Genomic DNA, 53868 nt, shown 5'->3' on the forward strand with positions numbered 1-53868 from the left:
GAGGCCGCGTTCGAGGCCGCCGCCGCCGTGCTGCGCGAGGGCGAGCTGCTGGCCATCTTCCCCGAAGGCGGCATCACGGCCGACGGCCAGCTGCAGCCCTTCAAGGGTGGCGTGATGAAGATCCTCGAGCGCGCCGAGGCCGACGGCCTGCAGGTGCCGGTGATCCCGATGGCGCTGACCAACCTCTGGGGCTCCTTCTTCAGCCGGGTCGAGGTGCGCCACGGCGAGAAGACCGCCATGGTCCGTCCGTTCCGGCGCGGCCTGTTCAACCGTGTCGGGCTGAACGTGGGCGAACCGATGCCACCCTCGGCCGTGGCGCCCGAGGCCTTGCAGGCGCGGGTCGCCCAGCTGCTGCGCTGATTTCGCCAGCGGGTATCGCCATGCGATACCCGCTCAGCCATTTTTCGATACAGGTCGAGTTTCCCTGGTCTTTTGAAGGGGCGCCGCAGCACCATCGCGGCTCCTCAACAACCCCAAGGGTTTTCACATGGCCTCGAACCGTTCTTCCCTCATCGTGATGCGCGACACCCGTGCCTGGCAACTGCAGGTGTGGGTGTCGTTCGGTGTCGCCGTCTTCCTGTGCGCCACCGGCCTGGCCTGGCTGCCCGGGCAGTCGCTGGACCGCGCGTTCATGGTGATGGGCTACGTGTTCTGTCTCTCGACCGTGTTCGTGCTGTCCAAGGCGGTGCGCGATGGCCAGAAGGCCGCGCTCAGCGGTGAAGCCGAAACGCCGATGTGGCGCATCGTGGTCTGGGGCGGTTTTGCCGTCGCCATGGGCCTGACCGGTTGGGGCCTGATGCGCATGGAGATCAACGACACCTACCGCGCCTATCTGGGGGTGAGCTGGCTCTACCTCGTCACCTCGGCGTTCACGCTGGCCAAGACCCTGCGCGACCGCCACGAGGCCGACCTGAGCGAGGCCCAGATTCGCGGCCGCCAGCAGGCGATGCAGGAACGCACCGCCGGCACCGCCGAATGAACCGATCCATCCCTTCTTTTCTTGTCCAGCCGGAGCCTTCCATGAACACGTTCAAACTGAAATCGGTGTCGCTGCTCGCCAGCGCCTGCCTGGCCTTGTCCCTGGCCAGCGCCCCGGTCCGGGCGCAGAGTGAGGCCTCGGCCGCGCTGTCCCTGTTGCCGGTGGCCTCCGTGGCCGCCACCGCCTCGGCGGGCGCGGCGGCTGTCAGTGTGCTGCCGGTGGCGTTCTCCACCGCCGGTGCGGTGCTGGTGGTGAAGACGGTGGAGAGCACCGCGCGCGGCACGGTGTATGTGCTGGAACGCGCTTCCGACGGCGCCCGCGCCAGCGTGGAGGTTGCCGGCCGCGCGGCCTCGGGCGTGGTGGTCGGCGTGGGCACCGTGGTGGCGGTCAGCGTGATCGGCACCGGCGTGCTGCTCTCGGCGGCCGGCGAGGTGCTGGCCTTCGTTCCCAACGAGCTGGGCCGCGCCCTGCTGCACAACGAACGGGTGACGCCATGAAGGCCGCGCTGCGTTTCGCTTGCGGATGCGCTGCCGCGTTGATGTTCACGGCGGTGGCCCACGCCGGCCGCTCCTGCGAACAGAAACCGCTCACTGCGCACACCATCGAGCAGGGCATGGCGCTGGCGCAGCGCACCGCGCAGGCGCTGGACGCCGAGCACGCCCGCAGCGGCGCGCGCGTGGTGGTGCTGGCCCGCGCCGGGCAGGACCTGAGCAAGTACCAGCTGCGCTACTCGCACCTGGGCTGGGCCTACAAGACGGCGCAAGGGCCCTGGCGCGTGCTGCACAAGCTCAACCAGTGCGGCACCGCCACTGGCGACCTGTACCGCCAGGGCCTGGGCGAGTTTTTCCTGGACGACCTGTGGCGCCAGGAGGCCGCCTGGGTGGTGCCGGCGCCGGCCCTGCAGGCGCCGCTGTTCGAGCTGTTGAACGACCCCCGGCGTTCCGTGGCCCTGCACGCGCGGCCCTACAACCTGGTGAGCTACGCCTGGGGTCAACGTTACCAGCAGTCCAACCAGTGGGCGATCGAAACCCTGGCGATGGCGGCCGAAAGCGGTGTCGGCACGCGCGAACAGGCCCAGGCCTGGCTGCGGTTCAAGGGCTACCAGCCGACCCCGCTCAAGCTGGGCGCGTTCACGCGGCTCGGCGCGCGCGCCGGCACGGCCAACGTGGCCTTCGACGACCACCCGAACGAGAAGCGGTTTGCCGACCGCATCGAGACCGTGACGGTGGACTCGGTGTTCGAATGGCTGGCGCGCAGCGGCATGGCGTCCGCGCCGCAGGCGCTGGCTTTGTGAAACGATGCGGCTTTCTGGAGGACTGAACATGGGCAAGGCATTGCGTTGGTCGGAGAAGTGGTTCCACCGGGGCCTCTGGCTGGTGGCCTTCGTGTTCGCATGGTTCCTGGTGGGGCTGGGCAGCACCATCGTGGGCGACCTGCCGCAGGTCGAGCAGCAGCGCACGCTCGACGATTTTCTGGACCCGCAGCGCGCGCCACAGGTCCGGCTGGTCATCGAGACCGCGCAACGCAGGGCGCGCGAGGCCCAGGACGCGCTCGATCAGGCGCAGCTTCAACACCAGGCCGCGCAGGCCAACCACCGCGCGGCACGCGACACCTTCGGCAACTGGCTGAACACCCGCCTGGCCACGCAGCGGCCCGAGCAGGACCCGGAGCTGATCGAGCGCACGCGCCAGCTCGACGGTTACCGCCAGGCCGAGCGCGAGGCGCTCGCGGCGGTGGAGTCACAACGTCAGGCAGCGCTTGACGCGCGGCAGGTGCAGCAGCGGGCCCAGGCCGAGCTGCAGCAGATGCAGGAAGACGCCCAGCAGTCCTACGAGTCGGCCCAGCGCGCGCAGGAGTTGCGCGTGTTCCTTTACCGCCTGGCGCTCACGCTGCCCCTGCTGGTGGCGGCGGGCTGGCTGTTCGCGAAGCAGCGCAAGAGCACCTACTGGCCTTTCGTGTGGGGCTTCATCTTTTTCGCGCTGTTCGCGTTCTTCGTCGAGCTCGTGCCCTACCTGCCGAGCTATGGCGGTTATGTGCGCTACATCGTGGGCATCGTGCTCACCGTGATCGGCGGGCGCTATGCCATCCAGGCGCTGCAGCGCTACCTGGAGCGCCAGCAGCAGGCCGAGGCCTTGCCCGACCGGCAGCGCCGCCAGGAGCTGGACTACGACCTCGCGCAGACCCGCCTGGCCAAGGGGGTGTGCCCGGGCTGCGAGCGCGCGGTGGACCTGAAGGACCCGAAGAACGACTTCTGCCCGCACTGCGGCATGGGACTGTACAACCACTGCACGGCCTGCCAGGCGCGCAAGAGCGCGTTCGCGCGGTACTGCTATTCGTGTGGGGAACCGGCGGCGCGCGCGGAGCCGCCGAAGGCTTAGCGCACCGTGGGGATTTCGTCGTCGATGGGCGTTTCGGTCTTGAACTGGGCCGCGTCGCGGATGTTCTTCTGCACCGTGACCGAACCGAACAACGAGAGCAGGAAGGCCATGGCGTAGAAGCCCTTTTCGCTGTTGGCCAGCGTGGCGTTCCACAGGCCCACGGTCAGCAGCAGCACGGCCAGGCCCAGCGACAGCCAGCACAGGCCGTAGTAGATGCCGGTCACGGGAATGCCTTCGAGCCGGTCGCGCACGGACTTCTGCAGCGAGACGGCCGAGAACAGCCCGTACATCAGCAGCGTGAAGTAGTAGCCCTTCTCGTTGAGCTGCATCTGGGCGTTCCACAGACCCGAGAGGTACGTGATGGCGCCGACCAGCATGGCGGCCCAGGCGGCCGCCACGAAGGCGCCCGTGGGCTTCTGGATGTGTTGTCTGGGCATGGAATCCTCCTCCTTGGTGTTGGATTCGCCACTGTAGTGGATTCGGCGCCCCGGGCGCCCTGCGCTAGACCCCGCGCGCGCGGTCGGCCTTGAACTTCGCCTGGAAGGCGCTGAAGGTGCCGGCGTCCAGCGCCTCGCGCACCTCGCGCATGAGGTTCAGGTAGTAGTGCAGGTTGTGGATGGTGGTCAGCATGGGGCCGAGCATTTCGCCGCAGCGGTCCAGGTGGTGCAGGTAGGCGCGGCTGAAGCCGTCGCGCCCGCCGTCGGCCCAGCTCACGCCGCTCTGGCCCGCGCAGGCGTGGCAGGTGCAGGTGGCGTCCAGCGGCTGGTGGTCGGTCTTGTGGCGCGCGTTGCGGATCTTCAGGTCGCCAAAGCGCGTGAACAGCGTGCCGTTGCGCGCGTTGCGCGTGGGCATGACGCAGTCGAACATGTCCACGCCGTCGGCCACGCCCTGCACCAGGTCTTCAGGCGTGCCCACGCCCATGAGGTAACGCGGCTTGTGCGCGGGCAGGCGGTGCGGCGTGTGCGCCATGATCTGCAGCATCTGCTCCTTGGGCTCGCCCACGCTCACGCCGCCGATGGCGTAACCAGGGAAGTCCATGGCCACCAGCGCGTCCAGCGACTCCTGGCGCAGGTGCTCGAACATGCCGCCCTGCACGATGCCGAACAGCGCGTTGGGGTTCTCCAGCCGCGCGAACTCGTCCTGCGAGCGCTTGGCCCAGCGCAGGCTCATCTCCATGCTCTTGCGCGCCTCGGTCTCGGTGGTGAGGTGCCCGTTCGTCTCGTACGGCGTGCATTCGTCGAGCTGCATCACGATGTCGCTGTTCAGCCCGGTCTGGATCTGCATGCTGACCTCGGGCGACATGAACAGCTTGTCGCCGTTGACGGGCGAGGCGAAGGTCACGCCTTCCTCGGTGATCTTGCGCATGGCGCCGAGCGACCAGACCTGGAAGCCGCCCGAGTCGGTGAGGATGGGTTTGTGCCATTGCTCGAAGGCGTGCAGGCCGCCGAAGCTTTGCATCACCTCGCGGCCCGGGCGCATCCAGAGATGGAAGGTGTTGCCCAGGATGATCTGCGCGCCCATGTCGTGCAGGCTTTGCGGCATCACGCCCTTGACGGTGCCGTAGGTGCCCACGGGCATGAAGATGGGGGTCTGCACCACGCCGTGGTTGAGCGTGAGGCGGCCGCGGCGCGCGTGGCTGTTCGGGTCGGTGGTGAGCAGGTCGAACTGGAGCATGGTGGGTCTCTTGTGGGACGGGTGTTCAGGGTGGGCTGGGCGCGATCACGATCACGCTGCGGTTGCGGTCCTCGACGATCCACAGGCGGCCTTCGGCATCGAGGGCGATGCCGGCGGGGGTGCCCAGCGGGCGCACGCCCGCCTGGGCGTGCCAGCCGCTCACGAGGTCTTCGCGCGCGCCGCCAGGGCGGCCGTGTTCGTCGAGCCGCCAGGCCACGACGCGGTGGCCGCCCGTGCGGTAGCCATGCCAGACGGCGAGCAGGCGGCCGGCGAACGGCCCGGTGGTGAGGGCCTGGGGCGCACTGAGCAGCTGCAGCGGGGCCACGTGCGCCGGCCAGGCCGTGTGGGGCGCCGTGTGCGTGGCGCAGCGCGCCCGGCCTTCGTAGCCGCGCGCTGGCACGGCCTTGCCGCGCGCATCGCTCACGCAGTAGGGCCAGCCGTAGGACGCGCCGTCCTTCAGCTCGTTGAGTTCCTCGGCGGGCAGTGCCGCGTCGGTGTAGTCCACCGAGTTCTCGGCCTGCCACAGGCGCACCGCGCCGTCGCGCGCGGTCGTGCTGGCCAGGCCGAGCGAGTTGCGCAGGCCGGTGGCCAGGGGCTGGAAGCTCTGCAGGGCGAAGTCAGCACCGCCGAAGCGGGCCACGTAGACCGCGGCGCGCGGCTGCGGGCCGGTGAGTTCGGGGCAGGGGTGGGGCTGTTGCTGGTCGTCGCCCCGGCAGGCGTCGGTGACCGAGCCCAGGTTGACCAGCAGGCGGCCATCGGGCGTGAAGGCCAGTTCCTTGAGGGGGTGCGCGCCGCCGGTGGGCAGGCCGGTGATCACGTCCTGCCGCTGCACCGCGTCGCCCACGGGCGTGCGCCACACGGTGCCGGCTTCGCCGATGTAGACGCGGCCGTCCGGCCCCAGGGCCAGGCCGTGCGGGCGGTCCAGGCCGCTGGCGAGCACGCGCACGCGCCCGGCCTCGCCGCGCGCGAGGTCGGTGCGCAGCTCCAGCAGGCGGCCTCGGCGCGGCTCCCAGTTGCCCATGTCGACGATCCAGAAGCGGTGCGGCGCCACGGCCAGCAGGCGGCGCGGCATGCGCAGGCCATCGCGCGCATCGGCCACCAGGCCCGCGCACCAGCCATCGGGCACCTTCAACGCGATGCCCGGGTGGCCGTCGCAACGGCCCTTGGCCGCATACAGGGGCTGGGCGGCCGGCGCGGCGGGTGGCAGCAGCAGGGCGAGCAGGGCCAGGAGAAGGGGGCGCATGGTGGGGGGCCTCAGGCGCGGCGCAGCAGCATGGCGTCGCCATAGCTGAAGAAGCGGTAGCGCCTGGCGATGGCGTGTTCGTACAGCGCGCGGATGCGGTCGTAGCCGGCGAAGGCGCTGACCAGCATCATCAGCGTGGACTGCGGCAGGTGGAAGTTGGTCACCATCAGGTCCACCACGCGGAAGCCGAAGCCCGGGGTGATGAAGATGTTGGTGTCGCCCTGCGTCTCGTTCGAGCGCGCCCAGCTCTCCAGCGTGCGCACGGTGGTGGTGCCGACCGCCACCACGCGCCCGCCGCGCGCGCGGCAATCGCCGATGGCTTGCAGCGTCTCTGGGGGAATGGCGTAGCGCTCGTGGTGCATCACGTGGTCTTCGATGCGGCCGGCCTTCATGGGCGCGAAGGTGCCCGCGCCCACGTGCAGGGTGACGCTGGCGCGGCGCACGCCGCGCGCTTCGAGCGCGGCCAGCACGGCCTCGTCGAAGTGCAGGGCGGCGGTGGGCGCGGCCACCGCGCCGGGCACGCGCGCGAACACCGTCTGGTAGCGGCGCTCGTCGTCGGCCTCGTCGGCGTGGGTGATGTAGGGTGGCAGCGGCACGTGGCCGTGGCGCGCCATCAGCTCGTAGGGCGTTTCTCCGGCCGGGCCGTGCAGGCGGAAGCGGAACAGCTGGCCCTGCTCGTCGGGCCAGCGGCCGAGAAAGACCGCGTCGAACCCGCCGCCCGTCAGGCCGCCGGCCATGTGCAGGCGGCCGCCGGGCCGGGGCTTCTTGCTCACGCGCAGGTGGGCCACCACCTCGTGCGCCGTGCCGTCGCTGGCCTCGTCCGGCAGCAACACGCGCTCGATCAGCATTTCCAGCTGGCCGCCGCTGGCCTTCTGGCCAAAGAGGCGCGCCTTGACGACCTGGGTGTCGTTGAACACCAGCAGGTCGCCGTCGTTCAACAGGGCGGGCAAGTCGCGGAACACGCGGTCCACCGGCGCGGGGCCGGTGCCGTCGAGCAGGCGCGAGGCGCTGCGCTCGGGTGCGGGGTGCTGGGCGATCAGCTCGGGGGGGAGGGGGAAGTCGAAGTCGGCGACGGTGAAAGGGCGCGCGACGGTGTCGGGGAAGGAAGAAGCGGTCATGCTGCTTGAGGGCCGAACAAGGCCCGTGCCAAGTGAAAGGGTGGGGTTGGGAACCGGGCAGAATTGTCCCATGCCCGACGCCACCCCTGCCCGCAAGCCCCTGTCTGCCCCTCAGAAGGCCTTGCACAAGCTCGGGTTGGTGCGCGACATCGACCTGGCCTTGCACCTGCCCCTGCGCTACGAAGACGAGACCCGCATCGTCACCCTGCGCGGCGCGCGCGACGGTCAGCTGGCGCAGATCGAAGGCACGGTGACGAACAGCGAGATCAGTTTTCGCCCGCGCCGCCAGCTGCTGGTGACGCTGGACGACGGCACCGACACCTGCACGCTGCGCTTCTTCACCTTCTACCCGGCGCACCAGAAGACGCTGGCGGTGGGTGAGCGGGTGCGGGTGCGCGGCGAGCTGCGCGGCGGCTTCCTGGGCTGGACCATGGTGCACCCGGCGTTCCACGCGGCCGGTGGCGAGCTGCCCGACGCGCTCACCCCCGTCTACCCCACCAGCGCGCAGCTGCCGCAGGCCTACCTCCGCAAGGCCGTGGCCAGCGGCCTCAAGCGCGCCGACCTGAGCGAGACCTTGCCGCCCGCGCTGCTGGGCGGCCTGCAGGCCGTGGTGCGCGGCACCTGGACCTTGCGCGATGCGCTGCAGTACCTGCACCACCCGGGGGCGGACGTGTCGATCGACGCGCTCGAAGACCGCAGCCACCCGGCCTGGCAGCGCCTCAAGGCCGAAGAGCTGCTGGCGCAGCAACTCTCGCAGTTCACGGCCAAGCAGGAGCGCGCCGCCTTGCGCGCGCCGGCCCTGCGCGCCGCGCCGGGCGGCCTGCACGAGCAGCTGCTGGGCACGCTGCCGTTCGCGCTCACCGCCGCGCAGCGCCGCGTGGGCGAGGAGATCGCGCGCGACCTGCTGCGCCAGGTGCCCATGCACCGCCTGCTGCAGGGCGACGTGGGCTCGGGCAAGACGGTGGTGGCCGCGCTGGCCGCCGCCATCGCCATCGACGCGGGCTGGCAGTGCGCGCTGATGGCGCCGACCGAGATCCTCGCGGAGCAGCACTTCGCCAAGCTCATCGGCTGGCTGGAGCCCTTGCTCGCGCCCCTGGGCAAGCGCGTGGCCTGGCTCACCGGCAGCCAGAAGAAAAAGCAGCGTGGCGAGATGCTGGCCCTCATCGCCAGCGGCGAGGCCGCGCTGGTGGTGGGCACGCACGCCGTCATCCAGGACCAGGTGGTGTTCAGGAGTCTCGCGCTGGCCATCATCGACGAGCAGCACCGCTTCGGCGTGGCGCAGCGGCTGGCGCTGCGCAGCAAGGTGGGCGTGGCGGAGGACGGCACCGAGCAGGAGCCGCACCTGTTGATGATGACGGCCACACCGATTCCGCGCACCCTGGCCATGAGTTACTACGCCGACCTCGATGTCTCCACCATCGACGAACTGCCGCCCGGGCGCACGCCCATCGTCACCAAGGTGGTGGCCGACAGCCGCCGCGCCGAGGTGATCGAGCGCATCCGCAGCCAGGTGGCGCAGGGGCGGCAGGTGTACTGGGTCTGCCCGCTGATCGAGGAGAGCGAGGCGATCGATCTCTCGAACGCCACCGCCACGCATGCGGAGCTGTCGCAGGCCCTGCCGGGGGTGCTCGTTGGTCTGCTGCACTCGCGCATGCCCGTGGCGGAGAAGAAGGCCGTGATGTCGCTCTTCACCGGGGGGCAGATGGGCGTGCTGGTCTCCACCACGGTGATCGAGGTCGGGGTGGACGTGCCCAACGCCTCGCTGATGGTGATCGAACACGCCGAGCGATTCGGGCTCTCGCAACTGCACCAGCTGCGTGGGCGCGTGGGGCGCGGCGCGGCGGCCTCGGCCTGTGTGCTGATGTACACGCCGCCCGATGGCGGGCGCCTGGGCGAGACCGCGCGCGAGCGCCTGAAGGCCATGGCCGACACCAGCGACGGCTTCGAGATCGCGCGCCGCGACCTGGAGATCCGCGGCCCGGGCGAGTTCCTGGGCGCTCGCCAGTCGGGTGCGCCGCTGCTGCGCTTTGCCGACCTGGCGACCGACACCCACCTGCTCGACTGGGCGCGCGAGGCCGCGCCGGTGATGCTCACCCAGTACCCGGCGGCGGCGGAAAAACACATTGCCCGCTGGCTCGGCGGCAAGGCCGAGTACCTGAAAGCCTGAGTGAATGGCTGAGGCGCCCTGCACGCCGCGGGCCACGGGCGCAAAATAGCACCCCATGACGCTCACCGAACTCAAGTACATCGTGGCCGTGGCGAGGGAGAGGCATTTTGGCAAGGCCGCCGAGGCCTGCTATGTGTCGCAGCCCACGCTGTCGGTGGCCATCAAGAAGCTGGAAGAGGAACTCGAGCTCAAGATCTTCGAGCGCAACGCCACCGAGATCGCGGTGACGCCGCTGGGCGAGGAGATCGTGCGCCAGGCGCAGACCGTGCTGGAGCAGGCCGCCGCCATCAAGGAGATCGCCAAGCGCGGCAAGGACCCGCTGGCCGGGCCGCTGCGGTTGGGCGTGATCTACACCATCGGCCCCTACCTGCTGCCCGACCTGGTGCGCCACGTCATCGACCGCACGCCGCAGATGCCACTGATGCTGCAGGAGAACTTCACCGTCAAGCTGCTGGAGCAGCTTCGCCTGGGCGAGATCGACTGTGCCATCCTGGCCGAACCCTTTCCCGACACCAACCTCGCGATCGCGCCACTGTACGACGAGCCCTTCCTGGCCGCCGTGCCGCACACGCATCCGCTGGCGAAGCAGGCGCACATCACCAACGAGGAGCTCAAGCGCGAAACCATGCTGCTGCTGGGCACGGGCCACTGCTTCCGCGACCACGTGCTGGAGGTCTGCCCCGAGTTCGCGCGCTTCTCGAACGATGCCGAAGGCATCCGCAAGAGCTTCGAAGGTTCCTCGCTGGAGACCATCAAACACATGGTCGCTGCCGGCATGGGCGTGACGCTGGTGCCGCGCCTTTCGGTGCCTTCGTCCGCGCTGGACGGCGCGACCGCGCCGGGCCAGGACTTCGGCGATTCGTCCTACGTGCGTTACCTGCCGTTCCAGGGCGAGGCGCCCACGCGGCGTGTGGTGCTGGCCTGGCGGCGCAGCTTCACGCGCTACGAGGCCATCGCCGAGCTGCGCAACGCCATCTACGCCTGCGAGCTGCCGGGCGTCAAACGCCTGTCGTAGTTTTTCTTTCCATTCACCATCCGAAGGAGCACACCATGGCCAAACCCCGAGGCACTGTCACCGCACCCGCGATCAACATCGGCATCGGCGAGAAGGACCGCGCCGCCATCGCCAAGGGCCTGTCGCAGCTGCTGGCCGACACCTACACGCTGTACCTGACCACGCACAACTTCCACTGGAACGTGACCGGTCCGATGTTCACGTCGTTGCACACGATGTTCATGACCCAGTACACCGAGCTGTGGAACGCGGTCGATCCAGTGGCCGAGCGCATCCGATCGCTGGGCCACGCGGCGCCGGGCAGCTACGCGCAGTTCGGCAAGCTCAGCTCGGTGCCCGATGTGCCGGCCACGCCGCCCAAGGCGTTGGAGATGGTGCGCATCCTGGTGCAGGGCCACGAAGCGGTGGCGCGCACCGCGCGCCAGCTGTTCCCCGTGGTGGAGAAGGCGGGCGACGAGCCCACCGCCGACCTGCTGACCCAGCGCCTGACGGTGCACGAGCAGACGGCCTGGATGCTGCGCTCCTTGCTTGAGGAGTGAGCCACCCACCATGGTCGCCGCCACGTCTCCCGCTCCGTCGCGCCTCGCGCTGTACCTGGACCTGATCCGCTGGAACCGCCCCGCGGGCTGGCTGCTGCTGCTCTGGCCGTCGCTGGCCGCGCTGTGGGTGGCGGCGGGCGGTTTCCCGGGCTGGCACCTGCTGGCGGTGTTCGTGCTCGGCACCATCCTCATGCGCAGCGCCGGCTGCTGCGTGAACGACGTGGCCGACCGCGACTTCGACCGGCACGTCAAGCGCACCGCGCAGCGCCCGGTCACCTCGGGCAAGGTGTCCACGCGCGAGGCGCTCGCGGTGGGCGCCGTGCTCGCCCTGGCAGCTTTCGGACTGGTGCTGACCACGAACACGCTCACCGTGCTGATGTCGTTCGCCGCGCTGGCGATCACGCTGATCTACCCCTATGCCAAGCGCCATGTGTCGATGCCACAGGCGGTGCTGGGCGTGGCTTTCAGCTTCGGCGTGCCGATGGCGTTCGCGGCGGTGCAGTCGCAGGTGCCGCTGCTGGCCTGGGTGTTGTTGGTGGGGAACCTGTTCTGGGTGTTGGCCTACGACACCGAGTACGCCATGGTGGACCGCGACGACGATCTGCGCATCGGCATGAAGACCTCGGCCATCACGCTGGGCCGGGCCGATGTGCCCGCTGTCACCGGCTTCTACCTGGTGTTCCTGGCGGTCTGGACGGCTGCGCTCTGGCCGGTGGTGAATCCCTGGGTCTGGGGCGCCATGCTGGTGGTGGCGCTGGCCCAGGTGGTCTGGCACTTCACCCTGATCAAGGACCGCACGCGCGACGGTTGCTTCAAGGCCTTCCGCCTCAACCACTGGCTGGGCTTCACCGTATTTGTAGGAGTGGTTCTCGGGTTGCTTTGAGTGCCTTGAGTTTCGATCGTTGAACCTCGCGCGCCGGCGGACGCGGTGTGCTCTGCTCCGCGGCTGTCCCCCGAGTCGGCTTCGCCGCCTCTCCTCCTTTACGCCGCTGCGCAGAGCACACCACGCCCGCCGTCGGAGGAGTGGCTTCTTCGCTCGCTACCTTTCGCTCGTGGATGCGGCGCGCGCTGCGCAGCGGCGTAAAGGGGGAGGCCGGCGCAGCCGGCCGGAGGACAGCCGCGGAGTAGCGTGCGCCGCGTCCACGAGCAGCGAGAGAAACCAGGTAACGCTTACTTCCCGAACTCGCGCCCAAGCTCCTCGGCGCGTTTCTGTGCCGCGAACAGCGCCTCTTCAAACTTCGCTTTCATACCCGCCGCGTCCATCGACGTGAGCGCGGCGTAGGTTGTGCCACCTTTGGAGGTGACACGCTCGCGCAGCGTTTGCGGTGGGTCTTCCGAGCGCTGGGCCAGGGTGGCCGCGCCGACGAAAGTGCCGACCGCGAGCTGGTAAGCGATCTCGGGCGGCAGGCCCATGCGGGTACCCGCGTCGCGCATGGCTTCGAGGAAATAGAACACGTAGGCCGGGCCCGAGCCGGAGAGCGCGGTCACGGCGTCGAGCTGGGCTTCCTGCGCCACCCACACCAGCTCGCCCGTGGTCTTCACCACGGCCTCGACGAGCGCGCGGTCGGCATCGCTGGCGCCCGCGCGGGCGAACAGGCCGGTCATGCCCAGGCCGACCAGGGCCGGCGTGTTGGGCATGGCGCGCACGATGCGCTGCGTCTGCAGCCAGCCGGCCATGCTCTCGCTGGTGATGCCTGCGGCCACGCTCAGGTGCAGCGCGTCTTTCAGGTGCGGTGCGCTGGCCAGCGCGGCTTCCTTGAAGGTCTGCGGCTTCACGGCCCAGACCACCAGGCCCGAGGGCTGGAGCGCAGGGCCGGCGGCCGGCAGCACGCTGACACCGGGGAACTGCTGTGCGAGCTTGGCGCGCTGCTCGTCCCAGGGCTCGACGATCTGCAAGGCGCTGGCGGGGTGGCCCTGGCGGACCAGGCCGCCGACGATGGCGCTGGCCATGTTGCCGCCGCCGATGAAGGTGATGGTGGGGTGGGTAGGCGTATTCATTGTGCCATTGTCGCGCGCCGCCGGTGGCGTGAACTGCCGCGCGCCATCAAGGGGCACCGAGGAGCCGGCTACGCAGCCACTGTTTGCCTCACCGCGCGCTCCCACTGCGCCATCTTCTCGGCCGCGCGCTCGCGCGAAAGCGTGGGATGGAAGGTGCGTTCGGCGCGCCATTGTTTCGAGAGCTCGTCCAGCCCGCCGTACACGCCGCTGTGCAGGCCGGCCAGGTAGGCCGCGCCGAGTGCCGTGGTTTCGATCACCGCCGGCCGCACCACCGGAATGCCGAGCAAATCGGCCTGGATCTGCATCAGCAGGTTGTTCGCGCAGGCGCCGCCGTCCACCCGCAGCTCGCTTACCGGCACGCCGCCAGCGGCCACGGCGTCGCGGCTCATGGCGTCGAGCAACGCCGCGCTCTGAAAGGCGATGCTCTCCAGCGCGGCGCGCGCGATGTGGGCCATGGTGGTGCCGCGCGTGAGCCCGGTGATGCTGCCGCGCGCCTCGGGCTGCCAGTAGGGCGCGCCCAGGCCGGTGAAGGCCGGCACCAGCACCACGCCGCCGGCGTCGGGCACGCTTTCCGCGAGTGCCTGCACCTCGCTGCTGGACGGGATCGCCTTCAGGCCGTCGCGCAGCCACTGCACCACGGCACCACCGATGAACACACTGCCTTCCAGCGCGTACTGCGGCGCACCGGCCGGTTGCGCGGTGGCGGTGGTGATGAGGCCGTTCTCGCTGACCTGGAAGCGCTCGCCGGTGTGCATCAGCATGAAGCAACCGGTGCCGTAGGTGTTCTTGGCCATGCCGGCGCTGAAACAGGCCTGGCCGAACAGGGCGCTCTGCTGGTCGCCGGCCACGCCGCCGATCTCCAGCGGTGCGCCCAGCCACTCGGCCTTCAGGCGGCCGAAGTGCGCGCTGGAGGGCAGGGCCTCGGGCATCAGGCCCCGGGGCACGTCGAGCAGGGCGAGCAGCTCGTCATCCCACTCGCGCGTGTGCACATTGAAGAGCATGGTGCGCGAGGCGTTGCTCACGTCGGTGACGTGGCGCTCGCCACCGGTCAGTTGCCAGATCAGCCAGCTGTCCACGGTGCCGAAGGCGAGTTCGCCGCGCTCGGCCTGCGCGCGCACGCCGGGCACGTGGTCCAGGATCCACTTGAGCTTGGTGCCGGAGAAATAGGCGTCGATGCGCAGCCCGGTCTTCTGCAGCACGGTATCGCTGGCGCCGCGTTCGCGCAGCTCGGCGCAGGTGTTCTCGGCGCGGCGGTCCTGCCAGACGATGGCGTTGTACACGGGTTCGCCGGTCTGGCGGTTCCACACCAGCGTGGTCTCGCGCTGGTTGGTGATGCCCACGGCCTGGATCTGGTCGGCGCGCAGTTTGGCCTGCTTCAAGGCCTCGCGCGCAGTCTCCAGCTGCGTCTGCCACAGGTCGCGCGGGTCGTGCTCGACCCAGCCCGGCTGCGGGTAGATCTGGCGGAACTCGCGCTGCGCCATGGTGACCACGCGGCCCTGGCGGTCGAACACGATGCTGCGCGAGCTGGAGGTGCCCTGGTCGAGGGCGAGCAGGTAGGTCATGGCGTCTTCCGGGAGAACAGTGTTGGTCAGGCGTTGTCGGTGCCGATGCCGGCGCGCACGCACTCGACGTTGGCCTGGGCCAGCAGTTCGTCGAACGGCGGCGGGGGCGCCAGGTCGGTGAAGACCACGTCGATGTCGTCCAGCCGCGCGAGCTCCACCATGGCGGGGCGGTTGAACTTGCTGTGGTCGGCGGCGAGCCAGACCTCGCGCGACTGCTCGACGATGGCGCGCGCCACCTTCACCTCGCGGTAGTCGAAGTCGCGCAGCGTGCCATCGGCCTCGATGCCGCTGATGCCGATCAGGCCGATGTCGACCCGGAACTGGCGCATGAAGTCCACCGTGGCCTCGCCCACGATGCCCTGGTCGGCGCCGCGCACCAGGCCGCCGGCCACGATCACCTCGCAGTCGGGGTTGGTGCTCATGAGCGAGGCGATGTGCAGGTTGTTGGTGATCACGCGCAGGCCGCGGTGGTGCTGCAGCTCGCGCGCCACCGCTTCGATGGTGGTGCCGATGTTCATGATCAGCGAGCAGCCGTTGGGCACGCGCCGGGCCACGGCGCGCGCGATGCGCGTCTTGGCGTCCGCCTGCATGGCCTGGCGCTGGCGGTAGGCGATGTTCTCGGTGGTCGAACCCGGTTGCCGCACCCCGCCGTGAAAACGCGACAGCAGGCCCGCCTCGGCCAGGCGCTGCACGTCGCGGCGCACGGTCTGCAGCGTGACGCCGAAGCGCTCGGCCAGGGCCTCGATGGTCTGCGGACCGTGGGCGCGCACTTCGTCGAGCAGCTGGGTGTGGCGGGGGTTCAGGTTCATCGGGCAGCGGGGCGTGGGTGAAAAGGCCACCCGAACATAACGGAATTCCCGGAGGCGCCTTCTCAGGGTAAGTACCGAATAAAAAGGAACATAAACGAACAACATAATCGGTAAAACGAATCGCCACCTGCTTTCGGGTGTGCGCTTTTTCACACTGGGACTCGAATGCAGCTGTCACTGGAGCACGTGGGCAAGACCGTGGGGCCAACCGCCCATCTCTATCCCCTGAGCCTGAACCTGGCCCCGAGGGAGGTGACGGTGTTGCTGGGCGCCACCCAGGCCGGCAAGACCAGCCTGATGCGTGTGATGGCCGGGCTGGACACGGCCACCGTCGGCCGGGTGCTGGCCGATGGGGTGGACGTGACGCGGGTGCCGGTGCGCCAGCGCAACGTGGCCATGGTCTACCAGCAGTTCGTCAACTACCCCTCGATGACGGTGGCGCAGAACATCGCCTCGCCCATGCGCCTGCGCGGCGAGCGCAACGTGGACCCGCGCGTGCGCGAGCTGGCCGCGCGCCTGCACATCGAACCCTTTCTCGACCGCCTGCCGGCCGAGCTCTCGGGCGGCCAGCAGCAGCGCGTGGCGCTGGCGCGGGCCCTGGCCAAGCAGGCGCCGCTGATGCTGTTCGACGAACCCCTGGTGAACCTGGACTACAAGCTGCGCGAGGAACTGCGCGAGGAACTCACCCACCTGTTCGCCACCAGCGACTCCACCGTGGTCTACGCCACCACCGAGCCGGGCGAGGCCCTGCTGCTCGGGGGCCACACGGCGGTGATGGACGCGGGTGAGCTGCTGCAATACGGCCCCACGGCCGAGGTGTTCCATGCGCCCAAGAGCATTCGCGTGGCGCGCGCCTTCAGCGACCCGCCGATGAACCTGATGGCTGCCGAGGCGGTCGCGGGCGGTGTGCGCGTGGCCGGCGGCGAGGTCTGGCCCCTGGCCCTGCCGGCCGACGCGCCCGCGCGGCTCACGCTCGGCCTGCGCGCCGGCGGCCTGCGGGTGGTGCAGCGGCCCGGCGACGTGGCGGTGCCCGGGCGCGTGGAGCTGGCCGAGATCGCGGGGTCGGACACGTTCGTGCACGTGCACACGGCCGTGGGCGAGCTGGTGGCCCAGCTCACCGGCGTGCACGACTGCCCGCTGGGCGATCCCATCACGCTGTACCTGCGGCCCGATCAGCTGTTCGTCTTCGATGCCGAGGGCCCGCTGGTGCAAGCCCCGGCGCGCGCGGGGAGGGCGGGCTGATGGCACGCATCGAACTCGACCTGGCGCACGCCTACCGGCCGAACCCCAAGGCGGACGAGGACTACGCGCTGCTGCCGCTGCAGATGACTTTCGAGGACGGCGGCGCCTACGCGCTGCTCGGCCCCTCTGGTTGCGGCAAGACCACCATGCTCAACATCATCTCGGGCCTGCTCGCGCCGTCGCAAGGCACGGTGCGCTTCAACGGCGTGGACGTGACGCGCCAGAGCCCGCAGCAGCGCAACATCGCCCAGGTGTTCCAGTTCCCGGTGATCTACGACACCATGACCGTGGCGCAGAACCTCGCTTTCCCCTTGCGCAACCGCAAGGTGCCCGAGGCCGAGATCAAAGACCGCGTGGGCCGCATCGCCGAGATGCTGGAGATGAGCCACCAGCTCGACCAGCGCGCGGCCGGCCTGTCCGCCGACCAGAAGCAGAAGATCTCGCTGGGCCGGGGCCTGGTGCGTTCGGACGTGTCGGCCGTGCTGTTCGACGAGCCGCTGACCGTGATCGACCCGCACCTGAAATGGCAGCTGCGGCGCAAGCTCAAGCAGATCCACCACGAACTCAAGCTCACGCTGATCTACGTGACGCACGACCAGGTGGAGGCGCTGACCTTCGCCGACGAGGTGGTGGTGATGACGCGCGGCCGCGCGGTGCAGGTGGGCGCGGCCGCGGCGCTGTTCGAGCGGCCGGCGCACACCTTCGTGGGTCACTTCATCGGCTCGCCCGGCATGAACTTCCTGCCCGCGACCAGCGTGCGCGGAGGCGTGGTGGTGCTGGAGCACCCGCTGGCGCTCACCAACGGCCAGGTGCTGCCCGAAGGGCCGGTCAAGCTCGGCATCCGCCCCGAGTACCTGGCGATCGGCCAGGCGGGCGAGCCCGACACGCTGCCCGCGACGGTCACGCGCGTGCAGGACATCGGCACCTACGTGATGGTGACCTGCGAGGCGGGCGAGCACCGCCTCAAGTGCCGGCTGGCGCCCGAAGCTACCGCGCCCGGGGTGGGAGAGACCGTGCACCTGCGCGTGCTGGGCCGGCACACCTGTTTCTACAAGGACGAGGTACTCATCGCATGAGCACAACCACCAAACCCGTGAACCAGAAGGCCTGGTGGCTGGTGCTGCCGGTGATTCTCTGCGTGGCCTTCTCGGCCGTGCTGCCGCTGATGACGGTGGTGAACTACTCGGTGCAGGACGTGCTCTCGCCCGACCGGCGCGTGTTCGTGGGCACCGAGTGGTTCGCCGCCGTGATGCGCGATGAAGAACTGCACCTGGCGCTGTGGCGGCAGATCCAGTTCTCGCTGGCGGTGCTGCTGGTGGAGATCCCGTTGGGCATCGCACTGGCGCTGTCCATGCCGGCGCAGGGCTGGAAGTCCTCGGCCGTGCTGGTGCTGGTGGCGCTGTCGCTGCTGATCCCGTGGAACGTGGTCGGCACCATCTGGCAGATCTTCGGCCGCGCCGATATCGGCCTCATGGGCTACTTCCTGCAGTGGGCCGGCATGGACTACAGCTACACCGGCAACCCGGTGCACGCGTGGTGGACGGTGCTGATCATGGACGTGTGGCACTGGACGCCGCTGGTCGCGCTGCTGGCCTTCGCGGGCCTGCGCAGCATCCCCGACGCCTACTACCAGGCCGCCAGCATCGACGGCGCGAGCAAGTGGGCCGTGTTCCGCTACATCCAGCTGCCCAAGATGCGCGGCGTGCTGATGATCGCGGTGCTGCTGCGCTTCATGGACAGCTTCATGATCTACACCGAGCCCTTCGTGCTCACTGGCGGCGGCCCCGGCAACGCCACCACTTTCCTCTCGCAGTACCTCACCACCAAGGCGGTCGGCCAGTTCGACCTCGGCCCGGCGGCGGCGTTCTCGCTGATCTATTTCCTCATCATCCTGCTGTTCTGCTTCGTGCTCTACAACTGGATGCAGAGCCTGGGCACGTCGGAGAAGGAGCAGGGCCATGGATGATTTTTCGCCGAGCCGCCTCAAGAAAAATTGCTCCCCCCCGGGGGGATGGCGCGCAGCGCCAAGGGGGCTCCATGGATAAGCGGCGTTTCAGGAAGAGGACGCTGTTCCTCATCGCCTACCTGGTCTTCGCGCTATTGCCCATCTACTGGATGGTCAACATGAGCTTCAAGACCAACCAGGAAATCCTCTCGTCCTTCACGCTGTGGCCGGCCGAGTTCACCTGGGCCAACTACCGGACCATCTTCACCGACCCATCCTGGTACTCGGGCTACATCAACAGCCTGATCTACGTCGGCATCAACACCGTGATCTCGCTGGTGGTGGCGCTGCCGGCGGCCTACGCGTTCTCGCGCTACCGCTTCCTGGGCGACAAGCACGTGTTCTTCTGGCTGCTCACCAACCGCATGACGCCGCCGGCCGTGTTCCTGCTGCCCTTCTTCCAGCTCTACACCACGCTGGGCCTGATGGACACGCACATCGCCGTGGCGATGGCGCACCTGCTGTTCAACGTGCCGCTGGCGGTTTGGATTCTCGAAGGCTTCATGAGCGGCATCCCGCGCGAGATCGACGAGACGGCCTACATCGATGGCTACAGCTTCCCGCGCTTCTTCTTCACCATCTTCCTGCCGCTGATCAAGGCCGGCGTGGGGGTGGCGGCGTTCTTCTGCTTCATGTTCAGCTGGGTCGAGCTGCTGCTGGCGCGCACGCTCACCAGCGTGAACGCCAAGCCCATCGTGGCGACGATGACGCGCACCGTGAGCGCCAGCGGCATGGACTGGGCCACGCTGGCCGCGGCCGGCGTGCTCACCATCGTGCCGGGCGCGATCGTCATCTGGTTTGTGCGGCACTACATCGCGAAGGGCTTCGCGATGGGCCGCGTCTGAGAAAAGGAGAGCAAGTCATGCCACATCGAGACCCACAGTTCCAGCAAACGCCGCAGGACTGGCTTTGCCAGGCTGCTGGCGTTGCCCCCCTGCGGGGGGTGCGCCGCAGGCGCGCGGGGGGATAGCCATGTTCCAGTGGATGGTCTGGACCACACCCGTGGCCGTGTTCTTCACCTGCATCGCGCTCATGCTCGCGGGCATGACCCTGTGGGAGGTCAAGGCGCCGACGATCGAGCGCAAGGGCTTCCTGCCCATGGTCACCTCGCGCGGCGACCGCCTGTTCATCGGCCTGCTCGGCGCGGCCTACATCAACCTCGCCTTCATCGGCCTGGCGGGCTGGTTCGCCCAGTGGTTCTCGCTGGAGCAGGAACCCAGCATCTGGATCGCCTTCGTGCTCTCCATGGGCTGGCTGCTGCTGGTGATGCGCAAGGGCTGACCGAGCCGGTTTTCTTTCCTGTGGATTCGGCCCAATGCTTCCCCGGGGCCGAGATCTCTCACACACCGGGGAAGCACACCGCTAGAGGAGACGACATGAAATTGCGACACACCACCCTGGCCCTGGCCGCTTTGCTGGCCATGGGTGCCTTGCCCGCGTGGGCCGACGAGGCCGCCGCCAAGAAGTGGATCGACAGCGAGTTCCAGCCTTCGACCCTCACCAAGGCCCAGCAGGCGGCCGAGATGAAGTGGTTCATCGACGCGGCCGCCAAGCTCAAGGCCAAAGGCGTGAAAGAGATTTCGGTGGTGTCGGAGACCATCACCACGCACGAGTACGAGAGCAAGACGCTGGCCAAGGCCTTCGCCGAGATCACCGGCATCACCGTCAAGCACGACCTGATCCAGGAAGGCGATGTGGTCGAGAAGCTGCAGACCTCCATGCAGTCGGGCAAGTCGATCTACGACGGCTGGATCAGCGACTCCGACCTGATCGGCACGCACTACCGCTACGGCAAGATGATGAACCTGACCGACTACATGGCCGGCAAGGGCAAGGAGTTCACCAACCCGGGCCTGGACATCAAGGACTTCATCGGCACCAGCTTCACCACCGCGCCCGACAAGAAGCTCTACCAGCTGCCCGATCAGCAGTTCGCCAACCTTTACTGGTTCCGCGCCGACCTGTTCGACCGCAAGGACCTGAAGGACAAGTTCAAGGCCAAGTACGGCTACGACCTGGGCGTGCCGCTCAACTGGAGCGCCTACGAAGACATCGCCGAGTTCTTCACCAACGACGTCAAGACCATCGACGGCAAGCCGATCTACGGCCACATGGACTACGGCAAGAAGGACCCGTCGCTGGGCTGGCGCTTCACCGACGCCTGGCTGTCCATGGCCGGCACCGCCGACATCGGTATCCCCAATGGCAAGCCGGTGGACGAATGGGGCATCCGCGCCTCGGCCGACGGCTGCAACCCGCAGGGCGCGAGCGTCTCGCGCGGTGGCGCCACCAACTCGCCGGCCGCCGTGTACGCCCTCACCAAGTACATCGACTGGATGAAGAAGTACGCGCCCAAGGAGGCCACCGGCATGACCTTCGGCGAAGCCGGCCCGGTGCCCGCGCAGGGCCAGATCGCGCAGCAGATCTTCTGGTACACCGCCTTCACCGCCGACATGACCAAACCCGGGCTGCCGGTGGTGAATGCCGACGGCACGCCCAAGTGGCGCATGGCACCCGGCCCGAACGGCCCGTACTGGAAGCAGGGCATGCAGAACGGCTACCAGGACGTGGGTTCGTGGTCGTTCTTCAACGGCCACGACGAGAACAAGACCGCCGCCGCCTGGCTGTACGCACAGTTCGTGACCGCCAAGACCACCTCGTTGAAGAAGACCATCGTGGGTCTGACCCCGATCCGCGAGAGCGACATCCAGAGCAAGGCCATGACCGACCTCGCGCCCAAGCTGGGCGGCCTGGTCGAGTTCTACCGCAGCCCGGCCCGCGTGGCCTGGACGCCCACCGGCACCAACGTGCCGGACTACCCCAAGCTCGCGCAGCTCTGGTGGCAGAACGTGGCCCAGGCCGTGACCGGCGAGAAGACGCCCCAGGCCGCGATGGACAACCTGGCCGAGCAGATGGACCAGGTCATGAGCCGCCTGGAGCGCGCCGGCATGGAGCGCTGCGCGCCCAAGCTCAACCCCAAGGGCGATCCCAACAAGTACCTGAGCGACAAGGCCGCGCCCTGGAAGAAGCTGGCCAATGAAAAGCCCAAGGGAGAGACCATCGCCTACGACCAGCTGCTCAACGCATGGAAGAATGGCAAGGTCCGCTGATGTGATGCATCGGCTTTTGTAGCAACCGTCCTCCGCACCGCCTGGGTGCGGAGGACCATCCACTCCCCCATGAAACGCGCAGAACTGCTTGAATCGCTGTCCCGCCATGGCGTGTACGACCTCGCGGTGGTCGGTGGCGGGGCCACGGGCCTGGGGGTGGCGCTCGATGCGGCGCTGCGCGGTTTCTCCGTGGTGCTGCTGGAGTCGCACGACTTCGCCGGTGGCACCTCGTCGCGCTCCACCAAGCTGCTGCACGGCGGCGTGCGTTACCTGGCGCAGGGCAACCTGGCCCTGGTGCGCGAAGCGCTGGCCGAGCGTGCCACGGTGCTGCGCATCGCGCCGCACCTGGCGCAGCCGCTGCCCTTCGTCATGCCGTCCTATCGATGGTGGCAGACCCCTTTCTATGGCCTTGGCCTCAAGCTGTACGACCTGCTGGCCGGCGGCGCGGGCCTGGGCCGCACCGAATTCCTCAACCGGGCGCAGGCGCTGCAGGCCCTGCCCGGCGTCAAGCCCGATGGCCTGCGGGGCGGGGTGAAGTACTGGGACGGCCAGTTTGACGACGCCCGCCTGGCGCTGGCACTGGCGCGCAGCGCCGAGGCGGCGGGCGCCCGTGTGCTGAACTACGCCGAGGTCACGGCCGTGCGCCAGCTCGCAGGCGCCGATCGGCCGATGTCGGTGCTGGACGTGACCGATCGGCGCGGCGGCGGCACCTTCCAGTTGCAGGCCCGCTGCGTGGTCAACGCCACGGGCGTCTGGGTGGACGCCCTGCGCGACCGCACCCAGCCGCCGGTGAACCAGGGCGGCACGCCCTCCCACATGGTCAGCCCCAGCCAGGGGGTGCACGTGGTGGTGGACCGCGACTTCCTGCCCGGCGGCCACGCGCTGCTTGTGCCCAAGACCCGCGATGGCCGGGTGCTGTTCGCCGTGCCCTGGCTCGGCAAGCTGGTGCTGGGCACGACCGACACCCCCCGCCGCGACCTGCCGCGCGAACCGGACGCCTTCGCCGAAGAGCTGGAATTCATCCTCAGCGAAGCCAGCCAGGCGCTGAGCCGGCCGGTGCGCCGCGCGGACATCCGAAGCCTCTGGGTCGGCCTGCGGCCCCTGGTGGCGGCGCCCGAGGCGGCCGAGGGCGGCACCAAGGTGTTGTCGCGCGAACACACCATCGTGGTGGACGCCAATGGCCTGGTCACCGTCACCGGCGGCAAATGGACCACCTACCGCGCCATGGCCGAGGACGTGCTGGAGCGCTGCTTCGCCGGCCGCCTGCTGCCACACCGCGCCGGTGGCCAGAGCGCCGGCCATGTGCTGCTGGGTGCCGAGGCCACCGCCAGCCCGGTCACGCCTCTGTATGCGCCACCCGGTCTTCACTTGTATGGGACCGAAGCCCCGCAGGTGGGGGCCTGCCCGGGGCAGGCGAACCTGCTGGGTGCCGGATTGACCGAGGCCATGGTGCGCTATGCCGCCCGCTTCGAGTACGCCCAGACCGTGGAGGATGTGCTGGCCCGGCGCTGGCGCGTGCTGTTCCTGGATGCCGCCGAGGCCGCCCGCCTGGCGCCCGCCGTGGCGGCGATCCTGGCCGAAGAGCTGTCCGGCGACCCGGAACTGGCGGCTTTCCAGGCCCTGTGCGACCGGTATCTGCCGGTTTCTGCATCCCCAGTTGACGCGCCAGCCGCATCCATGCCATAATTCGCGGCTTCGCTTGAAAAGGCGAAGAGCTATCTGCCCACCGAAGGGGGTGAGCCGGGTGCAATGCCCGGCAAGCCTTCAACGACGGGCCCAAGACTGATCACTCCCGGCCGTGGTGGCTGGGGGGATTCAAGTTGGGACTTAAATCAAATGATTCAAACGCAATCTCGACTCGATGTTGCTGACAACACGGGCGCGAAGTCCGTGATGTGCATCAAGGTGCTCGGCGGCTCCAAGCGTCGTTACGCCAGTGTGGGCGACGTCATCAAAGTCAGCATCAAGGAAGCAGCGCCCCGTGGCCGCGTCAAAAAAGGCGAGGTTTACAACGCTGTGGTGGTCCGCACCGCCAAGGGCATCCGTCGTCAGGACGGCGCCCTGATCAAATTCGACGGCAACGCAGCAGTGTTGCTCAACGCCAAGCTGGAGCCCATCGGCACCCGCATCTTCGGACCGGTCACGCGCGAACTGCGCACCGAGAAGTTCATGAAGATCGTGTCGCTGGCGCCCGAGGTTCTCTGAGGACTCATCATGAACAAGATTCGTAGTGGCGATGAAGTCATCGTGATTGCCGGTCGCGACAAGGGCAAGCGCGGCAAGGTGCTGCAGCGCAGCGACGACAGCCGTCTGGTTGTCGAAGGCGTGAACCTCGTGAAGAAGCATGCCAAGCCGAACCCCATGAAGGGCATCACCGGCGGCATCATCGAAAAGACCATGCCCATCCACCAGTCCAACGTCGCCATCTTCAATGGCGCCACCGGCAAGGCGGATCGCGTGGGCATCAAGCTCCTGGCCGACGGCAAGAAAGTGCGCGTCTTCAAGTCCAGCGGCGAAGAAATCAAGGTGGCATGACCATGGCACGTTTGCAAGAAGTTTTCCGCGACACCATCGCCCCGGACCTCATGAAGAAGTTCGGCTACAAGTCGACGATGGAAGTGCCGCGCATCACCAAGATCACGCTCAACATGGGTGTGAGCGAGGCCGTGGCCGACAAGAAGGTCATGGACAACGCCGTCGGCGACCTGACCAAGATCGCAGGCCAGAAGCCGGTCGTGACCAAGGCCCGCAAGGCCATCGCGGGTTTCAAGATCCGTGAGCAGCAGGCCATTGGCTGCATGGTCACCCTGCGTGGCGCGCGCATGTACGAATTCCTGGACCGTTTCGTCACCGTGGCACTGCCCCGCGTGCGCGACTTCCGTGGTATCTCCGGCCGTTCGTTCGACGGTCGCGGCAACTACAACGTCGGCGTCAAGGAACAGATCATTTTCCCTGAGATCGAGTACGACAAGGTCGATGCCTTGCGCGGTCTCAACATCAGCATCACGACGACCGCCAAGAACGACGAAGAGTGCAAGGCTCTTCTGGCCGGTTTCCGTTTCCCGTTCAAGAACTGAGGTGGCGCGTGGCTAAACAAGCACTACTCCAACGTGAACTCAAGCGCGAGAAGCTCGCCGCCAAGTTCGCCAAGAAATACACCGAACTGAAGGCGACGTCCAACGACGCCAAGAAGAGCGAAGAAGAACGCGATGCAGCCCGTCTGGCGCTGCAGAAGCTGCCCCGCAACGCGAACCCGACCCGTCAGCGCAACCGCTGCGAGATCACCGGTCGTCCGCGTGGCACCTTCGCCCACTTCGGCCTGGCCCGTGCCAAGGTCCGTGAAATGGCGTTTGCCGGTGAAATCCCCGGCATCACCAAAGCCAGCTGGTAAGCATTAGGAGAACCACAAATGAGCATGAGTGATCCTATTGCAGACATGTTGACCCGCATCCGCAACGCACAGATGGTCGAGAAGGCCGTTGTGACGATGCCGGCTTCCAAGGTCAAGGCCGCGATCGCCCAGGTCCTGAAGGACGAGGGTTACATCGACGGGTTCCAGGTCAAGAGCACCGACGGCAAGAACGAGCTTGAGATCGCTCTCAAGTACTACGCCGGTCGCCCCGTGATCGAGCGCATCGAGCGCGTGAGCCGTCCCGGCCTGCGCGTCTACCGTGGCCGCAACGCCATCCCCCAGGTCCAGAACGGCCTGGGCGTGGCCATCGTCACCACGCCGCAAGGCGTGATGACCGACCGCAAGGCACGCGCTACCGGTGTCGGTGGCGAAGTCCTGTGTTACGTCGCCTGATGCGGGCATTGAGGAGAAATTAATGTCACGTATTGGAAAACTGCCGGTCACCGTCCCAGCCGGGGTGGAAGTCGCCGTCAAGGACAACCAGATCAATGTCAAGGGTGCCCTGGGTGCCCTGGCGCTGACGCTGAACACGCTGGTCAAGGTTGAGAACAAGGCCGGCACGCTGACGTTCGTCCCCGTGGACGAATCGCGCGAAGCCAATGCCATGTCCGGCACCATGCGCCAGCTGGTCAACAACATGGTCAATGGTGTGAGCAAGGGCTTCGAGAAGAAGCTGACGCTGCTGGGCGTGGGCTACAAGGCCCAGGCACAGGGTGCCAAGCTCAACCTGACGGTTGGCTACTCCCACCCCGTGGTGATGGACATGCCCGCCGGCATCAAGGTGGAAACCCCGACGCCGACCGAAATCCTGATCAAGGGTTCCGACCGCCAGCGCGTGGGCCAGATCGCTTCCGAGGTGCGAGCCGTTCGCCCCCCCGAGCCTTACAAGGGCAAGGGCATCCGTTATGCGGATGAAAAGGTCGTGATCAAGGAAACCAAGAAGAAATAAGGACCAGGATCATGTTGACCAAAAAAGAGCAACGTCTCCGCCGCGCCCGCCAAACGCGCATCCGCATTGCGCAACAAGGCGCCGTGCGCCTGAGCGTGAACCGCACCAACCTGCACATCTACGCCAGCGTCATCTCCGACGACGGCGGCCGCGTGCTGGCTGCTGCATCGACCGCCGAAGCCGAAGTGCGCGCCCAGATCGGTGGCGCTGGCAAGGGTGGCAACACCGCTGCCGCTGCCCTGGTGGGCAAGCGCATCGCCGAAAAGGCGAAGGCCGCCGGCATCGAGAAGGTGGCGTTTGACCGTTCCGGTTTTGCTTACCACGGCCGGGTGAAAGCCCTGGCAGACGCGGCTCGTGAAGCCGGTCTGCAGTTCTGATCAAACGGAATACACAAAATGGCTAAATTTACGGCAAACATCAACAAAGAAGCGAACGAAGACGGTCTGCGCGAAAAGATGATCGCGATCAACCGCGTGACCAAGGTGGTCAAGGGCGGTCGCATTCTCGGTTTCGCAGCGCTGACCGTGGTCGGTGATGGCGATGGCCGCGTGGGCATGGGCAAGGGCAAGGCGCGTGAAGTGCCGGTGGCCGTGCAGAAGGCCATGGAACAGGCCCGTCGCAACATGATCAAGGTGTCGCTCAAGAACGGCTCGCTGCACCACAGCGTGCACGGTGAGCACGGCGCTTCCAACGTCATGATGCTGCCGGCTTCCAAGGGTACCGGCATCATCGCTGGCGGCCCGATGCGCGCGGTGTTCGAAGTGTTGGGCATCACCGATGTCGTGGCCAAGAGCCATGGCTCGAGCAACCCCTACAACCTGGTGCGCGCCACGCTGGACGCACTGAAGAATTCGACGACCCCTGCCGACGTGGCTGCCAAGCGTGGCAAGTCCGTCGAAGAGATCCTGGGTTGATTGGAGCGATCATGACCACTCAAAACACCGTCAAGGTTCAACTGGTGCGCAGCCCCATTGGAACCAAGCAATCCCACCGCGACACCGTCCGTGGCCTGGGCCTGCGCAAGCTCAACAGCGTCAGCGAGCTGCAGGACACGCCCGCTGTGCGCGGCATGATCAACAAGATCAGCTACCTGGTCAAAATCGTCTGATCGGAGTCACTGACATGCAACTCAATACCATCAAGCCTTCCGAAGGCGCCAAGCACGCCAAGCGCCGTGTCGGCCGCGGCATCGGTTCGGGCCTGGGCAAGACCGCGGGTCGTGGCCACAAGGGCCAGAAGTCCCGTTCGGGCGGCTACCACAAGGTCGGTTTCGAAGGCGGTCAGATGCCGCTGCAGCGCCGTCTGCCCAAGCGTGGCTTCAAGTCCGCTCAGCTGCAGTTCAACGCTGAAGTCACGCTGAGCGACCTCAACGCGCTCGAAGTGGCCGATGTCGACATGCTCGTGCTCAAGCAGGCAGGCCTCGTGCCCCACCTGGCCAAGCGCGTCAAGGTGATCAAGACCGGTGAGATCACGCGTGCCGTGACCCTCAAGGACATCACCGCGACCGCTGGTGCCAAGCAAGCCATCGAAGCCGCTGGCGGCTCGCTGGCGGCCTGATCGGACTCGAACGGGAACTTCCTGTGGCAACTGGATCCACGTCACTGGCCAAAACCGGAAAGTTCGGCGACCTGCGTCGCCGGCTGGTGTTCCTGTTGTTGGCGCTGGTGGTCTACCGCATCGGGGCTCACATCCCCGTGCCCGGCATCGACCCCGCGCAACTGGCGCAATTGTTCCAGGGACAGCAGGGCGGCATTCTCAGCCTGTTCAACATGTTCTCGGGCGGGGCGCTCTCGCGCTTCACCGTGTTCGCGCTGGGGATCATGCCGTACATCTCGGCCTCGATCATCATGCAGCTCATGACCTACGTGGTACCCACGTTCGAGCAGCTGAAGAAAGAGGGCGAGGCCGGTCGTCGCAAGATCACGCAATACACCCGTTACGGCACGCTGGCTCTGGCCATTTTCCAGGCGATGGGCATTGCCCTGGCCCTGGAAGGTTCGCCTGGTCTGGTGATCGATCCCGGCATGGGCTTCCGCCTGACGGCCGTGGTCAGCCTGGTGGCCGGCACCATGTTCCTGATGTGGCTGGGTGAGCAGATCACCGAGCGCGGTCTGGGCAACGGCATCTCGATCCTGATCTTCGCGGGTATTGCGGCCGGTTTGCCGAGTGCCATTGGCGGTCTGCTGGAGCTGGTGCGCACCGGTGCCATGAACATCCTGGTGTCGATCTTCATCATCGCACTGGTGATCCTGGTCACCTACTTCGTGGTGTTCGTGGAGCGCGGCCAGCGCAAGATCCTGGTGAACTACGCACGCCGTCAGGTGGGCAACAAGGTGTACGGAGGCCAGTCCTCGCACCTGCCGCTCAAGCTGAACATGGCCGGTGTGATTCCGCCGATCTTCGCGTCGTCCATCATCCTGCTGCCCACCACGGTGGTGAGCTGGGTGAGCACCGGTGACTCGACCCGCTGGTTGCGCGACATCGCGGCGGCGCTGTCGCCCGGCCAACCGATCTACGTGGCGTTGTATGCCGCGGCCATCGTTTTCTTCTGCTTCTTCTACACCGCACTGGTGTTCAACAGCCGCGAAACGGCCGACAACCTGAAGAAGAGTGGCGCGTTCATTCCAGGCATCCGCCCGGGTGATCAGACCGCCCGCTACATCGACAAGATTTTGTTGAGGTTGACACTGGCTGGCGCTGTGTACATCACCGCCGTGTGTCTGCTGCCCGAGTTCCTGATCCTGAAGTACAACGTGCCGTTCTATTTCGGCGGCACCTCCCTGTTGATCATCGTGGTGGTCACCATGGACTTCATGGCCCAGGTGCAGAATTACATGATGTCGCAGCAATATGAATCGCTGCTCAAGAAGGCCAGTTTCAAAACCTCCCCTTGAACTTCGCTTATGGCCAAGGACGATGTGATCGAGATGCAGGGTGAGGTGATTGAAAACCTCCCCAACGCGACCTTCAGGGTCAAGCTCGAAAACGGTCATGTGGTGCTGGGGCATATCAGCGGCAAGATGCGGATGCATTACATCCGTATCCTGCCGGGGGACAAGGTCAAGGTAGAGCTCACGCCCTACGACCTCACCCGAGCGCGAATCGTGTTCCGCTCGAAGTGAACGGTCAGTTGTTGAATGTTTTAGGAATATCTAGGAGAAGACTATGAGAGTTTCGGCTTCGGTCAAGAAAATGTGCCGCAACTGTAAGATCATCAAACGGCATGGCGTCGTGCGAGTCATTTGCACCGATCCGCGTCACAAGCAGCGTCAAGGCTGACCGGTTAGTTAAGAGGACCCAACATGGCTCGTATTGCAGGCATCAACATTCCGCCGCACAAGCACGCCGAAATCGGCTTGACGGCAATCTTCGGCATTGGCCGCACCCGCGCTCGCAAGATCTGCGAAGCCTGCGGCATCGACTACGCCAAGAAGATCAAGGATCTGAGCGACGCGGAACTCGAAAAAGTGCGCGACCAGGTCGGTACGTTCACGATCGAGGGTGACCTGCGTCGTGAAACCACGATGAACATCAAGCGTTTGATGGACATCGGTTGCTACCGTGGCTTCCGCCACCGCCGTGGTCTGCCGCTGCGTGGTCAGCGCACCAAGACCAACGCCCGTACGCGCAAGGGTCCCCGCAAGGCCGCCCAGTCGCTGAAAAAATAAACGGTTAGAAGGACCCTCATGGCCAAGTCTCCCTCCAGCAGCGCATCCGCCCGCGTTCGCAAGAAAGTCCGCAAGAACGTTGCCGACGGCATTGCACACGTGCACGCCTCGTTCAACAACACGATCATCACCATCACCGACCGCCAGGGCAACGCACTGTCCTGGGCTTCGTCGGGTGGCCAGGGCTTCAAGGGCTCGCGCAAATCCACGCCTTTCGCTGCCCAGGTGGCTTCGGAAGTGGCTGGCCGCGCCGCCATTGAACAAGGCATCAAGAACCTGGACGTCGAGATCAAGGGCCCCGGCCCTGGCCGCGAATCCTCGGTGCGCGCCCTCGGCGCGCTGGGCATCCGCATCAACTCGATCTCCGACGTGACCCCGGTGCCGCACAACGGCTGCCGCCCGCAGAAGCGCCGCCGCATCTGAGACACGACCGCGCTGATCGCGGTATAATTGAAGGCTTTTTTCGTGCGCCACCGCAGTCGCCTGCGGTGGCATTTTTGCTAAGCCCACCGCCATCTCCCCTGAGGGATGGCTCCCGCAACAACCGGTTGCGGCAGTGAAACCAAGGAAACCAACGTGGCACGCTACCTCGGCCCCAAGGCCAAACTTTCCCGCCGTGAAGGCGCCGACCTGTTGCTCAAGAGCGCCCGTCGCTCGATCAGCGACAAGGCCAAATTCGACTCCAAGCCCGGCCAGCACGGCCGCACCTCGGGCCAGCGCACCTCCGATTTCGGCGTGCAGCTGCGCGAGAAGCAGAAGGTCAAGCGCACCTATGGCGTGCTGGAGCGCCAGTTCCGCCGCTACTTCGCCGAAGCCGACCGCCGCCGTGGCAACACCGGCGCCAACCTGTTGTTCCTGCTCGAAGCGCGCCTGGACAACGTGGTGTTCCGCATGGGCTTTGCATCCACCCGCGCCGAAGCCCGCCAGATCGTGTCGCACAAGGCGATCACGGTGAACGGCCAGTCGGTCAACATCCCGTCGTACTCGGTGAAGGCCGGTGACGTGATCGCCGTGCGTGAGAAGTCGAAGAAACAAGGCCGCGTCATTGAAGCCCTCGAGTTGGCCAAGCAGATTGGCTTCCCGGCTTGGGTCGACGTGTCGACCGACAAGGTCGAAGGCGTGTTCAAGAAGTCGCCCGACCGCGATGAGTTCGGCTCCGACATCAACGAATCGCTGATCGTCGAACTGTATTCCCGTTAATTCCGTTCCCGGCCGGCATCCTCGCGGTGCGGTCGGGCCATGCTCCGTCTGCCTTATCGGTGTAACGAGCCGAGGGTCCTGAAGGAAGTTTGAATGCTGAACAATCTGCTGAAGCCCAAGACCATCAACGTCGAGCAAGTCTCGACCAATCGCGCCAAAGTCACGCTCGAGCCCTTCGAGCGTGGTTACGGCCACACGCTGGGCAACGCCCTGCGCCGGGTTCTGCTGTCGTCCATGACCGGCCACGCGCCGACCGAAGTCACCATTGCGGGTGTCGTGCACGAGTACTCGTCGATCGACGGCGTGCAAGAAGATGTGGTCAACATGCTCTTGAACCTCAAGGGCGTGGTGTTCAAGCTGCACAACCGCGACGAAGTCACGCTGAGTCTGCGCAAGGACGGTGAAGGTGTCGTGACCGCCGCCGACATCCAGACGCCGCACGATGTCGAGATCGTCAACCCCGGGCACGTGATTGCCACCCTGTCTGCCGGCGCCAAGCTGGACATGCAGATCAAGGTGGAAAAGGGCCGTGGCTATGTGCCGGGCAGCCTGCGCCGCAACGACGATCAGACGCGTTCGATCGGCCGCATCGTGCTCGACGCTTCGTTCTCGCCCGTCAAGCGCGTGAGCTACACGGTGGAAAGCGCCCGCGTCGAGCAGCGCACCGACTTGGACAAGCTGGTGCTCGAGATCGAGACCAACGGCTCCATCGGTCCGGAAGAAGCGGTTCGCGCCTCGGCCAAGATCCTGGTCGAACAGCTCGCGGTGTTCGCGCAGCTCGAAGGCGTGGAACTCTCGGCGTTCGATGCCCCGGCACAGCGCAGCTCGCAGCAATTCGACCCGATCCTGCTGCGTCCTGTGGACGAACTGGAACTGACCGTGCGCTCGGCCAACTGCCTCAAGGCCGAGAACATCTATTACATCGGTGATCTGATCCAGCGCACCGAGAACGAGCTTCTCAAGACCCCCAACCTGGGTCGCAAGTCGCTCAACGAAATCAAGGAAGTGCTTGCCTCGCGCGGCCTGACCTTGGGCATGAAGCTTGAAAACTGGCCGCCTGCCGGCCTGGACAAGCACTAAAGACCGCAGCGTCTGGCCAAGGAGGCCAGACCCGGACCAACTCCCAGTACCTGATACGGCTGGGGGCAAAACACTGAAAGGATGAAAAAATGCGTCACGGACACGGACTTCGCAAACTCAACCGCACCAGCGAGCACCGCCTCGCCATGCTGCGCAACATGATGAATTCGCTGCTCACGCACGAAGCCATCAAGACCACGGTGCCCAAGGCCAAAGAGCTGCGCCGCGTGGTCGAGCCCATGATCACCCTGGCCAAGGAACCCACGCTGGCCAACCGCCGCCTGGCGTTCGACCGCCTGCGCGACCGCGATGTGGTTGTGAAGCTGTTCAACGAACTGGGCCCGCGCTTCAAGGCCCGCCCCGGTGGCTACACCCGCATCCTGAAGATGGGTTTCCGCGTGGGCGACAACGCGCCGATGGCACTGGTCGAACTGGTGGATCGTGCAGAAGATGCCGCCCCGGCGGCCGACGCTGACAAAGCGTGATAGAATACAAGGCTTGACGCGGAGTGGAGCAGCCTGGTAGCTCGTTGGGCTCATAACCCAAAGGTCGCAAGTTCAAATCTTGCCTCCGCAACCAAAAAACCAAGCGTTTGCTTGTCATTGAAGCCCTCGGAAACGTGGGCTTTTTTGTTTCTGTCGAGGCTTGGAGCGAAGTCGATGGCAGCGCACGATGCGCCCCGACTTCCGTGGTCAACGCGCAGACGAAGCGCGATCGTTGCCCGCGCGCCAGCCTCGCAGCAGGAGCGCGTTGCTCACCACGCTCACGCTGCTGAGGGCCATGGCCGCACCCGCCACCACCGGATTGAGCAAACCCGCCGCGGCCAGCGGGATGCCGATGACGTTGTACGCGAAGGCCCAGAACAGGTTCTGGCGGATCTTGCGGTAGGTGCGTCGCGAGATGTCGATCGCATCGGCCACCAGCGCCGGGTCGCCGCGCATGAGTGTGATGCCCGCCGCGTGCATGGCCACGTCGGTGCCGGTGGACATGGCGATGCCCACATCGGCTGCCGCCAGGGCCGGCGCATCGTTGATGCCGTCGCCCACCATGGCCACCGACTTGCCCCCGGCCTTGAGCCGGTTCACGATCGCCGCCTTGTCCGCCGGCAGCACCTCGGCCTCGATGTGGTCGATGCCCAGCGCACCGCCCACCACCGCCGCGCTGCCGCGGTTGTCGCCCGTGAGCATCACCGTGCGCACGCCCATGGCCTGAAGGCTCTTCACCGCTTTGATGGCGCTGGCCTTGGGGGCATCGCCAAACGCCAGCAGGCCCACCAGCACCGGCGACTCCGTCACGTCGGCCAGCCAGGACACCGTGCGGCCCTTTTCCTGGAGCTGCCGCGAGGGCCCGGCCAGCGCGGCGGTGTCCACGCCGAGCTCCTGCATGTAACGCGGGCTGCCCAGGCGCAGTGCGCGGCCCTGCACCTCGGCCGACATGCCGCGCCCGGGCACGGCACTCACCTTGGCGGCCGAGAGCGTGGGCACGCCGGCCGCCTTCGCGGCGTCCATCACGGCGCGCGCCAGCGGGTGTTCGCTGCCGGCCTGAATGGCCGCGCTCCACGACAGCAGCTCCGCCTCATGGCCGGGTGCCGGCAGGGCCGACACCAGCTGCGGCTTGCCTTCGGTCAGCGTGCCGGTCTTGTCGAAAGCCACCGTGTCGATGCGGTGCGCCACCTCCAGTGCCTCGGCGTCCTTGATCAGGATGCCGTGGCGCGCGGCCACCCCGGTGCCGGCCATGATGGCGGTGGGCGTGGCCAGACCCAGCGCACAAGGACAGGCGATCACCAGCACCGCCACCGCGTTCAGGATGGCCTGCTCCCAGTGGCCCGTGGCCAGGCCCCAGCCCAGCAGGGTGATCGCGGCGATCACCAGCACCACCGGCACGAAGACCGCACTCACGCGGTCCACGATGCGCTGGATCGGGGCCTTCTTCGCCTGGGCCGATTCGACCATGCGCACGATCCGCGAGAGCGTGGACTCAGCGCCCACGGCCGTGGTCTCCACCAGCAACAGGCCTTCGGCATTGACCGCGCCACCGGTGACCTTGTCGCCCGCGTGTTTGGCCACGGGCAGGCTCTCGCCGGTGATCAGCGATTCGTCCACCTGGCTGGAACCAATGGTGACGATCCCGTCCACCGGGATGCGCTCACCCGGGCGGATGACCACGATGTCCCCGAGTTTCACGCGCGCCATGGGCACGTCCACATCGCCGTAAGGCATGCGCACCCGCGCCACCTCGGGCTTGAGGGCGTTGAGGGCCGCGATGGCGGCGGTGGTCTGGCGCTTGGCGCGGGCCTCCAGCCACTTGCCCAGCAACACCAGCGTGATGATCACGGCCGAGGCCTCGAAGTACAGGTGAGGGGTGCCGTGCTCCGCGTGCTTGAACAGCAGGTACAGGCTCAGACCATAGCCCGCGCTGGTGCCCAGGGCGACCAGCAGGTCCATGTTGCCGGCACCGGCGCGCACGGCCTTCCAACCCGCCTTGTAGAAGCGCGCGCCCAGCCAGAACTGCACAGGCGTGGCCAGCGCGAGTTGCAGCCAGCCATTGACCATCCAGTCGGCGCCGAACAGCATGCCGACCATGGGCAGCACCAGGGGCAGCGAGAGCGCGGCGGCCAGCGCCACGGGCCACCAGGGCTCGCCTGGGCGGGGGGCGGGTGGTGCGGTGGCGCCTTCCTCGAACGGCGTGGCGTGGTAGCCGGCCGCGTCCACCGCGGCGACCAGGACATCGGGTGACAAGCCCGCCGCGCGCACGGTGGCCCGCTCGGTGGCCAGGTTGACTTCGGCGGCCCGCACGCCGGGCAGGGCCTTCAGCGCTTTTTCGACCCGGCCCACGCACGACGCGCAGGTCATGCCTTCAATGGACAGCTGGTGCTCGATGAGCGGATAGGTGGTGGTGTTCAAGAGGGGTCTCCAATGGGTTGAGACAGCGGATGCTCGGCCTTGACACGGTGGTCAGGTCAACCTCGGCGCGCAGGGCCCGGTGCACCGGTGCCGCTTGACCTTGCCTCCGTGGCAATGCCCAGAGTGCGGATTCCCTCAACTTTTACGGAGTCTTCCATGCACGAGTTCCACCTCCCCGAAATGACCTGCGGCCACTGCGCCTCCAAGGTGAGCATCGCCCTCAAGCGCCTCGACGCGGCCTGCGACATCCAGCTCGATCTGCCGCAGCGCAAGGTCCATGTGCGCAGCGACGAAGACCGCGCCACGCTGATCGACGCGCTCAGCGAAGCCGGCTACCCACCGGCCTGACGACCGTTCGTCAAGGCCCCCGGTGGGGCCTTGACCTTCCCACGGTGTCAAGCTGCATCCTCCCTTCATTCCCCATTCCATTTACCCCCCGATCTCACGGAACACACCATGACCTCCTTGATGAACATTGGCGAAGCGGCCGCCGCGGCCGGCGTGTCGGCCAAGATGGTCCGCCACTACGAACAGATCGGCCTGCTGCCCGCGGCCGAGCGCAGCGAATCGGGCTACCGCCTGTACGGTGAGCGCGAGGTCTCGGTGTTGCGCTTCATCCGGCAGTCGCGCCGGCTGGGCTTTTCGGTGGCGCAGATCGCCGAGCTCATCGGCCTGTGGAGCGACTCGCGGCGAAGCAGCCGCGAGGTCAAGGCCGTGGCCCAGCGCCACCTGGACGATCTGGAGGAAAAGCGGCGCGAGATCGGGCAGATGATGGACGGCCTGTCGGGGCTGGTGCAGGCTTGCCATGGCAACGACCAGCCCCATTGCGCCATTCTCGACAAACTCTCGCTGCACAGCCCGGCCCAGCACCAGCCGGCGCACAAGCCCCAGCTCAGGAAGGGGCGCCTGCCGCGCGACGAGGCTCCCGGCGAGCGATCCAGCCACATCGACCTCATGGCCTGGATGCGCGGTGTCCAGGTGCACCAGGCGGGCCGGCCCGAGCGCTGAACGCCGGACCAACACCAGGGATTCGAATTTTCAGGAGGAACCGACATGGACAAGCACGCACATCACCACCACCCTGCGGTCCCTGCGGTGCCCGCGCCGCAAGGCAAGCCGGGCACGGTCTACACCTGCCCCATGCACCCGGAGATCCGGCAGGACCACCCGGGCAATTGCCCCAAATGCGGCATGTCGCTGGAACCCGTCCTGCCCGAACTGGACGACGACGAGAACCCGGAGCTGGTGGACTTCCAGCGGCGGTTCTGGTGGACCTTGCCCCTCACCGTGGTGGTCGCCGTGCTGGCGATGTTCGGCCACAACCTCGGCTGGTTCGACATGGCCACGCAGAGCTGGGTCGAACTGGTGCTGAGCATCCCGATCGTGCTGTGGGCTGGCTGGCCGTTCTTCGTGCGCGGCGCGCAGTCGGTGATGAACCGCAGCCCCAACATGTGGACGCTGATCGCTCTGGGCACCGGCGCGGCGTTCGTCTACAGCGTGGTGGCCACGGTGGCGCCGCAGGTGTTCCCCGATTCCTTTGTGTCGATGGGGCGTGTCGCGGTCTACTTCGAGGCGGCGGCGGTGATCATCTCGCTGACCCTGCTGGGCCAGCTGCTGGAACTCAAGGCGCGGTCACAGACTTCGGCGGCCATCCGCGCGCTGCTCGGCCTGGCGCCCAAGACCGCGCGGCGCATCACGGCCGAAGGGCAGGAGGAAGACGTGCCGCTGGCCCACGTGCACGTGGGCGACCTGCTGCGCGTGCGCCCCGGCGAGAAGGTGCCCACCGACGGCACCGTGATCGAGGGCCGCAGCGCGGTCGATGAATCCATGCTCACCGGCGAGCCCTTGCCGGTGAGCAAGCAGGCCGGCGACAAGCTGATCGGCGCCACGCTCAACACCAGCGGTGCCCTGGTGATGCGCTCCGGGCACGTGGGCTCGGACACCGTGCTCTCGCAGATCGTGCAGATGGTCGCCCTGGCTCAGCGCTCGCGCGCGCCCATGCAGCGCATGGCGGACCAGGTGGCGGGCTGCTTCGTGATGGGCGTCGTGGCGGCGGCGCTGCTCACTTTCTTCGGCTGGGGCCTGTTCGGGCCCGAACCGAGCTGGGTCTATGCCCTCATCAATGCGGTGGCCGTGCTCATCATCGCCTGCCCCTGTGCGCTGGGCCTGGCCACGCCCATGTCCATCATGGTGGCGACCGGGCGCGGCGCCACCCACGGGGTGTTGTTCCGCGACGCCGCCGCCATCGAGAACCTGCGCAAGGTGGACACGCTGATCGTCGACAAGACCGGCACCCTCACAGAAGGCCGCCCAAGCTTCGAACGCGCCGTGGGCCATGGCGGCTTCTCCGAGGACGAGGTCCTGCGTCTCGCCGCCAGCCTGGACCAGGGCAGCGAACACCCGCTGGCCCACGCCATCGTGGCCGCCGCGAAGCAACAGGGCCTGGTGCTGGACAAGCCCGAACAGTTCGATTCCGAGTCCGGCATCGGGGTGCGGGGTGTGGTGGGCGGCAAGGGGCTGGCCCTGGGCAACACCGCGCTGATGCAACAGCTGGGCGTGGACGCCTCGCCCCTGGCCGCCGTGGCCGAAGCGCTGCGCGCGCAGGGCGCCAGCGTCATGCATCTGGCGGTGGACCAGGTGCTGGCTGGCCTGCTGGCCGTGTCCGATCCGGTCAAGGCCACCACCGCGGATGCGCTGAAGTCGCTGCGCCGGGCCAAGGTTCGCGTGATCATGGCCACGGGCGATGGCCTGACCACCGCGCGCGCGGTGGGCCAGCGCCTGGGCATCGATGAGATCCACGGCGAAGTGAAACCCGCCGACAAGCTCCAGCTGGTGGAGCAGCTCCAGGCGCAGGGCCGTGTGGTGGCCATGGCAGGCGATGGCATCAACGACGCACCCGCGCTGGCCCGGGCCGATGTGGGCATCGCCATGGGCACGGGCACCGACGTGGCGATGAACAGCGCCCAGCTCACGCTGGTCAAGGGCGACCTGCGCGGCATCGCCACGGCCCGCGCGCTCTCGGTCGCCACGGTGGCGAACATGAAGCAGAACCTGGCGTTCGCCTTCCTCTACAACGCCCTGGGCATTCCGCTGGCCGCGGGCCTGCTGTACCCGTTCACCGGCTGGTTGCTGTCGCCCATGATCGCCGCGCTGGCCATGAGCCTGAGCTCGGCGTCGGTGATCGGCAACGCGCTGCGCTTGCGCGGCACGGCGGTCCGCGAAGACTGATGTTGCGCATCCCGCCGGTGCGCGAGCGTGCGGCGAGTGAGGTAGGCTTCACGGATGAATCAGTTCAGCTTCGAATTTGACGTGCCGAGCCCGGTGGAGCCCGTGCCTTCCCCTTCCTCCCCCGCCGTCGCGCGCGCCAGACGGACCAGGCCCGCCTCTCCCGCCGCACCCGCGCCCGCGCTCACCCTGGAGGAGATGGCACAGCGCCTGGAGCAGAGCCCCGATTTCCGCGTCCTGCGCCGTCTCGTGCCTGTCACGGACTGCGGCCCGCCGCCGGCCCAGGCCGGGCAGGCTTCGCAGGGCGTGCGGCGGGTGCTGGTGCTCGACACCGAAACCACCGGCCTGTCGCACCAGGCCGACAAGATCATCGAACTGGCCATGCTGCTGGTGGACGTGGACCTCGCCTCGGGCCTGCCGTTCGGGCCGGTGACGCTGTTCGAAGGCTTTGAAGACCCCGGCATGCCGATCCCGGCCGTGGCGCAGCAGGTGACCGGCATCAGCGACGACATGGTGGCCGGGCACCGGCTGGACGATGCGCAGGTCGAGGCGCTGGCAGCCCGTGCCGATCTCATCGTGGCGCACAACGCCGGCTTCGACCGCCCTTTCATGGAAGCGCGCTTCCCCGGGTTCGCGGCCAAGGCCTGGGCCTGCTCCTTCGCGGACATCGACTGGAAGGCGGCGGGCGCCGAGTCTGCCAAGCTCAGTGCGCTGGCGCAGAACCACGGCTGGTTCTACGACGCCCACCGCGCCCAGGTGGACTGCCATGCCCTGCTGCAGGTGCTCTCGCGCCCCATGGGCCCGCAGGGCCCGGCCACCGGCCTGAGCCGGCTGATCTCGGTGGCGACACAGGCCAGCTTCAAGCTGCGCGCCACCGGCTCGCCATTCGAGTCCAAGGACCTGCTCAAGGCCCGGGGCTACCGGTGGGACGGCGATGCCAAGGTCTGGTACTGCACCCTGGCCGACCAGGAACGCCTGGAGGTCGAACTCGACTGGCTCAAGACCGAGGTCTACGGCCGGCGCCAGGCGCGCGTGGAAATCGAGGCCCTGGACGGCCTGGTGCGCTACTCGGCCAGACCTGGCGTGGTGTCGCAAAGAGGGCTGTAAGAACCCCTTTCCCGGGCGCAGCGGCCCCGGCTTTGTCCTTTACAGTGGCCCCATGTCCCAAGCCGACGACGACAGCCTCTCGCCCATCGCTCCCCTGCGTCTGCCGGTGTTCCGCATGTTGTGGACCACCTGGCTCATGGCCAACATCTGCATGTGGATGAGCGAGGTGGCGGCGGCCTGGATGATGACCTCGCTGACCACCAAGCCGCTGTGGGTGGCGCTGGTGCAGACGGCCGCCACCTTGCCCGTGTTCCTGCTCGGCCTGCCCAGCGGGGCGCTGGCCGACAACCTGGACCGCAAGCGCTACTTCCTCTTCACCCAGCTGTGGGTGGCGGCGGTGGCCACCCTGCTGAGCGTGGTCATCTTCCTCGACGTGATGACGCCCCCACTGCTGCTGGTGCTGATCTTCGCCAACGGCATCGGCATGGCGATGCGCTGGCCGGTCTTCTCGGCCATCGTGCCCGAGCTTGTGCCGCGCTCGCAGCTGCCGGCGGCGCTCGGACTCAATGGCGTGTCGATGAATGCCTCGCGCATCATCGGCCCGCTGGTCGCTGGCGCGCTGATCGCCAGCGCCGGCAGCGCCTGGGTCTTCCTGTTCAACGCGCTGCTGTCGATCGGGGCGGCCATCATCATCAGCCGCTGGAAGCGCGAGCACACCCCGAACCCGCTGGGCCGCGAGCGCCTGGGCTCGGCGATGCGCGTGGGCCTGCAATACGTGGCGCAGTCCTACCTGCTCAAGGGCGTGCTGCTGCGCATCTCGATCTTCTTTTTCCACTCCACCGCGCTGATGGCCCTGCTGGCCCTGATCGCGCGCGGCATGCAGGACGGCGGCGCCGGCACCTTCACCCTGCTGCTGGCCGCCATGGGCGCGGGCGCCATCGCCTCCACCGCCTTCCTGCAGCGCCTGCGCCGCCGCTACTCGCGCGACGGCCTGGTGCTGCGCGGCGCCGCAGTGCAGGCCACGGCGATGGCCGTCATGGCCGTGACCCACCAGCTCTGGATCGCCGTGCCCGCGATGTTCCTCGGCGGCGCGGCCTGGATCACCGTGGCCAACACGCTCAGCGTGTCGATCCAGATGGGCCTGCCCGACTGGGTGCGCGCGCGCGGCATGTCGATCTACCAGATGTCCATCATGGGCGGCAGCGCGGCGGGCGCGGCGCTCTGGGGCCAGGTCGCCACCTGGACCAGCGTGCCCATCTGCCTGGGCATCGCCGCTGTCAGCGGCATCAGCGCCATGGCGGCCGTGAACCGCTGGATGCCCGACGCCGGGCTGGAAGACGACCTCACCCCCAAGCGCATCTTCCCCGCCCCGTCGACCCCCGAGCCGCCGGGGCATGGCCATGTGATGGTCAGCATCGAGTACCGCGTCGACCCCGCGCGCGCGGCGGAATTCCGGTTGCTGATGCTCAACGAAAGCCGGCGCGGCCGGCTGCGCCACGGCGCCCTGTCGTGGGAGCTGCTGCACGACATCAACGACCCAGGCCGCTTCGTCGAGGTCATCGTCGACGAGTCGTGGACGGACCACCTGCGCCGCTTCGACCGCGTCACCGCCGCCGATGTCGCGCTGCGCGACCGCAAACTCGCCTTTCACCTCGGCGACGAACCGCCGCGCGTCACCCGCTGCCTGATGGAAACCACCGTCTGAACGGCGGCGCGCAGGTCGTTCAGCGCTCGATCGGCCGCTCGGCCTCGGTCAGTTCGCGGCGCGCCTCGTCCAGCTTGGCCTGGCGCTCGGCCAGCTTCTTCGGGTCACCCTTCTGCTGGGCTTCGCGCAAGCTCTTTTCGCGTTCGGCCACCTTCTTCTGCGCCTGTCTGATCTCGGCGCCGCGCTCTTTTTCCAGCGACGCGTCGGTGCAGTTGGCCTGGTTGGCGCGCAAGGCCCTCTTCAACCCCGCCGCTTCCTGCTTGCGGCCGTGCTCGGTGGCATTGGCCAGCTGGGCCTCGATGTTGCGGCGCTTGGCCTGGCACGCGGAAGGGGGTTCGTTGGCGAACGTCGGCGCGGCGAACACCAGCAGGACAGAGGCGCAGCACAGGGCGGCAAGGGCTTTCATGGGCGGTTCCTTCCTCGGGGGATGAACCAGCCATGATAGGCCCGGGCGCTATGGGCCGGCACCGGCCTTCTGGGAGAGATCGTGAGCAGCCTCCAGCAGCCATTGCGCGATGCGCCTGACCTGCACGTCGTCCACGCGTGCGCTCGGGCCGTACACCGCGAGCGAACCCACGACCTTCGAGCCGGCCGAGAAAAACGGCGCGGCGATCGCCACCGCGCCCCGGATCAGCTCGTCGCGGCTGATCGCGTAGCCGGCCTCGCGGATGCGCACCAGCTCGTCCAGGTAGGCCTTCTGGCGCGCCTTCGGGATGCGGCCTTCGATGTAGTGCAGCGCATCGGGCGCGAACGCGAGAATGGCGCGCCCGCTCGCGCCCAGGATCACCTTCTCGCTGTGGCCCACGCCGCGCTTGAAGCTCAGCGGCTGCGCGCTCGGCATCTCTGCCACGCAGACCCGCTCCTCGCCATGGTGCACCAGCAGCGCCACCGTCTCCCCCGTCTGCTCCCACAGGCGCCGCATCATGGGTTGCGACAGCGTGGCCAGGTCCAGGCCCGAGGTCCACATGTGCGCCAGGTGCGCCACCGACGGGCCGAGCTGAAAGCGCTGCGGCTCGCCCACGGACACGATGAAGCCGCGCAGCTCCAGCGTGCGCAGCAGCCGGTACAGCGTGGGGCGGCTCAGGTCCACCCGCTTGAGCAGCTCGCTCGCGCTCAGCTGCCGGTCGCCCGCGCGAAAGGCCATCAGGATGTCCAGCGCGCGGTCCACCGCGCGCACGCCGTCGTTGTTTTTCTCAGTGCTCATCGGAGATCCCTGGGGTGTCGGAAGGCGCATTGTATGAAATGCGTCCGCCTGATGGACAGTCGGCTCATTTTCTTTGACATGGATCAAGTGGGGTTTCTAGAATGGACACCTGTCTCACCAGACGTACAACAACCCCACGGAGTCCCCCAGTGAACAAGGAAATGTCTGAAACGCTCACCCGCGTCGGTCCCGGCACCCGCATGGGCAACCTCATGCGCCGCTACTGGGTGCCCGCGCTGATGTCGAGCGAAATCCCCGAGGCCGACGGGCCGCAGGTGCGCGTGCAGCTGCTCGGCGAGAAGCTGCTGGCCTTTCGCAACACCGACGGCAAGGCCTGCCTGATCGGCGAGTTCTGCTCGCACCGCGGCGTCTCGCTCTACTTCGGCCGCAACGAGGAAAACGGCATCCGCTGCGCGTACCACGGTGTGAAGTTCGACGGCGATGGACAGTGTGTGGACGTGCCCTCCGCGCCGCAGGCCTGCGCGCGCATGCACATCAAGGGCTACCCCTGTGTGGAGCGCGGCGGCATCGTCTGGACCTACATGGGCCCGGCCGACCAGCAGCCCGCGCCGCCCGAGCTGGAGTGGTGCACGCTGCCGCCCGAACACGTGTTCGTCTCCAAGCGCCTGCAGTACAGCAACTGGCTGCAGGCCATGGAAGGCGGCATCGACACCGCCCACGTGTCCTACGTGCACCGCTTCGAGGTCGACACCGACCCCATGCACCAGGGCGTCAAGGCGCTGGACTACATCAAGGCCGATGGCAACGTGAAGTTCGAGATCGAGCAGACGCCTTTCGGCCTGAGCCTGTTCGGTCGCCGCAACGGCGAGCCCGACTCCTACTACTGGCGCATCACGCAGTGGCTGTTCCCCTGGTTCACGCTCATCGCCCCGTTCGGCGACCACGCGCTGGGCGGCCATGTGTGGGTGCCGATCGACGACCACAACTGCTGGGCCTGGAGCATCAACTGGCAACCCGGCCAGCCGCTCACCGAGGAGGAGCGCACCGCGATGCAAGAGGGCAAGGGCATCCACGTCGAGTACGAGGCGCCGGGCAGCTTCATCCCCAGGCAGAACCGCGACAACGATTACGGCATGGACCGCGTGGCCCAGCGCGAAGACCGTTCCTACAGCGGCGTGTTCGGCTTCTCCGCGCAGGACTATTCGCTGCAGGAAAGCATGGGCACCATCCAGGACCACGAGGCCGAGAAACTGCTGCCCACCGACAAGGCGATCGTGATGGCGCGCCGCATGCTGCACGAGGCCGCGCTCGGCCTGGAGCAGGGCCAGACGCCGCCCGCGCTGGACCCCGCCGCGCAGCACGTGCGCCCCGCCGGCGTGCTGCTGCCCAAGGAGCAGGACCCGGTGGCCTGGGCGCGCGAGGAACTCGCCGACGCCACGAAGAAACCGGTCTTCAGCCTCTGAGCGGCTCCGCATTTTTCCCCACGACAGACCACCCCAGGAGACACCCATGAAGACCCATCTCAAACTCGCGGCTGCCGTCGCGCTCGCGGCCTGCGCGGCCACCTCGGCCTGGGCGCAAGGAGCCGATTGGCGCCCGAGCAAGCCGGTGCGCATCATCGTGCCCATCGTCGGCAGCACCAACGACGTGCTCGCGCGCCTGATCGGTCCCGAGTTGCAGAAGGCGTTCGGCCAGCCCTTCGTGGTCGAGAACAAGCCCGGCGCGGGTGGCAACATCGGCGCGCTCGAAGTGGCGCGCTCCGCACCCGATGGGCACACGCTGCTGATCGGCTACAACGGCCCGCTGGCGATCAACGTCACGCTGTTCGACAAGATGCCCTACGACCCGGTGAAGGACCTCGCGCCCATCACCCTGGCCGTGAAGTCGCCGCAGTACCTGGTGGTGAACCCCGCCGCCGGCATCACCGACGTGAAGGACTTCATCGCCAAGGCCAAGGCCAACCCGGCCCAGTACTCCTATGGCTCGGTGGCCATGGGCAGCGCCTCGCACCTCACCATGGAAATGATGAAGTCGGCCGCGGGCTTCCACATGACGCACATCCCCTACCGGGGCGCCGGCCCGGCCGTCACCGACCTGATCGCGGGCAACATCCAGGCCGGGTTCTTCGTGCCGGGCAACGTGCAGGGTTTCGTGAAGGAAGGCCGCCTCAAGCTGCTGGCTTCCACCGGCCCCAAGCGCTTCCCCAGCACGCCCGACGTGCCCACGCTCGCCGAGTCCGGCCTCAAGGACTTCGAGGCCACCTCGTGGATCGGTCTGCTCGCGCCCGCCGGCACGCCACCGGCCATCATCAACCGCTACAACGAAGAGATGGTGCGCATCCTGAACTCGCCCGAGATCCAGAAGCGCCTGCACGAGATGGAGTTCGAAATCATCGCGGGCTCGCCCAAGCAGTTCAGCGACTGGATCCGCACCGAGATCGTGCGCTGGGGCAAGGTCATCAAGGCCACCGGCGCCAAGGCGGAGTGAGCGCAGCATGAGCGAACCCCAACGCGAACCCCGTCTGGCGGGCAAGACCGCGCTGATCACCGGCGGGGGCGCCGGCATCGGCGCGGCCGCCGCCCGGCTGTTCTGCCGCGAAGGCGCGGCCGTGCTGCTGGTGGACGCCGACGGCGACGCCCTGGCGCGCACCCAGGACGCCATCTTGCAGGCCCTGCCGCAGGCGCGCGTGGCCATCGTCGCCGCCAACGTGGCCGACGAAGCCGCCGCCCACGCGGCGGTGGCGCAGTGCACCACGCAATGGGGCGGGCTCGACATCCTCGTCAACAACGCCGCCATGCGCAACTACACCGCCGCCGCCAACGCCACGGCCGCCGAATGGCAGGCCATGGTGGGCGTGAACCTGGTGGGCATGTCCAACTACTGCGGCGCGGCCCTGCCCACCTTGCGGCGAAGCGGCACGGGCGCCATCGTCAACGTCTCGTCCTGCTACGCCGTCACCGGCCGCAAGGGCATGGCGCTGTACGACGCCACCAAGGCGGCCCAGCTCGCTTTCACGCGCAGCCTGGCCTTTGAAGAAGCGCCGCACGGCGTGCGCGCCAACGCCGTCTGCCCTGGCTCCACCCTGACCGACTTCCACGTCGGCCGCGCGCAGGGCGCTGGCAAGAGCGTCGAGCAGCTCAAGACCGAGCGCAAGGACAGCTCGCTGATCGGCCGCTGGGCCTCGCCCGAAGAAATCGCCTGGCCCATCGTGTGGCTGGCCTCGGGCGAAGCGTCCTTCATCACCGGCACCACGCTGATGGTCGACGGTGGGCTGCACATCATGTGAGCGCCGCCACCATGTCGTCTTCCACCATGCAGGCCCTCGTCTACAACCTGCGCCATGAGGCCGCAGGCATCGCCAGCGTCGAGCTGCGCCCCGTGGCGCCGGGCGCCGCCTTCCCGGCGGTGGAGGCCGGTGCCCACATCGATCTGCACCTGGGAAACGGGCTGGTGCGCAGCTACTCGCTCACCAACCCGGGCGAGCGCCACCGCTGCGTGGTCGCCGTGCTCAACGACCGGAACAGCCGGGGCGGCTCGCGCTACGTGCACGAGCAGCTGCGCGTGGGCCAGGTGATTGACATCGGTGCGCCGCGCAACCACTTCCGGCTGCAGGAAGACGCGCCGCGCAGCGTGCTGCTGGCCGGCGGCATCGGCGTCACGCCGGTGTACGCCATGCTGCAGCGCCTGGCCGAACTGCAGCGCCCGGCGCAGCTGATCTACTGCGCGCGCAGCCGCACGGAAGCGGCCTACGTGAACGAGATCGAAGCCCTGGTGCAGGCGCACCCGATGCTCTCGCTGCGCTGCCACTTCGACGACGAGCAGGGCGGCCCGCCCAACCTCGTGCAACTGCTCGACGGCCACGCCAAGGACACGCACTTCTACGCCTGCGGTCCCGCGCCCATGCTCGACGCCTACGAACGCGCCTGCGCACAACTCGGCCAGGCCAACGTGCACCTGGAACGCTTCGCCGCAGGCACACCGGCCGCCGTGCCGACGGCCTCGCAGGGCTATACGGTGGAGCTGCGCAAGTCCGGCAAGACCGTGCAGGTGGCGCCCGGTGTGGTGCTGCTCGACGCCTTGCTCGACGCCGGCGTGACCCTGGACCACAGCTGCCGCGAAGGCGTGTGCGGCGCCTGCGAAACCAAGATCCTCTCGGGCGACGTGGAACACCACGACCTCATCCTCACCGCGCAGGAGCGCGCGGCCAACAAGAGCATGATGGTCTGCGTCTCGCGCTGCCGCTCCGGCAGCCTGGTGCTCGACGCCTGAGGCGATCCGGCCGCGCAGGGCTTGCGCGGCCATTTTTTCGTGGTTAATATAACAACGTTATTGAATCGTATGCGTGATACATGACCCCTTCATCCTCCAGCTCCACCGGCCCCTGGGCCTCCAGCGTGCGCGACATGAAGCGCGTGGCCATCCTCGCCGCCGCGAGCGAGGTGTTTGGCGAGGAAGGGCTGCAAGGCGCCACCATGCGGCAGATCGCGCAGCGCGCGGGCTGCACCACCGGCGCCATCTACCCGCTGTTCGCGAGCAAGGAGCTGATCTACGCCGAGCTGCTCGCCACCTCGCTGGCCGACCTGCACGCCCATGTGTCCGCCGCCGCCAGCGGCGCGGGCGCGGGCCTGCCGCACGAGCGCGCCGCCAAGGCCTTTCTCGACCACTACCTCGCGCGCCCCTACGAGGTGAACCTCGGCCTCTACGCCTTCAACGGCCTGAAGAAGCTCGGCGTCGGCAAGGAGCACGACCTCGCGCTCAACAAGGCGCTGATGGACACCCTCGTGCTGCTCTCGCCGCACCCGCGGCGCAGCCGCCACAGCGCGCCCGACGCCGAAGCCATGGCCACCTTCGCGCAGCTCATCGGCACGCTGGTGCTGCACCAGGCCGGGCGCCTGCAATTCGCCAAGCTTTCCCCCAGGCAGCTCATCGAGCATTCATTGACCACCCGCCGGCGCGCCGCCGGACAGCAGGAGACATGACACATGGCAGTGCGAACCGAAAAGAACGGCCCGGTCTGGACCATCGTCCACAGCCGGTTTGACGAAGCGCGCAACGCGATGGACCCCGAGAGCGCCGACGCCCTGGTGGCCGCGCTGCAGGCTTTCGACAAGGACCCGAGCGCCTCCGTGGCCGTGCTCTGGGGCGAGGGCGGTGCCTTCTGCGCCGGCTGGGACCTGAAGTACGCCAGCACCCTGAACGACCGCAAGAAGTTCGACGCCGACATCTCGCGCGGCCTGGCCTTCCCCATGGGTGCCAACGACGCGCCGCGCGGCCCGCTCGGGCCCACGCGGCTCGAACTCTCCAAGCCCGTCATCGCCGCCGTGGAAGGCCCGGCCGTGGCCGGCGGCATGGAGCTCGCGCTGTGGTGCGACATCCGCGTCATGGCCGACACCGCCTACTTCGGCGTCTACTGCCGGCGCTGGGGCATCCCTTTGCTGGACGGCGGCTCGGTGCGCCTGCCGCGCCTGGTCGGCCAGGGCCGCGCGATGGAAATCATCCTCACCGGCCGCAAGGTGCCGGCCACCGAAGCGCTGGCCATCGGCATGTGCGAGAAGGTGGTGGGCGAGGGCGGTGCGCGCGAAGCTGCCGAGGCCATGGCGCAGGAGATCGCGCGCTTCCCGCAGGCCGCCGTGCGCGCCGACCGCCGCACCGTGCACGAAACCTATGGCCTGCCGCTGCGCGAAGCCATGCGCCGCGAATGGCACAACGGCGTGGAAGCGCACTGGGAGCAGGGCGCCGACGGGGCAGGGCGCTTCGCCGCCGGCCTGGGCCGCAGCGGCGATTTCAAGAGGATCTGAACACCCCCCTGCGCCGCTGCGCGGCTTCCCCCCTCTGTAGCGCGCCTTCGGCGCTTCGAGGGGGGACGGCATCTCGGGCCGGCGGAGCCGGACCCTTGATGCTTCTGGTTTTGAGACCCTTCGCTCCGATTAGGCGGCTTGCGGCGCCGCCTGCGCCGAGGTGGGCAGGCCGAAGATCTTGTCGAATGCCAGGTTGAACACGAAGGTGTAGACCAGGAAAAACACGATCAGGCCCAGGTCCAGCACGAAGGCCTGCCAGAGCGAGATCTCCAGCCACCAGGCGAACAGCGGCACCAGCGTGATCACCAGGCCCCCTTCGAAACCGATGGCGTGCGCCACGCGGCGCAGCACGCTGCGCCCGCGCTTGGCCTGGCGCGCCTCCCAGCGCTCGAACAAGGTGTTGTAGACCAGGTTCCAGATCACCGCGATGGCCGAGGCGGCAATGGCCGCCACGCTCGCATGGCCCATCCCGGCGCCCGACAGCAGGGCCAGGCCCGTGGTGGACATGGTGATGGCGATGATTTCGTAGAGGGTGATGTAGACGACTTTGCGCTTGATGCCTTGCATGGCGGAACTCCGATTTCCCTGGCCTCCAGGCCGGTGTGGCTGAGGCAATGACCGCATGGTAGGTCGGTCTGGCTGACGATAAAAGTCAGATACTTTCAGAAAATCTGATAAGTTAACCGCCATGGCCTTTTCCAGCGACAACGTGCGTGTCTTCCTCGCGGTGCTCGACGCCGGCTCGTTTTCGGCCGCCGCGCGCCAGCTCGGGCGCGTGCCCTCGGCCGTGAGCATGACGATTGCCCACCTGGAAGCCGAGCTCGATCTCGTGCTGTTCGACCGCAGCGCGCGCGAACCCAGGCCCACCGACGTGGCGCGCGCGCTGGAGCCGCAGGCCCGGCAACTCGCCAGCCAGCTGCGCCAGCTGCAGGCGCACGCCGAAGGCCTGCACCAGGGGCTGGAGCGACAGCTCACCATCGCCATCGCGCCCGAACTGCTGTCCGCGCCCTGGAGCCAGCCGCTGGCCGTGCTGGCCACCGAGTTCCCCGCGCTCATCGTCGAAGTGCTGTCCGCCCCGCAGGCCGATGCGCTGCGCATGCTGCACGCGGGCGACGCGCAGCTTGCGCTCGTGTTCGAGCGCCCGGGCACCGACGAGCGCGAAGGCTTTCAGGAACTGGGCCAGGAAATCCTGGTGGCGGTGATCTCACCTTCTCACCCCGAGGTGCGGGCGCGCCAGGGCCAGCTGCAGCTGAACGACCTGATCGACATCCGCCAGATCGCCGTGGTCAGCCGCGACCCGCGCGGGCGCGACCCTCGCCTGCTGCTCTCGCGCCACATCTGGCGCACCGACAGCCACCTCGCCACGCTCAGCCTGGTGCAGGCCGGCCTGGGCTGGGCCTATCTGCCGCGCAGCCTCATCGGGCCCATGGTGGCGGCCGGCACGCTGACGGAGATCCGCTTCAACAACATCAGCAACCAGCTGCGCGTGTGGGTGGACGTGGTGTGGCACACCGACCGGCCCATGGGCCTCGGTGCCAAGCGCTTCATCGAGTTGATGCGGCAGGCCGCGACGAGCGGCCCAGCCTGAGCCGGGCGCTCAGACCAGCGCGTTGACCTGCGTGCCCAGCGAGCCGCCGCTGGCCAGCGGCAGGGCGGCCGGCAAGGCGTTGAGCATCGCCATGGCGCTGGACGACTGGATGTCCTGCGCCTTCTTCAGCACCTGGATCTGCACTTCGCTGGTGACCTGATCGCGCTTCATGTCGGCGACGGCGTGAACAAGGGCGGCGGGAGAAACGTCCATGGGGCTTCCAAGCGGGGAGAAAAGATGCCCCTTGTATCGACCGCTTCGGGGCGAACTTGACCGGCCTCTTGCGGCTCAACCCGCGCGGAACTCCCCCGGCGCCGCGCCGTAGCGCTGCTTGAAGCGCCGGTAGAAGGTCGACACCTCGCCAAAGCCCGCCGCGAACCCGATCTCGGCCGTGCCCAGGTGGCGCGACGCCGGGTCGCGCAGCAGCGCGTGCGCGCGCGCCAGCCGGGCGCGCGTGAGGTGCTCGTGAAAACTGCTGTCCGACAGCGCGAACAGCTGGTGCAGCGTGCGCAGCGACACGCCGAACGCCCGCGCCACGCGCTCGGGTGTCAGGTCCATCTCGGTCGCTCGCAGCTCCACTTGCTGCTGCACGCGCAACAGCAGCGCGCGGCGCCGCGCCAGCCGCGTGGGCTCGTGCTGGTCGGCGCCAGCCCCGACCGCGCCCGCCACCAGCGCGCACAAGGTGCCCAGCGCCATGTCGCGGCTGGCGGGCGACAGACCCGCGTGGTGCCGCAACAGGCCGTCGAGCCAGCTCGCGATCAACTCGCGCTCGGCCAGCGCGCGGTCGATGTGGCGCATGGGCAGTTGCTGGCCGGAGCACAGCGCCAGCAGCGGCTGCAGGCGCTCGCGCGCGATGCGCCAGAGGCGGAAGTCGAAGGCCGCTTCGTCGGTGCCCGTGCAAAAGGGCAGGTTCGGGTCGGCGATCACGATGTCGCCCGCCTCGGCCACACAGCGCTGGCCCTGTTGCTCGAACCACGCGCGGCCCTGCCGCTGCAGGTAGACGTAGTAGGTGTCGCTCGGGCACTCATCGATGTCCTGCTCACGGCGCTGCACCAGGTGGCCGTCGCAGACGATGTCGGTCGCGTCCAGCGCGCCGAGCTGGCGCCGCGCGATCGCGCCATGGAAAGGGCGGTGCTGCGCCGCCTGCTCGCGCTGGGGTGTCAGCGCGTACACGTGCTCGCAGCAGGCCTCGCGCCATTCGTCGAAGCGCGTGGCGGCCGGCACGCTGTCGGTGGACCACTCCGTGAGCATGGTGGAACTGCCTCCTGGTTGGGACGGCTGCCAGTATCCGGCGTTTTGATCAAAACGAACAATACCGCGTGAATATGCACAGAAGCGAATCGATTGAGCGCGTTGAACACCCGCCTCAGGCGGGCCCGTCGCCGTCCTGTGTGTCCGCCATCGGGGCGTCATTGCCACCGCTGACCCAATCGACGTCCAGGCGCTGCATGTTCTCCAAAATCTTCAGGAGGTAGTGCAGCGTGTGCGTGACGTCGTTGATGGAGAAGTCGCCCAGGATTTCCTCGTAGTAGGTCAGGATCTTCGGGCGCGCCAGCACATGCCAGACGTGCCGCCCGGACTCGGTCATCGTCACCAGGCGCGAGCGGCGGTCCCGGCCGTCCGGGGCGATCGCGACGTGCCCGTCGCGCTCCATGCGGCTGATCAGGCCGGACAGGTTCTGCCGGCTGACCATCAGGTACTTGGCCAGCTCGCCCATGCCCATGCCGCCCTCCGCCTTGTCCCGGGACAAGGCGCCCAGCACCGCCCATTGCTGCGTGGTCAGCCCTTCGGCCTCCACCGCCCGAGAACCTGTTTTATGCAACATGTTTGCACATTGATACAGGCGAAAGAACAACCTGTTGGCCAGTTCCATCTTGGTTGCGTGGGCCTTATCAATAGGGTTTTCCATGGTTTCTCCGTCGAAATGCGTGCTTGCCAGTCCAAAGGGTGGTCACTAGAATATGAGTAAACATGTTGACGTAATCGCATGGCGATTGCGCAGATCATCGGCCTATCGGGCCACGCTGACAACTTTCAAAGGACGTGCCATGAAGCGATTCGAACACAAGACCATCGTCGTGACGGGCGGTGGCGGCGGCATCGGCGGGGCGACCTGCCGGCGCTTTGGACAGGAGGGCGGCCGCGTGGCGGTCTTCGACCTCAACCTGGAGGCCGCCGAGAAGGTGGCGGCCCAGATCCGTGCCGAGGGCGGCGCGGCGCAGGCGGTGCGCTGCGACATCACCGATCGCGACAGCGTCGACGCCGCTGTCGCCGCCACCGAAGCGCAGCTGGGCCCGATCGACGTGCTTGTCAACAACGCGGGCTGGGACGTGTTCAAGCCGTTCACCAAGACCGAGCCGGCCCAGTGGGACAAGCTGATCGCCATCAACCTGGTGGGCGCGCTGAACCTGCACCACGCCGTGTTGCCCGGCATGGCGGCGCGCAAGGCCGGGCGTGTGGTCAACATCGCCTCGGACGCCGCGCGCGTGGGCTCTTCCGGCGAGGCGGTGTACGCCGCCTGCAAGGGCGGGCTGGTGGCCTTCTCCAAGACCATCGCGCGCGAGCACGCCCGCCATGGCATCACCGTCAACGTCGTCTGCCCGGGCCCCACGGACACGGCCCTGTTCGCCGACTACAAGGAAGGCGCCGGCAACCCCGAGAAGCTGATGGAGGCCTTCACGCGCTCCATTCCCCTGGGCCGCATCGGCCAGCCGGCGGACCTGCCCGGCGCCATCGCCTTCTTCGCCAGCGAGGACGCCGCCTACGTGACCGGCCAGGTCCTCAGCGTCTCCGGCGGTCTGACCATGAACGGCTGACCGCGCCTGCCCCCACAACGAAAGCAACACCATGAACTTCGAAGACATCCTGTACGAGGTCCGCAACGGCGTGGCCTGGATCACCATCAACCGCCCCGAGAAGATGAACGCGTTTCGCGGGCAGACCTGCGACGAGATCATCCGCGCGTTGAACAAGGCCGGGTACGACCGCTCCGTGGGCGCCATCGTGCTGGCCGGCGCGGGCGAGAAGGCGTTCTGCACCGGGGGCGACCAGTCGGCCCACAACGGCAACTACGACGGGCGCGGCACCATCGGCCTGCCGATGGAAGAACTGCACAACGCCATCCGCGACGTGCCCAAACCGGTGATCGCCCGCGTGCAGGGTTTTGCCATCGGCGGCGGCAACGTGCTGTGCACCATCTGCGATCTGACCATCGCGTCGGAGAAGGCCATCTTCGGTCAGGTCGGCCCCAAGATGGGCTCGGTCGACCCGGGCTACGGCACCGCCTTCCTCGCCCGTGTGGTGGGTGAGAAAAAGGCGCGCGAGATCTGGTACCTGAACAAGCGCTACTCGGGCCAGGAAGCCGTGGCGATGGGCCTGGCCAACATCTGCGTGCCGCCCGACGAGCTGGATGCGACTGTGCAGGAATGGGCCGAAACCATCTGCGAGCGCAGCCCGACCGCCATTGCCATCGCCAAGCGCAGTTTCAACGCCGACACCTCGCACCAGAGCGGCATCGCGGGCCTGGGCATGTACGCGCTCAAGCTGTACTACGACACCGAAGAGTCGCGCGAGGGTGTGGCCGCCCTGACCGAAAAGCGCAAGCCGAACTTCCGCCAGTACGCCAAATAAAGCGCGAAACGAGGAGACGCGATGAACCCTTACATCGACGAAGATCTGGCCGCGCTGGCCGAGCATGCGCGCCGCTTTGCCCGGGGCCGCGTGGCGCCCGGCTTTCTGGAGCGCGACCAGACCCGCGTGCTGGACCGCACGCTGATGCGTGAGATGGGCGAGATGGGCTTCATCGCGCCGGAGTTGCCGGAGGCGGTGGGCGGTCAGGGCATGGGTTGCCTGGCCGCGGGTGTGATCCACGAAGAGATCGCCCGCGCCGACCTCAGCCTGAGCTACATCAACCTGCTGGCCTCGCTCAACGGCCAGATCCTGGCGGAGCATGGTCGACCCGAGGTGGTCCAGCCGTGGCTGACAAAACTGACGCAGGGCGAAGCGCTGTTCGCCATCGCGTTGACCGAGCCACGCGGGGGCTCCGATGCGGCCAACCTGCGACTGCGCATCGAGCGCGTGGGCGACGAATACGTCATCAACGGCGAGAAAACCTCCATCTCGGCCGCGGACCAGGCCGACGCGGCCGTGGTGTTCGGCCGCACCGGCAGCGTGGACTCGGCGGCCCACGGTGTGACGGCGCTGCTGGTGCCTATGGACACCCCCGGCGTCACGCGCAACCGTTTCGACTGCCACGGCCAGCGCGCCATCGGCCGGGGCTCCCTGTTCTT

63 protein-coding genes and 1 tRNA gene (2 of these 64 only partly in view) are annotated in these 53868 nt (G+C 67.7%); 50 read left to right on the forward strand and 14 right to left on the reverse strand.

What is annotated here, in order from left to right:
• From ACODTB_RS14455 to ACODTB_RS14475, 5 genes are all read left to right on the forward strand, one after another.
• Positions 1-360, forward strand: partial view of an MFS transporter gene (locus ACODTB_RS14455; protein ID WP_291111914.1) — the 3' portion only. Its footprint begins 1596 nt before the window's first position; the window shows 360 of its 1956 coding nt (coding positions 1597-1956); its start codon lies off the left edge, out of view; its stop codon occupies positions 358-360.
• A gap of 127 nt (positions 361-487) precedes the next feature.
• Positions 488-979, forward strand: a complete 492-nt coding sequence (locus tag ACODTB_RS14460; protein ID WP_291111912.1) for a YiaA/YiaB family inner membrane protein — start codon at positions 488-490, stop codon at positions 977-979.
• Between the two features lie 41 nt (positions 980-1020).
• Positions 1021-1476, forward strand: a complete 456-nt coding sequence (locus ACODTB_RS14465; RefSeq protein WP_291111909.1) for a hypothetical protein — start codon at positions 1021-1023, stop codon at positions 1474-1476.
• Positions 1473-2273, forward strand: a complete 801-nt coding sequence (locus ACODTB_RS14470; RefSeq protein WP_291111906.1) for a DUF2145 domain-containing protein — start codon at positions 1473-1475, stop codon at positions 2271-2273. The genes ACODTB_RS14465 and ACODTB_RS14470 overlap by 4 nt, the downstream gene beginning before the upstream one ends.
• Positions 2274-2301: 28 nt before the next feature.
• Complete coding sequence (locus tag ACODTB_RS14475; RefSeq protein WP_488929432.1) at positions 2302-3357, forward strand: serine endopeptidase; 1056 nt, start codon at positions 2302-2304, stop codon at positions 3355-3357.
• On the opposite strand, the gene yiaA is transcribed toward ACODTB_RS14475, so the two are convergent.
• From yiaA to queA, 4 genes are all read right to left on the reverse strand, one after another.
• The gene (yiaA, locus tag ACODTB_RS14480) at positions 3354-3794 is read right to left on the reverse strand and encodes an inner membrane protein YiaA (protein WP_291111901.1); all 441 of its coding nucleotides are present in this window, start codon (positions 3792-3794) and stop codon (positions 3354-3356) included. The two genes, ACODTB_RS14475 and yiaA, sit on opposite strands and share 4 nt — an antisense overlap.
• A 64-nt stretch (positions 3795-3858) precedes the next feature.
• A complete protein-coding gene (gene tgt, locus ACODTB_RS14485; RefSeq protein ID WP_291111899.1) occupies positions 3859-5031 on the reverse strand; it encodes a tRNA guanosine(34) transglycosylase Tgt in 1173 nt (390 codons plus the stop codon).
• 25 nt (positions 5032-5056) lie between these two features.
• Positions 5057-6274 carry a PQQ-dependent sugar dehydrogenase gene (locus ACODTB_RS14490; RefSeq protein WP_291111895.1) on the reverse strand — a complete coding sequence of 406 codons (1218 nt, stop codon included), beginning with the start codon at positions 6272-6274 and terminating at the stop codon, positions 5057-5059.
• 11 nt (positions 6275-6285) lie between these two features.
• Entirely contained in the window at positions 6286-7392 is a 1107-nt protein-coding gene (queA, locus tag ACODTB_RS14495; RefSeq protein ID WP_291111893.1) for a tRNA preQ1(34) S-adenosylmethionine ribosyltransferase-isomerase QueA, read from the reverse strand.
• 70 nt (positions 7393-7462) lie between these two features.
• Between queA and recG the strand changes: the two genes are divergently transcribed.
• Genes recG through ubiA form a run of 4 tightly spaced genes read left to right on the forward strand, consistent with a single transcriptional unit; the run spans position 7463 to position 11996 of the window.
• Positions 7463-9559: an ATP-dependent DNA helicase RecG gene (gene recG, locus ACODTB_RS14500; protein WP_291111890.1), complete on the forward strand. Its 2097-nt coding sequence runs from the start codon at positions 7463-7465 to the stop codon at positions 9557-9559.
• A gap of 55 nt (positions 9560-9614) precedes the next feature.
• Positions 9615-10574 carry a hydrogen peroxide-inducible genes activator gene (locus tag ACODTB_RS14505; RefSeq protein ID WP_291111887.1) on the forward strand — a complete coding sequence of 320 codons (960 nt, stop codon included), beginning with the start codon at positions 9615-9617 and terminating at the stop codon, positions 10572-10574.
• 35 nt (positions 10575-10609) lie between these two features.
• Entirely contained in the window at positions 10610-11113 is a 504-nt protein-coding gene (locus tag ACODTB_RS14510; RefSeq protein WP_291111885.1) for a Dps family protein, read from the forward strand.
• A 10-nt stretch (positions 11114-11123) separates the two neighbouring features.
• Complete coding sequence (gene ubiA / locus ACODTB_RS14515; RefSeq protein ID WP_291111882.1) at positions 11124-11996, forward strand: 4-hydroxybenzoate octaprenyltransferase; 873 nt, start codon at positions 11124-11126, stop codon at positions 11994-11996.
• A gap of 287 nt (positions 11997-12283) precedes the next feature.
• Here ubiA and proC read toward each other — a convergent pair whose 3' ends face one another.
• The 3 genes from proC to ACODTB_RS14530 form a co-directional block, all read right to left on the reverse strand.
• Positions 12284-13111 carry a pyrroline-5-carboxylate reductase gene (gene proC / locus ACODTB_RS14520; RefSeq protein WP_291111879.1) on the reverse strand — a complete coding sequence of 276 codons (828 nt, stop codon included), beginning with the start codon at positions 13109-13111 and terminating at the stop codon, positions 12284-12286.
• 68 nt (positions 13112-13179) lie between these two features.
• A complete protein-coding gene (glpK, locus tag ACODTB_RS14525; RefSeq protein ID WP_291111876.1) occupies positions 13180-14673 on the reverse strand; it encodes a glycerol kinase GlpK in 1494 nt (497 codons plus the stop codon).
• 26 nt (positions 14674-14699) lie between these two features.
• Positions 14700-15482 (reverse strand): DeoR/GlpR family DNA-binding transcription regulator, encoded by a 783-nt coding sequence (locus ACODTB_RS14530; protein WP_488929433.1) that lies wholly within the window; start codon positions 15480-15482, stop codon positions 14700-14702.
• Between the two features lie 165 nt (positions 15483-15647).
• Between ACODTB_RS14530 and ACODTB_RS14535 the strand changes: the two genes are divergently transcribed.
• From ACODTB_RS14535 to ACODTB_RS14660, 26 genes are all read left to right on the forward strand, one after another.
• On the forward strand, positions 15648-16724 hold the full coding sequence (locus ACODTB_RS14535; RefSeq protein ID WP_291111871.1) for an ABC transporter ATP-binding protein: 1077 nt from the start codon (positions 15648-15650) through the stop codon (positions 16722-16724).
• Positions 16724-17800: an ABC transporter ATP-binding protein gene (locus tag ACODTB_RS14540; RefSeq protein WP_291111869.1), complete on the forward strand. Its 1077-nt coding sequence runs from the start codon at positions 16724-16726 to the stop codon at positions 17798-17800. The genes ACODTB_RS14535 and ACODTB_RS14540 overlap by 1 nt, the downstream gene beginning before the upstream one ends.
• On the forward strand, positions 17797-18690 hold the full coding sequence (locus ACODTB_RS14545; RefSeq protein ID WP_291111866.1) for a carbohydrate ABC transporter permease: 894 nt from the start codon (positions 17797-17799) through the stop codon (positions 18688-18690). The genes ACODTB_RS14540 and ACODTB_RS14545 overlap by 4 nt, the downstream gene beginning before the upstream one ends.
• 71 nt (positions 18691-18761) lie before the next feature.
• A complete protein-coding gene (locus tag ACODTB_RS14550; protein ID WP_291111864.1) occupies positions 18762-19574 on the forward strand; it encodes a carbohydrate ABC transporter permease in 813 nt (270 codons plus the stop codon).
• Between the two features lie 127 nt (positions 19575-19701).
• Positions 19702-20010: a DUF2160 domain-containing protein gene (locus ACODTB_RS14555; RefSeq protein WP_291111861.1), complete on the forward strand. Its 309-nt coding sequence runs from the start codon at positions 19702-19704 to the stop codon at positions 20008-20010.
• A 95-nt stretch (positions 20011-20105) separates the two neighbouring features.
• Entirely contained in the window at positions 20106-21839 is a 1734-nt protein-coding gene (locus ACODTB_RS14560; protein ID WP_291111859.1) for an ABC transporter substrate-binding protein, read from the forward strand.
• A 69-nt stretch (positions 21840-21908) separates the two neighbouring features.
• Positions 21909-23525, forward strand: a complete 1617-nt coding sequence (locus tag ACODTB_RS14565; protein WP_488929434.1) for a glycerol-3-phosphate dehydrogenase/oxidase — start codon at positions 21909-21911, stop codon at positions 23523-23525.
• 150 nt (positions 23526-23675) lie between these two features.
• Complete coding sequence (gene rplN / locus ACODTB_RS14570; protein WP_009514936.1) at positions 23676-24044, forward strand: 50S ribosomal protein L14; 369 nt, start codon at positions 23676-23678, stop codon at positions 24042-24044.
• Positions 24045-24053: 9 nt separating this feature from the next.
• Positions 24054-24374, forward strand: a complete 321-nt coding sequence (gene rplX, locus ACODTB_RS14575; protein WP_066267894.1) for a 50S ribosomal protein L24 — start codon at positions 24054-24056, stop codon at positions 24372-24374.
• 2 nt (positions 24375-24376) lie between these two features.
• Positions 24377-24916: a 50S ribosomal protein L5 gene (gene rplE / locus ACODTB_RS14580; protein ID WP_297396180.1), complete on the forward strand. Its 540-nt coding sequence runs from the start codon at positions 24377-24379 to the stop codon at positions 24914-24916.
• An 8-nt stretch (positions 24917-24924) separates the two neighbouring features.
• On the forward strand, positions 24925-25230 hold the full coding sequence (gene rpsN / locus ACODTB_RS14585) for a 30S ribosomal protein S14 (protein ID WP_382153736.1): 306 nt from the start codon (positions 24925-24927) through the stop codon (positions 25228-25230).
• 18 nt (positions 25231-25248) lie between these two features.
• Positions 25249-25644 carry a 30S ribosomal protein S8 gene (gene rpsH, locus ACODTB_RS14590; protein ID WP_382153739.1) on the forward strand — a complete coding sequence of 132 codons (396 nt, stop codon included), beginning with the start codon at positions 25249-25251 and terminating at the stop codon, positions 25642-25644.
• A 22-nt stretch (positions 25645-25666) separates the two neighbouring features.
• Positions 25667-26200: a 50S ribosomal protein L6 gene (rplF, locus tag ACODTB_RS14595; RefSeq protein WP_382325751.1), complete on the forward strand. Its 534-nt coding sequence runs from the start codon at positions 25667-25669 to the stop codon at positions 26198-26200.
• A gap of 11 nt (positions 26201-26211) precedes the next feature.
• Entirely contained in the window at positions 26212-26577 is a 366-nt protein-coding gene (gene rplR, locus ACODTB_RS14600) for a 50S ribosomal protein L18 (RefSeq protein ID WP_382153742.1), read from the forward strand.
• Positions 26578-26595: 18 nt separating this feature from the next.
• A complete protein-coding gene (rpsE, locus tag ACODTB_RS14605; RefSeq protein ID WP_159589444.1) occupies positions 26596-27114 on the forward strand; it encodes a 30S ribosomal protein S5 in 519 nt (172 codons plus the stop codon).
• An 11-nt stretch (positions 27115-27125) separates the two neighbouring features.
• Positions 27126-27308, forward strand: a complete 183-nt coding sequence (gene rpmD / locus ACODTB_RS14610) for a 50S ribosomal protein L30 (protein ID WP_159589446.1) — start codon at positions 27126-27128, stop codon at positions 27306-27308.
• Between the two features lie 14 nt (positions 27309-27322).
• Positions 27323-27757, forward strand: coding sequence for a 50S ribosomal protein L15 (rplO, locus tag ACODTB_RS14615; protein ID WP_488929435.1), 435 nt, complete (start codon positions 27323-27325; stop codon positions 27755-27757).
• A 23-nt stretch (positions 27758-27780) separates the two neighbouring features.
• A complete protein-coding gene (gene secY, locus ACODTB_RS14620) occupies positions 27781-29094 on the forward strand; it encodes a preprotein translocase subunit SecY (protein ID WP_297396159.1) in 1314 nt (437 codons plus the stop codon).
• Positions 29095-29103: 9 nt separating this feature from the next.
• Complete coding sequence (gene infA / locus ACODTB_RS14625; RefSeq protein ID WP_086118896.1) at positions 29104-29322, forward strand: translation initiation factor IF-1; 219 nt, start codon at positions 29104-29106, stop codon at positions 29320-29322.
• A gap of 43 nt (positions 29323-29365) precedes the next feature.
• The gene (gene rpmJ, locus ACODTB_RS14630; protein WP_009514917.1) at positions 29366-29479 is read left to right on the forward strand and encodes a 50S ribosomal protein L36; all 114 of its coding nucleotides are present in this window, start codon (positions 29366-29368) and stop codon (positions 29477-29479) included.
• A gap of 23 nt (positions 29480-29502) precedes the next feature.
• A complete protein-coding gene (rpsM, locus tag ACODTB_RS14635) occupies positions 29503-29868 on the forward strand; it encodes a 30S ribosomal protein S13 (protein WP_137917294.1) in 366 nt (121 codons plus the stop codon).
• Positions 29869-29886: 18 nt separating this feature from the next.
• Complete coding sequence (rpsK, locus tag ACODTB_RS14640; RefSeq protein ID WP_066267872.1) at positions 29887-30291, forward strand: 30S ribosomal protein S11; 405 nt, start codon at positions 29887-29889, stop codon at positions 30289-30291.
• A gap of 153 nt (positions 30292-30444) precedes the next feature.
• A complete protein-coding gene (rpsD, locus tag ACODTB_RS14645) occupies positions 30445-31068 on the forward strand; it encodes a 30S ribosomal protein S4 (RefSeq protein ID WP_297396134.1) in 624 nt (207 codons plus the stop codon).
• Positions 31069-31161: 93 nt separating this feature from the next.
• Positions 31162-32148: a DNA-directed RNA polymerase subunit alpha gene (locus ACODTB_RS14650; RefSeq protein WP_297396132.1), complete on the forward strand. Its 987-nt coding sequence runs from the start codon at positions 31162-31164 to the stop codon at positions 32146-32148.
• A gap of 89 nt (positions 32149-32237) precedes the next feature.
• Complete coding sequence (rplQ, locus tag ACODTB_RS14655; protein WP_297396129.1) at positions 32238-32633, forward strand: 50S ribosomal protein L17; 396 nt, start codon at positions 32238-32240, stop codon at positions 32631-32633.
• A 17-nt stretch (positions 32634-32650) separates the two neighbouring features.
• Positions 32651-32727, forward strand: a tRNA-Met gene (locus ACODTB_RS14660).
• A gap of 113 nt (positions 32728-32840) precedes the next feature.
• On the opposite strand, the gene ACODTB_RS14665 is transcribed toward ACODTB_RS14660, so the two are convergent.
• Entirely contained in the window at positions 32841-35051 is a 2211-nt protein-coding gene (locus ACODTB_RS14665; protein ID WP_291112751.1) for a heavy metal translocating P-type ATPase, read from the reverse strand.
• 156 nt (positions 35052-35207) lie between these two features.
• Here ACODTB_RS14665 and ACODTB_RS14670 point away from each other — a divergent pair, with 156 nt between their 5' ends.
• The 5 genes from ACODTB_RS14670 (at position 35208) to ACODTB_RS14690 (ending at position 41028) form a co-directional block, all read left to right on the forward strand.
• On the forward strand, positions 35208-35399 hold the full coding sequence (locus ACODTB_RS14670; RefSeq protein ID WP_291112749.1) for a heavy-metal-associated domain-containing protein: 192 nt from the start codon (positions 35208-35210) through the stop codon (positions 35397-35399).
• A gap of 108 nt (positions 35400-35507) precedes the next feature.
• Complete coding sequence (gene cueR / locus ACODTB_RS14675; RefSeq protein WP_366832955.1) at positions 35508-36059, forward strand: Cu(I)-responsive transcriptional regulator; 552 nt, start codon at positions 35508-35510, stop codon at positions 36057-36059.
• Between the two features lie 45 nt (positions 36060-36104).
• On the forward strand, positions 36105-38279 hold the full coding sequence (locus ACODTB_RS14680) for a copper-transporting P-type ATPase (RefSeq protein WP_291112747.1): 2175 nt from the start codon (positions 36105-36107) through the stop codon (positions 38277-38279).
• 54 nt (positions 38280-38333) lie between these two features.
• Positions 38334-39383: a 3'-5' exonuclease gene (locus ACODTB_RS14685; RefSeq protein WP_291112745.1), complete on the forward strand. Its 1050-nt coding sequence runs from the start codon at positions 38334-38336 to the stop codon at positions 39381-39383.
• Between the two features lie 52 nt (positions 39384-39435).
• Positions 39436-41028, forward strand: a complete 1593-nt coding sequence (locus ACODTB_RS14690) for an MFS transporter (RefSeq protein ID WP_488929436.1) — start codon at positions 39436-39438, stop codon at positions 41026-41028.
• A gap of 19 nt (positions 41029-41047) precedes the next feature.
• Here the strand turns inward: ACODTB_RS14690 and ACODTB_RS14695 are convergent, their stop codons facing one another.
• Positions 41048-41434 (reverse strand): DUF1090 domain-containing protein, encoded by a 387-nt coding sequence (locus ACODTB_RS14695; RefSeq protein ID WP_291112741.1) that lies wholly within the window; start codon positions 41432-41434, stop codon positions 41048-41050.
• Between the two features lie 48 nt (positions 41435-41482).
• Positions 41483-42232: an IclR family transcriptional regulator gene (locus tag ACODTB_RS14700; RefSeq protein ID WP_291112739.1), complete on the reverse strand. Its 750-nt coding sequence runs from the start codon at positions 42230-42232 to the stop codon at positions 41483-41485.
• A 149-nt stretch (positions 42233-42381) separates the two neighbouring features.
• On the opposite strand from ACODTB_RS14700, the gene ACODTB_RS14705 reads away from it, so the two are divergent.
• The 6 genes from ACODTB_RS14705 to ACODTB_RS14730 all read left to right on the forward strand — a co-directional run bounded on the left by ACODTB_RS14705 (position 42382) and on the right by ACODTB_RS14730 (position 47991).
• The gene (locus ACODTB_RS14705) at positions 42382-43656 is read left to right on the forward strand and encodes a Rieske 2Fe-2S domain-containing protein (RefSeq protein ID WP_291112737.1); all 1275 of its coding nucleotides are present in this window, start codon (positions 42382-42384) and stop codon (positions 43654-43656) included.
• A 46-nt stretch (positions 43657-43702) separates the two neighbouring features.
• Positions 43703-44680, forward strand: coding sequence for a Bug family tripartite tricarboxylate transporter substrate binding protein (locus tag ACODTB_RS14710; protein ID WP_291112735.1), 978 nt, complete (start codon positions 43703-43705; stop codon positions 44678-44680).
• Positions 44681-44687: 7 nt separating this feature from the next.
• Positions 44688-45479 (forward strand): SDR family NAD(P)-dependent oxidoreductase, encoded by a 792-nt coding sequence (locus tag ACODTB_RS14715; RefSeq protein WP_291112733.1) that lies wholly within the window; start codon positions 44688-44690, stop codon positions 45477-45479.
• Positions 45480-45490: 11 nt separating this feature from the next.
• Positions 45491-46462, forward strand: a complete 972-nt coding sequence (locus ACODTB_RS14720; RefSeq protein ID WP_291112731.1) for a PDR/VanB family oxidoreductase — start codon at positions 45491-45493, stop codon at positions 46460-46462.
• 80 nt (positions 46463-46542) lie between these two features.
• Complete coding sequence (locus ACODTB_RS14725) at positions 46543-47172, forward strand: TetR/AcrR family transcriptional regulator (protein WP_291112729.1); 630 nt, start codon at positions 46543-46545, stop codon at positions 47170-47172.
• Positions 47173-47175: 3 nt separating this feature from the next.
• On the forward strand, positions 47176-47991 hold the full coding sequence (locus tag ACODTB_RS14730) for a crotonase/enoyl-CoA hydratase family protein (RefSeq protein WP_291112727.1): 816 nt from the start codon (positions 47176-47178) through the stop codon (positions 47989-47991).
• Positions 47992-48120: 129 nt separating this feature from the next.
• Here ACODTB_RS14730 and ACODTB_RS14735 read toward each other — a convergent pair whose 3' ends face one another.
• On the reverse strand, positions 48121-48558 hold the full coding sequence (locus ACODTB_RS14735) for a PACE efflux transporter (protein ID WP_291112725.1): 438 nt from the start codon (positions 48556-48558) through the stop codon (positions 48121-48123).
• A gap of 121 nt (positions 48559-48679) precedes the next feature.
• On the opposite strand from ACODTB_RS14735, the gene ACODTB_RS14740 reads away from it, so the two are divergent.
• The gene (locus tag ACODTB_RS14740) at positions 48680-49579 is read left to right on the forward strand and encodes a LysR family transcriptional regulator (RefSeq protein ID WP_291112723.1); all 900 of its coding nucleotides are present in this window, start codon (positions 48680-48682) and stop codon (positions 49577-49579) included.
• 9 nt (positions 49580-49588) lie between these two features.
• Here ACODTB_RS14740 and ACODTB_RS14745 read toward each other — a convergent pair whose 3' ends face one another.
• The 3 genes from ACODTB_RS14745 to ACODTB_RS14755 all read right to left on the reverse strand — a co-directional run bounded on the left by ACODTB_RS14745 (position 49589) and on the right by ACODTB_RS14755 (position 51488).
• A complete protein-coding gene (locus ACODTB_RS14745; RefSeq protein ID WP_291112721.1) occupies positions 49589-49792 on the reverse strand; it encodes a putative motility protein in 204 nt (67 codons plus the stop codon).
• A 75-nt stretch (positions 49793-49867) separates the two neighbouring features.
• Complete coding sequence (locus ACODTB_RS14750; RefSeq protein ID WP_291112719.1) at positions 49868-50830, reverse strand: helix-turn-helix domain-containing protein; 963 nt, start codon at positions 50828-50830, stop codon at positions 49868-49870.
• 115 nt (positions 50831-50945) lie between these two features.
• A complete protein-coding gene (locus ACODTB_RS14755; RefSeq protein WP_291112714.1) occupies positions 50946-51488 on the reverse strand; it encodes a MarR family winged helix-turn-helix transcriptional regulator in 543 nt (180 codons plus the stop codon).
• Between the two features lie 139 nt (positions 51489-51627).
• Here ACODTB_RS14755 and badH point away from each other — a divergent pair, with 139 nt between their 5' ends.
• The 3 genes in view from badH to aliB are tightly spaced (at most 31 nt apart) and all read left to right on the forward strand, a layout consistent with a single transcriptional unit that may run on beyond the window.
• Positions 51628-52395, forward strand: a complete 768-nt coding sequence (gene badH / locus ACODTB_RS14760; RefSeq protein WP_291112712.1) for a 2-hydroxycyclohexanecarboxyl-CoA dehydrogenase — start codon at positions 51628-51630, stop codon at positions 52393-52395.
• 31 nt (positions 52396-52426) lie between these two features.
• On the forward strand, positions 52427-53209 hold the full coding sequence (badI, locus tag ACODTB_RS14765) for a 2-ketocyclohexanecarboxyl-CoA hydrolase (RefSeq protein ID WP_291112710.1): 783 nt from the start codon (positions 52427-52429) through the stop codon (positions 53207-53209).
• Between the two features lie 21 nt (positions 53210-53230).
• A protein-coding gene (aliB, locus tag ACODTB_RS14770) for a cyclohexanecarboxyl-CoA dehydrogenase (RefSeq protein ID WP_291112708.1) crosses the window boundary here: on the forward strand, positions 53231-53868 show its 5' portion. The gene runs 514 nt beyond the window's last position; only the first 638 of its 1152 coding nucleotides appear in the window; the start codon lies at positions 53231-53233; its stop codon lies beyond the right edge, outside the window.

This window comes from Hydrogenophaga sp. FG152, from assembly GCF_057809615.1.

Excerpts from the sequence above, each read along its gene's own strand:
- ACODTB_RS14460 (WP_291111912.1), top strand. The coding sequence starts at position 488 with ATGGCCTCGAACCGTTCTTCCCTCATCGTGATGCGCGACACCCGTGCC.
- ACODTB_RS14465 (WP_291111909.1), top strand. The coding sequence starts at position 1,021 with ATGAACACGTTCAAACTGAAATCGGTGTCGCTGCTCGCCAGCGCCTGC.
- ACODTB_RS14470 (WP_291111906.1), top strand. The coding sequence starts at position 1,473 with ATGAAGGCCGCGCTGCGTTTCGCTTGCGGATGCGCTGCCGCGTTGATG.
- ACODTB_RS14475 (WP_488929432.1), top strand. The coding sequence starts at position 2,302 with ATGGGCAAGGCATTGCGTTGGTCGGAGAAGTGGTTCCACCGGGGCCTC.
- yiaA (WP_291111901.1), bottom strand. The coding sequence starts at position 3,794 with ATGCCCAGACAACACATCCAGAAGCCCACGGGCGCCTTCGTGGCGGCC.
- tgt (WP_291111899.1), bottom strand. The coding sequence starts at position 5,031 with ATGCTCCAGTTCGACCTGCTCACCACCGACCCGAACAGCCACGCGCGC.
- ACODTB_RS14490 (WP_291111895.1), bottom strand. The coding sequence starts at position 6,274 with ATGCGCCCCCTTCTCCTGGCCCTGCTCGCCCTGCTGCTGCCACCCGCC.
- queA (WP_291111893.1), bottom strand. The coding sequence starts at position 7,392 with ATGACCGCTTCTTCCTTCCCCGACACCGTCGCGCGCCCTTTCACCGTC.
- recG (WP_291111890.1), top strand. The coding sequence starts at position 7,463 with ATGCCCGACGCCACCCCTGCCCGCAAGCCCCTGTCTGCCCCTCAGAAG.
- ACODTB_RS14505 (WP_291111887.1), top strand. The coding sequence starts at position 9,615 with ATGACGCTCACCGAACTCAAGTACATCGTGGCCGTGGCGAGGGAGAGG.
- ACODTB_RS14510 (WP_291111885.1), top strand. The coding sequence starts at position 10,610 with ATGGCCAAACCCCGAGGCACTGTCACCGCACCCGCGATCAACATCGGC.
- ubiA (WP_291111882.1), top strand. The coding sequence starts at position 11,124 with ATGGTCGCCGCCACGTCTCCCGCTCCGTCGCGCCTCGCGCTGTACCTG.
- proC (WP_291111879.1), bottom strand. The coding sequence starts at position 13,111 with ATGAATACGCCTACCCACCCCACCATCACCTTCATCGGCGGCGGCAAC.
- glpK (WP_291111876.1), bottom strand. The coding sequence starts at position 14,673 with ATGACCTACCTGCTCGCCCTCGACCAGGGCACCTCCAGCTCGCGCAGC.
- ACODTB_RS14530 (WP_488929433.1), bottom strand. The coding sequence starts at position 15,482 with ATGAACCTGAACCCCCGCCACACCCAGCTGCTCGACGAAGTGCGCGCC.
- ACODTB_RS14535 (WP_291111871.1), top strand. The coding sequence starts at position 15,648 with ATGCAGCTGTCACTGGAGCACGTGGGCAAGACCGTGGGGCCAACCGCC.
- ACODTB_RS14540 (WP_291111869.1), top strand. The coding sequence starts at position 16,724 with ATGGCACGCATCGAACTCGACCTGGCGCACGCCTACCGGCCGAACCCC.
- ACODTB_RS14545 (WP_291111866.1), top strand. The coding sequence starts at position 17,797 with ATGAGCACAACCACCAAACCCGTGAACCAGAAGGCCTGGTGGCTGGTG.
- ACODTB_RS14550 (WP_291111864.1), top strand. The coding sequence starts at position 18,762 with ATGGATAAGCGGCGTTTCAGGAAGAGGACGCTGTTCCTCATCGCCTAC.
- ACODTB_RS14555 (WP_291111861.1), top strand. The coding sequence starts at position 19,702 with ATGTTCCAGTGGATGGTCTGGACCACACCCGTGGCCGTGTTCTTCACC.
- ACODTB_RS14560 (WP_291111859.1), top strand. The coding sequence starts at position 20,106 with ATGAAATTGCGACACACCACCCTGGCCCTGGCCGCTTTGCTGGCCATG.
- ACODTB_RS14565 (WP_488929434.1), top strand. The coding sequence starts at position 21,909 with ATGAAACGCGCAGAACTGCTTGAATCGCTGTCCCGCCATGGCGTGTAC.
- rplN (WP_009514936.1), top strand. The coding sequence starts at position 23,676 with ATGATTCAAACGCAATCTCGACTCGATGTTGCTGACAACACGGGCGCG.
- rplX (WP_066267894.1), top strand. The coding sequence starts at position 24,054 with ATGAACAAGATTCGTAGTGGCGATGAAGTCATCGTGATTGCCGGTCGC.
- rplE (WP_297396180.1), top strand. The coding sequence starts at position 24,377 with ATGGCACGTTTGCAAGAAGTTTTCCGCGACACCATCGCCCCGGACCTC.
- rpsH (WP_382153739.1), top strand. The coding sequence starts at position 25,249 with ATGAGCATGAGTGATCCTATTGCAGACATGTTGACCCGCATCCGCAAC.
- rplF (WP_382325751.1), top strand. The coding sequence starts at position 25,667 with ATGTCACGTATTGGAAAACTGCCGGTCACCGTCCCAGCCGGGGTGGAA.
- rplR (WP_382153742.1), top strand. The coding sequence starts at position 26,212 with ATGTTGACCAAAAAAGAGCAACGTCTCCGCCGCGCCCGCCAAACGCGC.
- rpsE (WP_159589444.1), top strand. The coding sequence starts at position 26,596 with ATGGCTAAATTTACGGCAAACATCAACAAAGAAGCGAACGAAGACGGT.
- rpmD (WP_159589446.1), top strand. The coding sequence starts at position 27,126 with ATGACCACTCAAAACACCGTCAAGGTTCAACTGGTGCGCAGCCCCATT.
- rplO (WP_488929435.1), top strand. The coding sequence starts at position 27,323 with ATGCAACTCAATACCATCAAGCCTTCCGAAGGCGCCAAGCACGCCAAG.
- infA (WP_086118896.1), top strand. The coding sequence starts at position 29,104 with ATGGCCAAGGACGATGTGATCGAGATGCAGGGTGAGGTGATTGAAAAC.
- rpmJ (WP_009514917.1), top strand. The coding sequence starts at position 29,366 with ATGAGAGTTTCGGCTTCGGTCAAGAAAATGTGCCGCAACTGTAAGATC.
- rpsM (WP_137917294.1), top strand. The coding sequence starts at position 29,503 with ATGGCTCGTATTGCAGGCATCAACATTCCGCCGCACAAGCACGCCGAA.
- rpsK (WP_066267872.1), top strand. The coding sequence starts at position 29,887 with ATGGCCAAGTCTCCCTCCAGCAGCGCATCCGCCCGCGTTCGCAAGAAA.
- ACODTB_RS14650 (WP_297396132.1), top strand. The coding sequence starts at position 31,162 with ATGCTGAACAATCTGCTGAAGCCCAAGACCATCAACGTCGAGCAAGTC.
- rplQ (WP_297396129.1), top strand. The coding sequence starts at position 32,238 with ATGCGTCACGGACACGGACTTCGCAAACTCAACCGCACCAGCGAGCAC.
- ACODTB_RS14670 (WP_291112749.1), top strand. The coding sequence starts at position 35,208 with ATGCACGAGTTCCACCTCCCCGAAATGACCTGCGGCCACTGCGCCTCC.
- cueR (WP_366832955.1), top strand. The coding sequence starts at position 35,508 with ATGACCTCCTTGATGAACATTGGCGAAGCGGCCGCCGCGGCCGGCGTG.
- ACODTB_RS14680 (WP_291112747.1), top strand. The coding sequence starts at position 36,105 with ATGGACAAGCACGCACATCACCACCACCCTGCGGTCCCTGCGGTGCCC.
- ACODTB_RS14685 (WP_291112745.1), top strand. The coding sequence starts at position 38,334 with ATGAATCAGTTCAGCTTCGAATTTGACGTGCCGAGCCCGGTGGAGCCC.
- ACODTB_RS14690 (WP_488929436.1), top strand. The coding sequence starts at position 39,436 with ATGTCCCAAGCCGACGACGACAGCCTCTCGCCCATCGCTCCCCTGCGT.
- ACODTB_RS14695 (WP_291112741.1), bottom strand. The coding sequence starts at position 41,434 with ATGAAAGCCCTTGCCGCCCTGTGCTGCGCCTCTGTCCTGCTGGTGTTC.
- ACODTB_RS14700 (WP_291112739.1), bottom strand. The coding sequence starts at position 42,232 with ATGAGCACTGAGAAAAACAACGACGGCGTGCGCGCGGTGGACCGCGCG.
- ACODTB_RS14710 (WP_291112735.1), top strand. The coding sequence starts at position 43,703 with ATGAAGACCCATCTCAAACTCGCGGCTGCCGTCGCGCTCGCGGCCTGC.
- ACODTB_RS14715 (WP_291112733.1), top strand. The coding sequence starts at position 44,688 with ATGAGCGAACCCCAACGCGAACCCCGTCTGGCGGGCAAGACCGCGCTG.
- ACODTB_RS14720 (WP_291112731.1), top strand. The coding sequence starts at position 45,491 with ATGTCGTCTTCCACCATGCAGGCCCTCGTCTACAACCTGCGCCATGAG.
- ACODTB_RS14725 (WP_291112729.1), top strand. The coding sequence starts at position 46,543 with ATGACCCCTTCATCCTCCAGCTCCACCGGCCCCTGGGCCTCCAGCGTG.
- ACODTB_RS14730 (WP_291112727.1), top strand. The coding sequence starts at position 47,176 with ATGGCAGTGCGAACCGAAAAGAACGGCCCGGTCTGGACCATCGTCCAC.
- ACODTB_RS14735 (WP_291112725.1), bottom strand. The coding sequence starts at position 48,558 with ATGCAAGGCATCAAGCGCAAAGTCGTCTACATCACCCTCTACGAAATC.
- ACODTB_RS14740 (WP_291112723.1), top strand. The coding sequence starts at position 48,680 with ATGGCCTTTTCCAGCGACAACGTGCGTGTCTTCCTCGCGGTGCTCGAC.
- ACODTB_RS14745 (WP_291112721.1), bottom strand. The coding sequence starts at position 49,792 with ATGGACGTTTCTCCCGCCGCCCTTGTTCACGCCGTCGCCGACATGAAG.
- ACODTB_RS14750 (WP_291112719.1), bottom strand. The coding sequence starts at position 50,830 with ATGCTCACGGAGTGGTCCACCGACAGCGTGCCGGCCGCCACGCGCTTC.
- ACODTB_RS14755 (WP_291112714.1), bottom strand. The coding sequence starts at position 51,488 with ATGGAAAACCCTATTGATAAGGCCCACGCAACCAAGATGGAACTGGCC.
- badH (WP_291112712.1), top strand. The coding sequence starts at position 51,628 with ATGAAGCGATTCGAACACAAGACCATCGTCGTGACGGGCGGTGGCGGC.
- badI (WP_291112710.1), top strand. The coding sequence starts at position 52,427 with ATGAACTTCGAAGACATCCTGTACGAGGTCCGCAACGGCGTGGCCTGG.